Origin of the sequence: Shigella dysenteriae (genome assembly GCF_022354085.1) — a bacterium.
GTDB lineage: Bacteria > Pseudomonadota > Gammaproteobacteria > Enterobacterales > Enterobacteriaceae > Escherichia > Escherichia coli.
Genome location: NZ_CP055055.1, coordinates 227384 through 284232, shown reverse-complemented (window position 1 = coordinate 284232; position 56849 = coordinate 227384). Strand labels below are relative to the sequence as shown.

The window sequence follows — 56849 nt, the reverse complement described above, 5'->3', positions numbered from 1 at the left end:
GCCCGGCCACACAGTACGACACCGACGCGGTTTACGCGTTGATTTGTGAGCTAAAACAGGCGGAGTTTGACCACCACGCGTTTCGCGTGGGCTTTAACGCCAATCTGCGCGACCCGAACATGCGCTACCATCTGGCTCTGCTGGATGGCGAAGTTGTCGGTATGATCGGCCTGCATTTGCAGTTTCATCTGCATCATGTCAACTGGATCGGCGAAATTCAGGAGCTGGTGGTGATGCCGCAGGCGCGCGGTCTGAACGTCGGCAGTAAGTTACTGGCGTGGGCAGAAGAAGAAGCCCGCCAGGCCGGGGCCGAAATGACCGAGCTTTCGACCAACGTGAAGCGCCACGACGCACACCGTTTCTATCTGCGCGAAGGCTACGAGCAGAGCCACTTCCGCTTCACGAAGGCGCTGTAACATGAGCCTGACCCTCACGCTCACCGGCACCGGCGGCGCACAGGGCGTTCCGGCATGGGGCTGCGAGTGCGCGGCCTGCGCCAGAGCACGACGCTCGCCGCAGTATCGCCGCCAGCCGTGCAGCGGCGTAGTGAAGTTTAACGAGGCGATCACCCTGATCGACGCCGGGCTGCACGATCTCACCGATCGCTGGTCGCCAGGATCGTTCCAGCAGTTTTTGCTGACGCACTACCATATGGATCACGTCCAGGGGCTGTTTCCGCTGCGCTGGGGCGTGGGCGATCCGATCCCGGTCTACGGCCCGCCGGATGAACAGGGCTGCGACGATCTGTTTAAACATCCGGGCCTGCTTGATTTCAGCCACACGGTGGAACCGTTTGTGGTGTTTGATTTGCAGGGGTTGCAGGTCACGCCCCTGCCGCTCAACCACTCAAAACTGACCTTCGGTTATCTGCTGGAAACGGCGCACAGCCGGGTGGCGTGGCTGTCTGACACCGCTGGCCTGCCGGAAAAAACGCTGAAATTTTTACGCAATAATCAGCCGCAGGTAATGGTGATTGATTGCAGCCACCCGCCGTGCGAGGATGCACCGCGTAATCACTGTGATTTAAATACCGTGCTTGCGCTGAATCAGGTTATCCGCTCGCCGCGCGTGATTCTGACCCATATCAGCCACCAGTTTGATGCGTGGCTGATGGAAAACGCACTGCCGTCGGGGTTTGAGGCGGGGTTTGATGGGATGGAGATTGGGGTGGCGTGATGAGAGGGAATGTGCGTGCTGGCCCCCTCACCCTAACCCTCTCCCCAGAGGGGCGATGCCTGCTCCATACCCAACATCATCGCCCATACTCATCTTCCATTCTCCGCTCTTCATCCTCCAGTTGCCGACGCTCCTGATCAAGCTGGCGCTGGCGATCGTCCAGCTGCCTGCGGCGATCTTCAAACTGGCGGCGGCGGTCGTCATATTGTCTGCGCCGATCGTCGCTCACTTCACGCTGCCAGCCATCGTCGCGCGAATCTTCATAGTCTCGCCCACGGTCAGGGTTATAAGCATCGTTAATCGCCTGCTGAATATTGCCAATGGTGTCGTCAATAATATCGGCCTGGGCCGGTACAGTGGTCAGCGTGAGCAGGGTGAATAAAAGAAATAGCGGAAAGCGTTTCATTAGCCAACCTCAAAAAGAAACTCTATCCACATTAGTCATTACTCATCCATGCAAGTAGTGGATGAATCTCAATTTCTCCGCTGCTCTATTGCCGTAATCGCCTCCACGCGTTGTTGATGACGACCGCCTTCGTACTGTGCGCCCAGCCACGCATCCACAATCATTTTTGCCAGTTCGAGGCCAACCACTCGTGAACCAAAAGCCAGTGCAACTTCACTGGCGTAATGCGGATAATCAGTGCGCTCTGACGACCTGGTTTCTTTATCAATCCCCTCACTCATTGACCATGAATAAAAGGCTGGCACAGCAACACAGAATCCTGCGGTGCCAGCGACATGACCGCCCATTGCTCCGGTACGTTTTTTAATAAAAAACACCGGTTGCATTGATTAATTGTGCTCAGTATTTGCCGAAGTACAATATATATAATAAATATATAAAACACCTCATATTATTTACAGAGATAATAAATTCGCGTACTTTTCCCTCTTCAGCACAAATGCCTAATAAAATGGATCGTTCCGCTCACACTTCCACTTATTAAAGTCGCAATTTCCCAATTATGATAACGCCAGCTTTAAATGACGTATTTTGCATGGATTACATATTTACGACATAAATGATAAATGGAGATTTATATGAATAACTCTCGGTTATTCCGTTTGAGCAGGATTGTTATTGCGTTAACTGCCGCCAGCGGCATGATGGTAAATACCGCTAACGCGAAAGAGGAAGCGAAAGCCGCCACTCAATATACCCAACAGGTTAATCAGAATTACGCCAAATCATTACCGTTTAGCGATCGTCAGGATTTTGACGATGCCCAGCGTGGATTTATCGCCCCGCTGCTGGATGAAGGTATTCTGCGTGATGCGAACGGTAAAGTTTACTACCGCGCGGACGATTACAAATTTGATATTAATGCCGCAGCGCCGGAAACCGTAAACCCCAGCCTGTGGCGTCAGTCGCAGATCAACGGCATTTCTGGCCTGTTCAAAGTCACCGATAAAATGTATCAGGTGCGCGGCCAGGATATCTCTAACATTACGTTCGTTGAGGGCGAGAAAGGCATTATTGTTATCGACCCGCTGGTGACGCCACCTGCCGCAAAAGCCGCACTTGACCTTTACTTCCAGCATCGTCCGCAAAAACCGATTGTTGCCGTTATCTACACTCACAGCCACACCGACCACTATGGTGGCGTGAAAGGCATTATCTCTGAAGCCGATGTTAAATCCGGCAAAGTTCAGGTGATTGCCCCTGCTGGCTTTATGGACGAAGCCATCAGCGAAAACGTGCTGGCGGGTAACATCATGAGCCGCCGTGCGCTCTACTCTTACGGTCTGTTACTGCCACACAACGCGCAAGGCAACGTGGGTAATGGCCTTGGCGTGACGCTGGCAACGGGCGACCCGAGCATTATTGCACCGACTAAAACTATCGTCAGAACTGGCGAGAAGATGATTATCGACGGCCTGGAGTTTGACTTCCTGATGACCCCAGGTAGCGAAGCACCAGCCGAAATGCACTTCTATATTCCGGCCCTGAAAGCCCTGTGTACCGCCGAAAACGCCACGCATACCCTGCACAACTTCTACACTCTGCGCGGCGCGAAAACCCGTGACACCAGCAAGTGGACCGAGTATCTGAACGAAACGCTGGATATGTGGGGTAACGACGCGGAAGTGCTGTTTATGCCGCACACCTGGCCGGTCTGGGGCAATAAGCATATCAATGATTATATTGGTAAATATCGCGATACTATCAAGTACATTCACGACCAGACCCTGCACCTGGCGAACCAGGGCTACACCATGAATGAAATCGGCGACATGATTAAGCTGCCGCCTGCACTTGCCAATAACTGGGCCAGCCGTGGCTATTACGGTTCTGTCAGCCACAACGCCCGCGCGGTGTATAACTTCTATCTTGGCTATTACGACGGTAACCCGGCTAACCTGCATCCGTATGGTCAGGTAGAGATGGGCAAACGTTACGTGAAAGCGCTGGGCGGTTCTGCCCGTGTCATCAACCTGGCGCAAGAAGCGAACAAGCAAGGTGATTACCGCTGGTCGGCAGAACTGCTGAAACAGGTGATTGCCGCCAACCCGGGTGACCAGGTCGCGAAGAATCTGCAAGCGAATAACTTTGAACAGCTGGGCTATCAGGCCGAGTCCGCCACATGGCGCGGTTTCTACCTGACCGGCGCGAAAGAGCTGCGCGAAGGGGTGCATAAGTTCAGCCACGGCACCACCGGTTCCCCGGACACCATTCGCGGAATGTCGGTCGAAATGCTGTTCGACTTTATGTCCATTCGCCTCGATAGCGAAAAAGCCGCGGGTAAAAATATCAGCCTGAACTTCAATATGAGCAACGGCGATAACCTCAACCTGACGCTGAACGATAGCGTGCTTAACTACCGTAAAACACTGCAACCGCAAGCCGACGCCTCTTTCTACATCAGCCGTGAAGATCTGCACGCCGTGCTGACCGGACAGGCAAAAATGGCGGATCTGGTGAAAGCGAAGAAAGCCAAAATTATTGGCAATGGCGCGAAACTGGAAGAAATTATCGCCTGTCTGGATAATTTCGATTTGTGGGTTAATATCGTAACCCCAAATTAATGTCACTCGCTTTTGGGGGCGCTGAAGCCCCCAAAAGCATTTATTTTAAAAATATATACAGCCAATTAATAAATAAAATATATAAGTTATGAATGCGGTGGCTGAATAAAGCTATTTTTATTCATCAAGAAAATAGCCATACTGACGCCTTCAATGGATAGTGATATTCACTACAGATATTGTTCGCAGCAGACAGGATGTATTTAATATGCCAACAGTTCTCTCTCGCATGGCGATGCAACTCAAAAAAACAGCCTGGATAATTCCCGTCTTCATGGTTTCGGGATGTTCATTATCTCCGGCAATCCCGGTGATCGGCGCTTATTATCCCAGCTGGTTTTTCTGCGCCATTGCCAGCCTTATTTTGACGCTCATCACGAGGCGAATTATTCAGCGGACAAATATCAATCTGGCATTTGTCGGAATTATTTATACCGCCCTTTTTGCTCTCTACGCCATGCTGTTCTGGCTGGCATTTTTCTAATCTATTTGAGACGCGCTCATGGAAAGTACGCCGAAAAAAGCTCCTCGCAGTAAATTCCCTGCTCTGTTAGTGGTTGCGTTGGCGCTGGTTGCCCTTGTTTTCGTTATCTGGCGCGTAGACAGTGCGCCATCAACTAATGACGCTTACGCGTCAGCAGATACCATTGATGTGGTGCCGGAAGTCAGCGGTCGCATTGTAGAACTGGCGGTCACCGACAACCAGGCGGTGAAACAGGGCGATTTGCTGTTCCGCATCGACCCGCGCCCGTACGAAGCCAATCTGGCGAAAGCTGAAGCCTCCCTCGCGGCGCTGGATAAACAAATTATGCTCACCCAGCGTAGCGTTGACGCGCAACAGTTTGGTGCCGACTCGATTAATGCCACGGTAGAAAAAGCCCGTGCCGCCGCTAAACAGGCCACAGATACATTACGCCGCACCGAGCCATTACTGAAAGAGGGTTTTGTCTCAGCGGAAGACGTTGACCGTGCAAGAACTGCGCAGCGCGCCGCAGAAGCGGATCTTAATGCCGTATTGTTACAGGCGCAGTCAGCCGCCAGCGCCGTCAGCGGCGTCGATGCGCTGGTGGCGCAACGTGCGGCGGTCGAAGCGGATATTGCCCTGACCAAACTGCATCTGGAAATGGCGACCGTTCGCGCGCCGTTTGATGGCCGGGTCATTTCCCTCAAAACCTCCGTCGGGCAATTTGCTTCTGCCATGCGCCCTATTTTTACCCTAATCGACACTCGTCACTGGTACGTGATCGCCAACTTCCGCGAAACCGATCTGAAAAATATTCGCTCAGGTACACCCGCAACGATTCGCCTGATGAGTGACAGCGGCAAAACTTTCGAGGGTAAAGTGGATTCAATTGGCTACGGCGTGCTACCGGATGACGGCGGCCTGGTGCTGGGCGGCCTGCCGAAAGTTTCTCGTTCTATTAACTGGGTCCGCGTTGCCCAGCGTTTTCCGGTCAAAATCATGGTTGATAAACCTGACCCGGAAATGTTCCGCATCGGCGCTTCGGCAGTCGCTAATCTTGAGCCGCAATAATGAGCGCGCTCAACTCCCTGCCATTACCGGTGGTCAGGCTGCTGGCGTTCTTTCATGAAGAGTTAAGCGAGCGGCGACCAGGCCGCGTGCCGCAGACCGTGCAACTCTGGGTAGGCTGCCTGCTGGTGATTCTGATCTCGATGACCTTTGAGATCCCTTTCGTGGCGTTATCGCTGGCAGTGCTGTTTTACGGTATTCAGTCGAACGCGTTTTACACCAAATTTGTGGCGATCTTGTTTGTGGTTGCCACGGTGCTGGAGATCGGCAGCCTGTTTTTGATCTACAAATGGTCATACGGCGAACCGTTGATCCGCTTGATCATCGCCGGACCGATCCTGATGGGCTGCATGTTTTTGATGCGCACCCATCGGTTGGGGCTGGTCTTTTTCGCCGTCGCCATTGTCGCTATTTACGGGCAAACCTTCCCCGCCATGCTCGACTATCCAGAAGTGGTCGTGCGCTTAACGCTGTGGTGTATCGTTGTTGGCCTCTATCCAACCTTGCTGATGACGTTAATCGGCGTGCTGTGGTTTCCCAGTCGTGCCATTTCGCAAATGCATCAGGTGCTTAATGATCGGCTTGATGATGCCATTAGCCACCTGACGGACAGCCTCGCACCGCTACCCGAAACGCGGATTGAAAGAGAGGCGCTGGCGCTGCAAAAACTCAATGTCTTTTGCCTCGCGGACGATGCCAACTGGCGAACCCAGAGTGCATGGTGGCAAAGCTGCGTGGCAACGGTAACCTACATTTACTCGACGCTGAATCGCTACGATCCCACCTCTTTTGCTGATTCTCAGGCAATTATTGAATTCCGACAAAAATTAGCTTCAGAAATCAACAAGCTGCAGTATGCCATTACCGAAGGTCAGTGCTGGCAAAGCGACTGGCAGATCAGTGAAAGTGAAGCGATGGCGGCACGGGAATGTAACCTGGAGAATATCTGCCAGACGCTGTTACAACTGGGTCAGATGGACCCGAATACGCCGCCAACGCCCGCAGCCAAACCGCCATCAATGGCCGCCGATGCTTTTACCAATCCAGACTATATGCGCTACGCGGTAAAAACACTGCTCGCCTGTTTGATCTGTTACACCTTTTACAGCGGCGTGGACTGGGAAGGCATTCACACCTGTATGCTGACCTGCGTGATCGTCGCTAATCCAAATGTCGGTTCGTCGTACCAGAAGATGGTGCTGCGTTTTGGCGGGGCCTTTTGCGGCGCGATTCTGGCGCTGTTATTCACGCTACTGGTCATGCCCTGGCTGGACAATATTGTCGAATTGCTGTTTGTGCTGGCACCGATTTTCCTGTTGGGCGCATGGATTGCCACCAGCTCTGAACGCTCTTCTTATATCGGCACACAGATGGTGGTCACCTTCGCGCTCGCCACGCTCGAAAACGTTTTTGGTCCGGTGTACGACCTGGTGGAAATTCGCGATCGCGCCCTGGGTATCATCATTGGTACCGTGGTGTCTGCGGTGATTTACACCTTTGTCTGGCCTGAAAGTGAAGCGCGCACGCTGCCGCAAAAACTGGCCGGTGCGCTGGGTATGCTAAGTAAAGTAATGCGGATCCCACGCCAGCAGGAAGTCACGGCTCTGCGCACTTATCTGCAAATTCGTATAGGTCTGCATGCGGCGTTTAATGCCTGTGAAGAGATGTGCCAACGCGTGGCGCTGGAGCGTCAACTGGACAGCGAAGAACGCGCCTTACTGATTGAACGTTCGCAAACGGTTATTCGTCAGGGCCGCGATATTCTTCACGCCTGGGATGCCACCTGGAACTCGGCGCAGGCGCTGGATAACGCACTACAGCCGGACAGAGCAGGTCAGTTTGCCGACGCCCTGGAGAAATACGCTGCCGGTCTGGCAACCGCACTCAGCCGTTCTCCTCAAATAACGCTTGAAGAGACACCCGCCTCGCAGGCCATCCTGCCCACCTTATTAAAACAGGAGCAACACGTCTGCCAGCTTTTCGCCCGCTTGCCAGACTGGACAGCCCCGGCATTAACACCCGCCACGGAACAGGCACAAGGAGCCACGCAATGATCAATCGTCAACTTTCACGTCTGCTGTTGTGCAGCATTCTCGGCAGCACGACGCTGATTTCCGGCTGTGCCCTGGTACGTAAGGATTCTGCGCCTCATCAACAGCTCAAACCGGAACAAATCAAACTGGCCGATGATATTCATCTTGCCAGCTCCGGCTGGCCGCAGGCGCAGTGGTGGAAACAACTCAATGACCCGCAGTTGGATGCCCTGATCCAGCGGACGCTAAGTGGTTCACACACCCTCGCAGAAGCGAAACTGCGGGAAGAAAAAGCGCAGTCCCAGGCCGATTTGTTAGATGCCGGTTCACAATTACAGGTCGCAGCGTTAGGGATGCTCAACCGCCAACGCGTCTCGGCGAACGGCTTTTTAAGCCCTTATGCGATGGATGCGCCAGCACTGGGTATGGACGGGCCGTACTATACGGAAGCCACAGTAGGTTTGTTTGCCGGACTGGATCTTGATTTGTGGGGTGTGCATCGCTCAGCGGTTGCCGCCGCCATTGGCGCGCATAATGCCGCGCTGGCAGAAACCGCAGCAGTAGAGCTATCGCTGACCACGGGCGTAGCGCAGCTTTATTACAGTATGCAGGCCAGCTATCAGATGCTCGATCTGTTAGAACAAACTCGCGATGTGATTGATTACGCGGTGAAAGCGCACCAGAGTAAAGTGGCGCAAGGTCTGGAAGCGCAAGTGCCTTTCCACGGCGCGCGGGCACAGATTCTGGCGGTCGATAAACAAATTGCTGCCGTCAAAGGGCAAATCACCGAAACGCGAGAATCTCTGCGTGCATTGATTGGCGCGGGAGCCAGCGATATGCCGGAGATCAAACCTGTAGCATTACCACGAGTTCAGACCGGCATTCCGGCGACACTCTCTTATGAGTTGCTCGCCAGACGCCCGGATCTGCAAGCCATGCGCTGGTATGTTCAGGCGTCATTAGATCAGGTGGATTCCGCGCGGGCGTTGTTCTACCCGAGCTTTGATATCAAAGCGTTTTTCGGCCTTGATGCCATCCACCTGGATACCTTATTCAAAAAAACCAGTCGCCAGTTCAACTTTATCCCGGGTCTGAAATTGCCGCTGTTTGACGGTGGACGGTTGAATGCCAATCTCGAAGGCACGCGCGCCACCAGCAACATGATGATTGAACGTTACAACCAGTCAGTACTGAACGCGGTGCGTGACGTTGCCGTCAACGGCACGCGTCTGCAAACGCTCAACGACGAGCGAGAAATGCAGGCTGAACGCGTGGAAGCAACGCGCTTCACCCAGCGCGCTGCCGAGGCCGCCTATCAGCGCGGCTTAACCAGCCGCTTACAGGCCACTGAAGCCCGGTTGCCAGTACTTGCCGAAGAGATGTCATTACTGATGCTGGACAGCCGCCGGGTGATCCAAAGCATTCAGTTGATGAAATCGCTGGGCGGCGGGTATCAGGCGGCTCCCGTCGTCGAGAAAAAATAAAATGTCTGCCGCGTGATGGCTGTCACGCGGTATTTCGTTTCGTCACGTCAAAACTGACGACAGCCTGTTTTTCGTCAGAGTTTTGAATAAATAGTGCCCGTAATATCAGGGAATGACCCCAAATAAAATGTGGCATAAAAGATGCATACTGTAGTCGAGAGCGCGTATGCGTGATTTGATTAACTGGAGCGAGACCGATGAAAAAAGTCGTCACGGTTTGCCCCTATTGCGCATCAGGTTGCAAAATCAACCTGGTCGTCGATAACGGCAAAATCGTCCGGGCGGAGGCAGCGCAGGGGAAAACCAACCAGGGTACCCTGTGTCTGAAGGGTTATTATGGCTGGGATTTCATTAACGATACCCAGATCCTGACCCCGCGCCTGAAAACCCCCATGATCCGTCGCCAGCGTGGCGGCAAACTCGAACCTGTTTCCTGGGATGAGGCACTGAATTACGTTGCCGAGCGCCTGAGCGCCATCAAAGAGAAGTACGGTCCGGATGCCATCCAGACGACCGGCTCCTCGCGTGGTACGGGTAACGAAACCAACTATGTAATGCAAAAATTTGCGCGCGCCGTTATTGGTACCAATAACGTTGACTGCTGCGCTCGTGTCTGACACGGCCCATCGGTTGCAGGTCTGCACCAATCGGTCGGTAATGGCGCAATGAGCAATGCTATTAACGAAATTGATAATACCGATTTAGTGTTCGTTTTCGGGTACAACCCGGCGGATTCCCACCCAATCGTGGCGAATCACGTAATTAACGCTAAACGTAACGGGGCGAAAATTATCGTCTGCGATCCGCGCAAAATTGAAACCGCGCGCATTGCTGACATGCACATTGCACTGAAAAACGGCTCGAACATCGCGCTGTTGAATGCGATGGGCCATGTCATTATTGAAGAAAATCTGTACGACAAAGCGTTCGTCGCTTCCCGTACAGAAGGCTTTGAAGAGTATCGTAAAATCGTTGAAGGCTACACGCCGGAGTCGGTTGAAGATATCACCGGCGTCAGCGCCAGTGAGATTCGTCAGGCGGCACGGATGTATGCCCAGGCGAAAAGCGCCGCCATCCTGTGGGGCATGGGTGTAACCCAGTTCTACCAGGGCGTGGAAACCGTGCGTTCTCTGACCAGCCTCGCGATGCTGACCGGTAACCTCGGTAAGCCGCATGCGGGTGTAAACCCGGTTCGTGGTCAGAACAACGTGCAGGGTGCCTGCGATATGGGCGCGCTGCCGGATACGTATCCGGGATACCAGTACGTGAAAGATCCGGCTAACCGCGAGAAATTCGCCAAAGCCTGGGGCGTGGAAAGCCTGCCTGCTCATACCGGTTATCGCATCAGCGAGCTGCCGCACCGCGCAGCGCATGGCGAAGTGCGTGCCGCGTACATTATGGGCGAAGATCCGCTACAAACTGACGCGGAGCTGTCGGCAGTACGTAAAGCCTTTGAAGATCTGGAACTGGTCATCGTTCAGGACATCTTTATGACCAAAACCGCGTCGGCGGCGGATGTTATTTTACCGTCAACGTCGTGGGGCGAGCATGAAGGCGTGTTTACTGCGGCTGACCGTGGCTTCCAGCGTTTCTTCAAGGCGGTTGAACCGAAATGGGATCTGAAAACGGACTGGCAAATCATCAGTGAAATCGCCACCCGTATGGGTTATCCGATGCACTACAACAACACCCAGGAGATCTGGGATGAGTTGCGTCATCTGTGCCCGGATTTCTACGGTGCGACTTACGAGAAAATGGGCGAACTGGGCTTCATTCAGTGGCCTTGCCGCGATACTTCAGATGCCGATCAGGGGACTTCTTATCTGTTTAAAGAGAAGTTTGATACCCCGAACGGTCTGGCGCAGTTCTTCACCTGCGACTGGGTAGCGCCAATCGACAAACTCACCGACGAGTACCCGATGGTACTGTCAACGGTGCGTGAAGTTGGTCACTACTCTTGCCGTTCGATGACCGGTAACTGTGCGGCACTGGCGGCGCTGGCGGATGAACCTGGCTACGCACAAATCAATACCGAAGACGCCAAACGTCTGGGTATTGAAGATGAGGCATTGGTTTGGGTGCACTCGCGTAAAGGCAAAATTATCACCCGTGCGCAGGTCAGCGATCGTCCGAACAAAGGGGCGATTTACATGACCTACCAGTGGTGGATTGGTGCCTGTAACGAGCTGGTTACCGAAAACTTAAGCCCGATTACGAAAACGCCGGAATACAAATACTGCGCCGTGCGCGTCGAGCCGATCGCCGATCAGCGTGCCGCCGAGCAGTACGTGATTGACGAGTACAACAAGTTGAAAACTCGCCTGCGCGAAGCGGCACTGGCGTAATACAGTCCTTTCTACAGCCTCCTTTCGGAGGCTGTTTTTTTATCCATTCGAACTCTTTATACTGGTTACTCCCTACCCAATCGTATTATCAAAATGAAAAAAATTATCGCATTGATGTTGTTTTTGACATTCTTTGCCCACGCCAACGACTCCGAGCCTGGCAGCCAGTATTTAAAGGCAGCAGAGGCCGGGGACCGACGCGCACAATATTTTCTTGCCGACAGCTGGTTTAGCTCCGGCGATTTGAGCAAAGCCGAATATTGGGCACAGAAAGCCGCCGACAGCGGTGATGCTGATGCCTGCGCGCTGCTGGCGCAGATCAAAATCACCAATCCGGTCAGTCTGGACTATCCACAAGCAAAAGTTCTTGCAGAGAAAGCGGCGCAAGCGGGCAGTAAAGAAGGTGAAGTAACGCTGGCGCATATTCTGGTAAATACTCAAGCGGGCAAACCGGATTATCCAAAGGCGATTTCGCTGTTAGAAAACGCCTCGGAAGATCTGGAGAATGACTCCGCCGTCGATGCCCAAATGCTGCTTGGTTTGATTTACGCCAACGGCGTGGGCATTAAGGCCGACGATGACAAGGCAACCTGGTATTTCAAACGCAGCTCTGCAATTTCCCGAACCGGTTATTCCGAGTACTGGGCGGGAATGATGTTCTTAAACGGTGAAGAAGGTTTTATCGAGAAGAATAAACAAAAGGCGCTGCACTGGTTGAACCTGAGCTGTATGGAAGGGTTTGATACCGGGTGTGAAGAGTTTGAAAAATTAACTAACGGTTAAGGTAGGCCTGATAAGACGCGTTAAGCGTCGCATCAGGCGTTGATGTCGGATGCGGCGTAAACGCCTTATCCGACCTACAAAATCACGCTAAATCAGGCTATTGCGCTGTCTGACGTAGGCCTGATAAGACGCGGCAAGCGTCGCATCAGGCGTTGATGTCGGATGCGGCGTAAACGCCTTATCCGACCTACAAAATCACGCTAAATCAGGCTATTGCGCTGTCTGACGTAGGCCTGATAAGACGCACCAGCGTCGCATCAGGCATCCACACATTGCCGGGGGATAACCCCGGCAATCTTCAATTATTGATCCGCAGTTTTATCAATTTTGCCCAGCACTTCACGCTCATAAGCCAGCGCCTTTTTGCGGTCAAATTTGTGTTCCCACTTGGCAATCACCAGCACCGCCAGCGCATTACCCACCACGTTCAGCGCAGTACGCGCCATGTCGAGGATACGGTCAACACCGGCAATAAACGCCAGACCTTCCAGCGGAATACCTACGCTACCCAGCGTTGCCAGCAACACCACAAACGACACGCCCGGCACGCCAGCAATCCCTTTCGAGGTCACCATCAGCGTCAGCACCAGAATGATTTCCTGCCAGATGGACAAATCAATGCCATACAACTGAGCGATGAAAATAGCGGCAATACTTTGATACAGCGTCGAACCATCAAGGTTAAAAGAGTAACCGGTCGGCACCACGAAGCTGGTGATCGACGCCGGTGCTCCGTAGGCTTCCATCTTCTCAATAATTCGCGGCAGTACGCTTTCAGAGCTGGCAGTGGAGTACGCCAGAATCAGCTCATCTTTCAGAATACGAATCAGGATCCAGACGCTTAACCCGCACAGGCGCGCCACAATTCCCAGCACTACCAGCGCGAAGAACAGAATGGCGAAATGCACCAGCAGCACCAGTTTCGCCAGTGGCCACAGAGAAGAGAAACCAAAGTTAGCCACCGTCACCGCAATCAGCGCAAACACACCCACCGGCGCATAACGCATCACCATGTGAGTCACTTTAAACATGGTTTCAGAGATGGAGCGGAACACGGTCACCAGCGGTTCACGATGCGTCGCGGGCAGGGAGGAAAGCCCCAGACCAAACAGCACCGAGAAGAAGATGATCGGCAGCATTTCGCCTTTCGCCATCGACGCCACAATGTTCGTCGGCACCAGCGACAAAATCGTGCCCATAATGCCGTGGGAACTGCTTTGTACCGCTTCCGTAGTGCTCTGATATTTCGAGATATCGACGGTCGCCAACTGCGACATATCCACCCCGGCACCGGGCTGGAAGACGTTCGCCAGAGTGATCCCCAAAATGATGGCGACGGTGGTGATCACCTCGAAGTAGATAATGGTTTTCGCGCCAATACGCCCGAGCTGTTTGGCATCACCAACACCCGCGATACCCACCACCAGCGTGGAGATCACAATCGGCACAACAATCATTTTGATCAGATGGATGAAGATATCACCCGCCGGAGAGAGCAAATTGACGACCAGCCAGTCGCGGCTGTCGCTATGGTAGTGCAGGTAGCTTCCCAGGAGAATGCCCAGCACCATAGCAAACAGAATCTGCCAGGCCAGGCTGAATTTTATATTTTTCATCAGAATAACTTCCTCAATGGAGCGCCGTTCCCCGTTCAGAAACGCGAGAACGTGACATACTGCCAGGGCATGAATTGTGTTGCGTTGGTTTGTAGATTTTTTTAACGCTTATGATCAGTATCATTTGCGCGGTATGTTGCGCAACCCTTTAACAACAGAGCTTTTCGCTGCATTAATGCATAATAACGCGAGTTTATGGCAGGATTAATGAATAACCATTTGTTATGGAAAGATTTTTATTTGTTTAATCTGCAATAATACTGATTGGTGATTATTTTTGGCATATGTTCATTCGATTATTTTTTATGCAGCTCAATAACATAATCTTCATCACCAGATGATTAATCCGATCTCCGCTGCAACAGTTTCGCCATATTAATCGACTCGACCAGCTGTGTCCGGTTGATCCGGGGTGAGTTGAGATCCATCACTTTTTGCCATAGTTCGATGGCTTGCGCGTAATTCGCCTGCATAAACGCATCGGAAGCCAGCAGCATCAGAGCGGTGATTTCGTTAGAGTCCAGCGCGAGGGCTTTGTCGATCATTGCGCGAGTCTGGGCGGTCATATGCTGGCTGGCCTGGTAATAAAGCACCGTCGCCAGCGCCGCATACAGTTCAGCGTTCTCACCACGTAGTTGCAACGCCTGACGGTACGCCAGCAGCGAATTGCTGTAATCGTTTTGCCACAGATAGTACTCGCCCAGTAACGCCCACTGTTCGCTGTTTTGTGGATTAGCGCGGATTTTATCCTGCAATGCCTGAAGCTGCGCTTCCGGGGTTTGCTGGCTGGCAAACTGATGTAGCGGATCGCGCTGACGCTGATACTCCGCACGTACCGCCTGCCATTTTGGGCTTAACAGATAACTGCCGACACAGAGGAATACCATCAATATCGTGAGTGTTGTCAGCATTTTCACCGGTATTTGAGGCTGTTTCATCGCTTCGCCCTCACTCGCCAGAGGATCAGTGCCATCAGCAGTAACAACACCACTGGCAGCGCCCACAACACCAGCGTCTGACCCGTTAACGGTGGGTTATAGCGAACAAAATCTCCGTAGCGTTCGGTCATCCAGCCAATGATTTCGACTTCACTTTTCCCCTCCGCCACCATGCTGTAAACCTGATGGCGCATACTGACTGCCACCGGCGCGTTGGATTCCAGTAAGTTTTGATTCTGGCACTGCGGACAACGTAACTGGCTGGCAATATTTAACGCCTGTTGCTGTTGTTGCGGATTGGCGAATTGCCAGGTGTCTACAACCTGAGCGCGCGCAAAACAGGTAAATAACAGCAGTAGCGTGAGAAGTCCTTTACTCATCGCGCTTCCTCCCCCGCCATCCGCTTAATAATGCGCCTGCAATCATCAACAATCCTCCCCCCCAGATCCAGCGCACACCGCTTTGTACATACAAACGAAAAGCGTAACGATCCGCTCCGGTTTTTTCACCCATGACCGCATACCAATCATGGATGCCGTTCCAGCGAATTGACGGTTCCATCATTTGCTGACGACGAGCTTCGTAAAAACGCCGCTCCGGCGTTAATTCATCAATGCGTTGCTGATGGTCAAACAGCGCCACTATCGCTTTTTCGCTGGTGTAATTGCCTTTGGCTTGCAGATCGAGGCGCTCAAAACGGAAGGTGTATCCTGCCAGCATCACCTGCTGGCCCGGCTGTAAATTCAGGCTGATCTCCTGACGGCTGACGCTGGAGACAACGATCCCTGCGGCAAATAACAGCACGCCCGCATGCGCCAGCAGCGCCGGAAGCTGCGCGCGTTTACCAGAGACAAACGTCGCCAGCACAATCACCACCAACATCAACAGACCAAACGGTAACGTCGCGCGGTTAAAATACGGTGCGCCAACGGAGAGGCGTCCCCAGCCCAGCAGGCCGTAAATCATCGGATAAAGCGTTCCCACCAGCACGATCAGTAGCACTGCGCAAAACAGCAACAGCGTAGCGAGGATTAACATTTCCCGCGATAACCCCGAAAAACGCACCGCCGGGCCACCGTCCCGCGCTCGCCAGCCATACAGAGCCAGAGACGCAAGGCTAATCAGTACAAACAGACTGAACAACGGCACGGCGCGGACGTTATCCAGCGCGAACGCATGAACCGAAACCAGAATGCCAGAACGGACAATTAAGGTGCCCAGCAGCGACAGCATCAGAGTAACTATCGCCAGTAACAGCGACCAGTGGCGGAAAATCCCCCGCTGGCGTGTCAGGGATAAACTGTGCAGCAACGCAGTGGCAGAAAGCCAGGGTAGTAAAGAGGCGTTTTCCACCGGATCCCAGAACCACCAGCCGCCCCAGCCCAGTTCGCAATAGGCCCACCAGGAACCGAGGATGATCCCCGCTGTTAATGCACTCCAGCCAGGTAACGCCCAGCGCCAGCAAATTCGGGCGCAGGCACCATCAAACTCGCCGCGCAGTAGACTCGCCAGCACCACGCTCGCCGCTACCATCAAACCGCCATAGCCAAGGTAAAGCAGCGGTGGATGAAAGATAAGACCGGGATGTTGCAGCATCGGATTGAGATCGCGGCCTTCGATTGCTGGTGGAAATATCCGCACGAAGGGATCGGACCACAGCACTACAAACAGTAGCAGTGCGGCGAGCATGAGAGATAAAACGGCTAGCGTCAGCGGAAATAGCGGATCGGTTTGCTGCCGATATTGCCAGGCAAACAGCGCGCTCCAGGCGGAAAGCAGCAGCACCCAAAGCAGCAGCGAACCTTCATGACCGCCCCACACCGCCGCCAGTTTGAGTTCCCACGACAGCAGGCTGTAGCTATGTTGGGCGACATAAATGACCGAGAAATCGCTGATGAGAAAACAATACGTCAGTACGCCAAAGGCGAGCAGCAGGAGCGCGAACTGTGCCAGAATGCCGATGCAAGTGAGTCGCATCATGGCAGGCCAGCGCAACCGCACTCCCGCAAAGGCCGTCAACGGGGTCAACACGTTGACCCCGAGACTTAACAACAGCGCCAGAAAACCGACTTCAGGAAGGAATACGTCCAGAAACCACCTCTGTTCTGGCTTACGCCACCGTTAACTGCCCGGCGTAGAGAATGAAAAAGCGCAACATCAACACGCCGACCAGGCTGGCTCCACACGCCGCCAGCACGGCAGGAATGCCGGAACTGCGATTGACCCACGGTTTGAGCAACATTGGCACAATCAGCCCCAGCCCGGCGACACCAAGCCAGAACCACCACGTCCAGAAACCGCCGCCCAATGCCGCCACCAGCGCACGCACTTTACCGTCATCGCCCAAGGCCAGACCGACAAAAAACGCCACCAGCAGGAAGATTTCACCCCATACCACGGGGATTTCCATACGGTGTACAAACTGCGCTTCCGTGGAATGCGGGTTACTGCGTTGGCGTATCGCCATGGCGATCAGTGCCACCGCCGCACCGGACGAGATGCCGGAGAAGAGGAACAGCACCGGCAGGATCGGGTTATTAAGGAACGGATACGATTTCAGCGCCGACAGCAGAAAACCGGTATAAGCCCCCAACAACACCGCCAGCACCAGCATCAATGTTTCCAGTCCGCGATGAACGGGCGTCAGCAGGCTCAGAACCTTTTGCACGATCCCCAGCTTCGGCAACCAGCGTTGTTGCAGGGCAAGCAAATCATGTTCAAAGATTTTCGCCAGCCACAGCACCAGCACCACCATGTAAAGCTGAAACAGCATCACCCCCATCGACATCACCGAGGTAAAACTGTAGTGGAACATCAGCTTCCAGAAGGTCCACGGTCTTGTCAGGTGGAAGACGAGGATCAACAGACCGAGGATCACCGCGCCAGGTCCGACAATCAGCGTGGTGCGCAGCAACGTGCTGTCTGCACCGCCCGCCTGCGGGTAGAAGCGACGTAACAGCACAGCCAGCGTCACCAAACCAGCAGAAATACCAATCAAAAACAGGTAGATGGCAATCGGCCAGTCCCACACCAGCGATTCAAAATGAAATGCGGAAGTCTGCGTCATTGGCTCACCTCCCCGTATTTAAACGGTACGCGGTACAGCTTCGGTTTGGTTCCCAGCGCCAGCTTGTAGCGGTAAGTAGGCTTCTGGCGCAGCAGTTGCGAAATCTCACTGTTAGGATCGTCCAGATTGCCAAACGTCAGCGCCTTCGTCGGGCAAGCCTCAACGCACGCGGGCAGCTTACCGGCCTGCAAATTGGTCTTACGGCAGAAATCGCATTTGTCCGCCGTCTTCGTGACCGGATGGATAAAGCGCACGCGGTACGGACAGGCGGCGATGCAGTACTGACAACCGACGCAGAGATCAGGATTAACATCGACAATCCCGCTAGCGGCATCACGAAAAGACGCACCGGTCGGGCAGACGTCAACGCACGGCGCATGATCGCAGTGCTGGCAAGACTTACGGAAGAAGCGATATTTCACATCAGGAAATTCGCCCTGCGGCTCGCTACGAATAATCGTCAGGCGCGAGACGCCTTCCGGCACCTTGTTCACTTCCCGACAAGCATCCATACAGGCGGTACAGCCGATGCATAACGACTCGTCATGCACCATGCCGTAACGCACCCCATTGATATTCAACGTTTTCGCCACCACGCGTCCTGCGGTGCCGCTGACGGCTGCCAGCACGCCGACGCCGGTGAGAAACTGGCGACGAGACCAGGTCATGGCTGCTCCTTAAGCAACGGAACAGACGCCGGGTTAAAGTTCGGATTGGTGCGCTGATCGCTGTGGCAATCGACGCAAATCTTAATCCGTCCTTTGTCACTTAACGTCTGCATCGTATCTTGCTGTGGATGCAGGGAATGGCAGCTGGCGCACGCCACTTTGGTTACGTGGACATCGTGCGGCCAGAACGCTTTTTGCAACTGTTCCGGCAGATGGCAGGACATACAGACGCTGTTCTGCTCTCCAACCTTGTACATCGGCTCGTTAAAGCGCATCACATCTTTCACCCCTTCGCGGTGTTGCGGTGATGGCTGGCCGTGACAGTTGGTGCAGGTGACCGGCAGTTTGTTATTCGGGTTGATAACGGAAGCATGTTTGCCATGCATACCTTCGGTATCTGGCTTATGACAGTCCAGACAGGCGGCATCCGGGTTACGCTGCTGGGTAACTTCGTAGCGATCATCAGATGCCTGCGCCGCAGGGGTAGCGGTAATTCCGTTCAGGCTCCACAACAGGCCCGACGCCAGCACCCCGGCAGTTAATAACGAACGTAATACGCTCATATTCACTCCATTGTGTTTTCCGCCCCTTGCGAGGCGGAACGGGGTTATTGGCTTAACAGACCGTTTTTACGTGCCTGCTCTTCCCACTGCGGGATCACCGTTTTGATGAAGTCCTGCTTCTCGGCCTTGATTTGTTCCATGTTCAGGCCAATGGCCTGCTGGGCTTTCTCTTTGGTCGAGATATCCGGGATCTGGATTTCATGGGTGATGCCTTTGGTCGCCAGCAGGCGCGCCAGTTTGGTGCGTGCATCCGCCGCTTTATCCATCGCAGTACCGAGCATCCTCAGACCTTCTTCCGGTGCGTGCATATGAATGCCGTGGGAAGCAATCGCCAGATCCCAACGCCACTGGGCATGACGGATATCGTCCTGAATCGGCTTCATTTCGGCTTCCGTCGCACCTGCGTCCAGCGCCGCTTTCGCTTCGAAGTGAGCGTGAACCAGTTGATCTTCAACCTTGATTTTCAGGTCGTTAATCGACTGCTTACGTTCCGCAACCACTTTTTGCAAGGCAGCTTTGTCCTGGGTATGGCAGTTCGCACAAGTCTGGGCGAAGTTATCAAACGGATTACCAATTTTATGGTCGGTGTAGAGTTTGCCTTCGGCGTTCTGCACTTTTGGCATATGGCAGTCGATACAGGTCACGTTGTTTTTACCGTGAATGCCCGCTGTCCAGGTTTCATATTCCGGGTGCTGCGCTTTCAGCATTGGCGTTTTCGACAGGGAGTTAGTCCAGTCAGAGAAGGCAATTTTGTCGTAATACTGCTCCATATTTTCGACTTTCATGCCGTCATCCCACGGGAATTTAACCGCTTTGTTTTTGCCGTCGAAGTAATACTCCACATGGCACTGACCGCAAACCATCGATTGCTGGTCGAAACGTCCGGCTTTCTCAAAAGGTTTACCAATGGCTTCCATCGCGCGAGCCGCATACGGACGGGAAAGGGTTAACTCCGGTTTGCCTTTGGCGAACTCTGGAGAGGCGGTGTTATGGCAATCGGCACAACCTAAGTTGTTGACGATTTCCGGGCCGCCGCGCGCCCATTTACCGTGGAAGTAGCCATCTTCGCCGTCTTTCTGGATCAGACGCGCCACATCCGGGCTTTTACAACTCCAGCACGCCATCGGTAGCGGACCATCTTCAGCGTTTTTCGGCGCACCGGTACGCAGGGTTTCACGCACATCGGTCACAGCAAAGGCATGTCCACGCGGCTTGTTGTAATCGCGCGAGAAGGGATACCCCGCCCACAGGATCACCAGCCGTGGATCTTCCGCCAGGGCGTCAACACGCTCTGACTGTTCCGAGGTGGCTTTCCAGGAGAGATATTGATCGGGATGCTGCGGGGCAAAGGTTTCATTCTTCGCTTCCACAGTTACAGGTTTTGCGGGAGCAGCCGTTTGTTCAGCGTGAACAGAAGTGAAAAAGAAAAAAGGAATCAATAAGCTGAAGATACGGCGTGCGTTTATTTTTATCCTTGTCATAGGGGCTTCATCCGAATTGCGCCATTGTTGCAATGGCGGTTTTTATTGTTTTTCACGACAGTAACCGCACCTACACTGTCATGACATTGCTCGCCCCTATGTGTAACAAATAACCACACTGTGAATGTTGTCTTTAATCAATTGTAAGTGCATGTAAAATACCACTTTAGAGTTAGTCAGTATCTTCCTCTTTTTCAACAGCATGCATAACTGCATGTTCCTCAAAGAATTAATCAACTTTTGTTGCTGACCTTCAAAAATTACCCTGCCGTTTATTTGCACAATTCTACTTTTGCGTGATCTGTCGCCCAAATACTAAACAAAACTGCCAATACCCCTACATTTAACGCTTATGCCACATATTATTAACATCCTACAAGGAGAACAAAAGCATGAGTCAAATTCACAAACACACCATTCCTGCCAACATCGCAGACCGTTGCCTGATAAACCCTCAGCAGTACGAGGCGATGTATCAACAATCTATTAACGCACCTGATACCTTCTGGGGCGAACAGGGAAAAATTCTCGACTGGATCAAACCGTACCAGAAGGTGAAAAACACCTCCTTTGCCCCCGGTAATGTGTCCATTAAATGGTACGAGGACGGCACGCTGAATCTGGCGGCAAACTGCCTTGACCGCCATCTGCAAGAAAACGGCGATCGTACCGCCATCATCTGGGAAGGCGACGACGCCAGCCAGAGCAAACATATCAGCTATAAAGAGCTGCACCGCGACGTCTGCCGCTTCGCCAATACCCTGCTCGAGCTGGGCATTAAAAAAGGTGATGTGGTGGCGATTTATATGCCGATGGTGCCGGAAGCCGCGGTTGCGATGCTGGCCTGCGCCCGTATTGGCGCGGTGCATTCGGTAATTTTCGGTGGCTTCTCGCCGGAAGCGGTTGCCGGGCGCATTATCGATTCCAACTCACGACTGGTGATCACTTCCGACGAAGGCGTGCGCGCCGGGCGTAGTATTCCGCTGAAGAAAAACGTTGATGACGCACTAAAAAACCCGAACGTCACCAGCGTAGAGCATGTGGTGGTACTGAAGCGTACTGGCGGGAAAATTGACTGGCAGGAAGGGCGCGACCTGTGGTGGCACGACCTGGTTGAGCAAGCCAGCGATCAGCACCAGGCGGAAGAGATGAACGCCGAAGATCCGCTGTTTATTCTCTATACCTCCGGTTCTACCGGAAAACCAAAAGGCGTACTGCACACTACCGGCGGTTATCTGGTGTACGCGGCGCTGACCTTTAAATATGTCTTTGATTATCATCCGGGCGATATCTACTGGTGCACCGCCGATGTGGGCTGGGTGACCGGACACAGTTATTTGCTGTACGGCCCGCTGGCCTGCGGCGCGACCACGCTGATGTTTGAAGGCGTACCGAACTGGCCGACGCCTGCCCGTATGGCACAGGTGGTGGACAAGCATCAGGTCAATATTCTCTATACCGCGCCCACGGCGATTCGCGCGCTGATGGCGGAAGGCGATAAAGCGATCGAAGGCACCGACCGTTCGTCGCTGCGCATTCTCGGTTCCGTGGGCGAGCCAATTAACCCGGAAGCGTGGGAGTGGTACTGGAAAAAAATCGGCAACGAGAAATGTCCGGTGGTCGATACCTGGTGGCAGACCGAAACCGGCGGTTTCATGATCACCCCGCTACCTGGCGCTACCGAGCTGAAAGCCGGTTCGGCAACACGTCCGTTCTTCGGCGTGCAACCGGCGCTGGTCGATAACGAAGGTAACCCGCTGGAAGGGGCTACCGAAGGTAGCCTGGTGATCACCGACTCCTGGCCGGGTCAGGCGCGTACGCTGTTTGGCGATCACGAACGTTTTGAGCAGACCTATTTCTCCACCTTCAAAAATATGTATTTCAGCGGCGACGGCGCGCGTCGCGATGAAGATGGCTATTACTGGATAACCGGGCGCGTGGACGACGTGCTGAACGTCTCCGGTCACCGTCTGGGGACGGCGGAGATTGAGTCGGCGCTGGTGGCGCATCCGAAGATTGCCGAAGCCGCCGTAGTAGGTATTCCGCACAATATTAAAGGTCAGGCGATCTACGCCTACGTCACGCTTAATCACGGGGAGGAACCGTCACCAGAACTGTACGCAGAAGTCCGCAACTGGGTGCGTAAAGAGATTGGCCCGCTGGCGACGCCAGACGTGCTGCACTGGACCGACTCCCTGCCTAAAACCCGCTCCGGCAAAATTATGCGCCGCATTCTGCGCAAAATTGCGGCGGGCGATACCAGCAACCTGGGCGATACCTCGACGCTTGCCGATCCTGGCGTAGTCGAGAAGCTGCTTGAAGAGAAGCAGGCTATCGCGATGCCATCGTAACCCACAATTGCCGGATGCGAGTCGGTAACGGTTTGTAGGCCTGATAAGACGCGACAGCGTCGCATCAGGCATTGATTGCCGGATGCGGCGTATAACGCCTTATCCGGCCTACATTCGGCAAGGGTTACCCGAGCGTTAACCTTCTCCCATAAGGGAGCGGGAATTAAAACAATCCCTACATTACCTCTGGAGAATCTGTGATGAATGGTACGATTTATCAGCGGATAGAAGACAATGCGCATTTCAGGGAGTTAGTCGAAAAACGGCAACGGTTTGCCACCATCCTGTCGATTATTATGCTGGCAGTTTATATCGGCTTTATTTTACTGATCGCCTTCGCGCCCGGCTGGCTGGGCACCCCGCTGAATCCGAACACCAGCGTCACACGCGGTATTCCAGTCGGTGTTGGGGTAATAGTGATCTCCTTTGTTCTCACTGGTATCTACATCTGGCGGGCGAACGGCGAATTCGACCGTCTTAATAATGAAGTCCTGCATGAGGTACAAGCATCATGAAAAGAGTTCTGACGGCGCTTGCCGCCACACTCCCTTTCGCAGCTAACGCCGCGGATGCTATTAGCGGGGCCGTAGAGCGCCAGCCAACGAACTGGCAGGCGATTATTATGTTCCTGATTTTCGTCGTGTTTACGCTCGGCATTACCTACTGGGCGTCAAAACGCGTACGTTCGCGTAATGACTATTACACCGCAGGCGGCAATATCACCGGTTTTCAGAACGGGCTGGCGATTGCCGGTGACTATATGTCCGCCGCCTCATTTTTGGGGATCTCCGCACTGGTGTTTACCTCCGGCTATGACGGCTTAATTTACTCGCTGGGCTTCCTGGTGGGCTGGCCGATCATTTTGTTCCTGATTGCCGAACGTCTGCGTAACCTGGGGCGTTACACCTTTGCCGATGTAGCCTCTTATCGTCTGAAACAAGGGCCGATTCGTATTCTTTCGGCCTGTGGTTCTCTGGTGGTGGTGGCGCTTTACCTTATCGCCCAGATGGTGGGCGCAGGTAAACTGATCGAGCTGCTGTTTGGCCTTAACTATCACATTGCAGTGGTGCTGGTCGGCGTGCTGATGATGATGTACGTCCTGTTCGGCGGCATGCTGGCGACCACCTGGGTACAAATTATCAAAGCTGTGCTGTTGCTGTTCGGTGCCAGCTTTATGGCCTTTATGGTGATGAAACACGTCGGCTTTAGCTTCAACAATCTGTTCAGCGAAGCGATGGCGGTACACCCGAAAGGTGTCGACATCATGAAGCCGGGAGGGCTGGTGAAAGATCCGATCTCCGCGCTGTCGCTGGGGCTTGGATTGATGTTTGGTACGGCTGGCTTGCCGCACATTCTGATGCGCTTCTTTACGGTCAGCGATGCCCGCGAAGCACGTAAGAGCGTGTTCTACGCCACCGGGTTTATGGGCTACTTCTATATCCTGACCTTTATTATCGGCTTTGGCGCGATCATGCTGGTCGGTGCAAATCCGGAATATAAAGACGCGGCGGGCCATCTGATTGGTGGTAACAACATGGCGGCCGTTCACCTGGCGAATGCAGTGGGCGGCAACCTGTTCCTCGGTTTTATTTCAGCGGTTGCTTTCGCCACTATCCTCGCGGTGGTTGCGGGTCTGACGCTGGCAGGCGCATCCGCGGTTTCGCATGACCTGTACGCTAACGTCTTCAAAAAAGGTGCGACCGAACGTGAAGAGCTGCGGGTATCAAAAATCACCGTACTGATCCTCGGCGTGATTGCGATTATCCTCGGCGTGCTGTTTGAGAATCAGAACATCGCCTTTATGGTGGGGCTGGCGTTTGCCATCGCGGCGAGCTGTAACTTCCCGATCATTCTGCTTTCTATGTACTGGTCGAAACTGACCACGCGTGGCGCGATGATGGGTGGCTGGCTGGGGCTGATTACCGCAGTGGTACTGATGATCCTCGGCCCGACGATTTGGGTACAGATCCTCGGTCACGAAAAAGCCATCTTCCCGTATGAATACCCGGCGCTGTTCTCTATCAGCGTGGCATTCCTCGGCATCTGGTTCTTCTCGGCAACCGATAACTCAGCGGAAGGCGCGCGTGAGCGTGAACTGTTCCGCGCGCAGTTTATCCGCTCCCAGACCGGCTTTGGCGTTGAGCAAGGCCGCGCGCATTAATCTCTCCCCTTCCCCGGTCGTCTGACCGGGGAATACTCTTCCTCTCCCAAATGCATCACCTTTTCCCATAATATTAAACAAATAAACTCATTAAAAAATGAGCGATTTTTGACAGTCGTAGAAAATGATAATGCAGAGAATATGCCTTTTCTTTCTTGTTAATTATAAGGATATTTTATGCGCTATAATGGTTTAAATAATATGTTTTTCCCTCTTTGCCTGATTAACGATAACCACTCTGTCACAAGTCCATCACATACAAAGAAAACAAAATCAGATAATTACAGCAAACATCATAAAAACACGTTAATTGACAATAAAGCCCTCTCTCTTTTCAAAATGGATGATCATGAAAAAGTGATAGGCTTGATTCAGAAAATGAAAAGAATTTATGATAGTTTACCATCAGGAAAAATCACGAAAGAAACGGACAGGAAAATACATAAATATTTTATAGATATAGCTTCATATGCAAATAATAAATGTGACGATAGAATTACGAGAAGAGTTTATCTTAATAAAGATAAGGAAGTGTCAATTAAGGTGGTATATTTTATAAATAATGTCACCGTCCATAATAATACTATCGAAATCCCACAGACAGTAAACGGTGGTTACGATTTTTCACACCTTAGCCTGAAAGGTATCGTGATTAAAGATGAAGATTTATCCAATTCGAATTTTGCAGGTTGCAGACTACAAAACGCTATTTTCCAGGACTGTAATATGTATAAAACGAATTTTAATTTCGCCATAATGGAAAAAATACTTTTTGATAATTGTATTCTCGATGACTCAAATTTCGCTCAGATAAAAATGACTGACGGAACTCTAAATTCATGCTCCGCTATGCATGTTCAATTCTACAATGCAACAATGAATAGAGCCAATATTAAAAATACCTTCCTTGATTATTCAAATTTTTAGGTAATGACTCCAACTTATTGATAGTGTTTTATGTTCAGATAATGCCCGATGACTTTGTCATGCAGCTCCACCGATTTTGAGAACGACAGCGACTTCCGTCCCAGCCGTGCCAGGTGCTGCCTCAGATTCAGGTTATGCCGCTCAATTCGCTGCGTATATCGCTTGCTGATTACGTGCAGCTTTCCCTTCAGGCGGGATTCATACAGCGGCCAGCCATCCGTCATCCATATCACCACGTCAAAGGGTGACAGCAGGCTCATAAGACGCCCCAGCGTCGCCATAGTGCGTTCACCGAATACGTGCGCAACAACCGTCTTCCGGAGCCTGTCATACGCGTAAAACAGCCAGCGCTGGCGCGATTTAGCCCCGACGTATCCCCACTGTTCGTCCATTTCCGCGCAGACGATGACGTCACTGCCCGGCTGTATGCGCGAGGTTACCGACTGCGGCCTGAGTTTTTTAAATGGCGGAAAATCGTGTTGAGGCCAACGCCCATAATGCGGGCGGTTGCCCGGCATCCAACGCCATTCATGGCCATATCAATGATTTTCTGGTGCGTACCGGGTTGAGAAGCGGTGTAAGTGAACTGCAGTTGCCATGTTTTACGGCAGTGAGAGCAGAGATAGCGCTGATGTCCGGCGGTGCTTTTGCCGTTACGCACCACCCCGTCAGTAGCTGAACAGGAGGGACAGCTGATAGAAACAGAAGCCACTGGAGCACCTCAAAAACACCATCATACACTAAATCAGTAAGTTGGCAGCATCACCAATTTTTATATGGCATACATGGCTGAGGTAAATCTTTATAAAGTAATAGCGCCATATATTAATTTATTTAGAGCCGACCTTAGCTTCTCTAAACTTGATTTAATTAACTTTGAACATGCTGATCTGTCTCGTGTCAACCTGAATAAAGCAACCCTCCAGAATATAAACTTAATTGATAGCAAACTCTTTTTTACGCGGTTAACAAATACGTTCCTCGAAATGGTTATATGTACCGGCTCTAATATGGCTAATGTTAATTTTAACAATGCCAATTTAAGCAATTGCCATTTCAACTGTTCTGTTTTAACAAAAGCCTGGATGTTTAATATCCGTCTCTATCGTGTTAATTTCGATGAGGCTAGCGTCCAGGGAATGGGCATTTCCATTCTCCGTGGGGAGGAAAATATCCCCATTGATAGTGATACCCTGGTAACACTACAGAAATTCTTTGAAGAAGATTGTACCTCTCATACTGGCATGTCACAAACTGAGGATAATATTCATGCAGTCGCTATGAAGATTACTGCAGATATTATGCAACACGCAGATTGAGGTTAAGTCGGAGAACAGCCAATGAATTGACTTTACAAGAGAGATAACTTATTTGTTTTAGAATCATGAATGTTAGCCCGAGCTAACCTGTTAAAGGTGCAAAAGATTGCACCTTTTTCAAATTACCTCGGGCCTGGTTACGTCGCTTTCGGCTTACTGATTTTCCTCAATCAACAACGCTTCAAGCAAATCGAGATCGTGCAGTAATTTTTGCAGCGTTTCGTTGCTGATCTCCCGCGTGGCGCGCAGGTGGTACAGTTCAGCACGTTCAGAACGCAATGCCGCCAGACGGAAGCGACGCTCAAGGTTCTCTTCCTGCACAGAACTTTCAACGTCGTTACGTCCATCGGCGCGACGACGCAGATTACCAATGACGCGAGAACTGACCTCCGTAAGCAGCTGGTTATCGATATTCTCTTCGGTATCCGCCGCCAGACGCTCCTCCATTTTCTGGATCGCCACAATCGCCACTTCTGCCGTTGCCGCTCGCGCAATACGTTCCTCTTTCAATTGTTGCGAATGGTCCGCGACTTCAATGTGTTGTAGCAGAATAGGCAACATCACCACGCCGACAAACAGCGAGAAGAGAATGACACCAGCCGCCAGAAACACCAGCTCATAGCGCGCCGGGAAGACGTTACCATCCGGCAAGAGCAGCGGGATAGAGAGCACACCGGCCAGAGTGATCGCCCCACGCACCCCGGCGAAAGACGCGATCAGGATTTCTCGTGTGGTCCACGAACCAAACTCCATCGGCTTCTTCTTCAGGAAGCGGTTGCTGAACTTTTTCATCGTCCACAGCCAGCCGAAACGGACCAGCATCAGCGCCGCATATATCAGAATAATATCGGTAAACAGCATCCAGATTTCGACGTTAGGGTCGATTTCTGCTGCCATCAGCGACGTCTCCAGAATACCCGGTAGCTGCAGACCTAACAGCAGGAACACCATGCCGTTAAAAACAAATTCCAGCATCGCCCAGGTGCTGTTTGCGCGCAGGCGCATTGCCAGTGGCGCACGGCGCATCACACCGGAGCGGGTGATGGTCATCCCGGCGGCAACCGCAGCGAGGATGCCGGAAACGCCAATATGTTCGGCAATCAGATAAGAAGCGAATGGCAGCAAGAACAGCAGAACAATCTGCGTCGCGGGTTCATCACCGCCCCAGCGGCTGAGGAATCGCAGCGAGCGACCATACAGCCAGCTCACAACAAAACCGGCAAGAATACCGCCAATGGCTACTTTCATAAATTCGACCGTCGCACCGCCGACGGTGAAGATCATCGTCCCCATCGCCACTGCTACGGCAAACTTCAACGACACCAGACCGGAGGCGTCATTCATCAACGCTTCGCCCTGCAAAATGCCCATGATTTTTTTCGGGATGCGCCCTTCGCCAACAATCCCGGAGAGCGCCACAGCATCGGTCGGAGAAAGTACCGCCGCCAGCGCAAAGGCGGGGATCAGCGGAATGCCCGGCACCACCCAGTAAATAAGGAAGCCAATGCCGACCACGGTGACCACCACCAGCGCCAGTGCGAGGCCGAAAATCTCTCGACCATGTTCGAGAAATTCACGGGTCGGCGTTTTCCAGCCATCAGCGAACAGCAACGGCGGGATAAACAAGACTAAAAAGAGTTCAGGATCAAACTCCACATGCAAACCAAACGTCGGCCACGCCAGTAGCGCACCGATGGCGATTTGCATAAGCGGAAGCGGGATCTGAAAGGGCATGACACGAGTGACCACCCCGGACAGCGAGACCACGAGGGTCATTATCAGTATGGTGAAGAAGATTTCCATGCGTTCCCTGTTTGCGATGTTTTTTATGATCTGAGAAAGACGTTATGCCTGAATTCTCATTTTTTCAGAATATCGCAAAAGCTCACACAATGTGCGGAGAAAATAAAAACGGGCAGCCATTGCCACCCGTTTTCAGAATCCGATGAAAGATTAGATAGCCCAGCCACCCGCATAGAAGGTCACCAGCGCCACGGCGATAACGACCGTACCGATGTTCAACTTGCGCCATTCACCGGAAACCAGACGACCAATCACCAGAGTCGCGAAGCCGATCATGATGCCTGTTACGATGTTACAGGTCAGCACGATGAATACCGCCGTAACCAGACCCGCCATCGCATCAACAAAATCAGCAAAGTCGATTTTCGCCACGTTGCTCAGCATCAGCAGGCCAACGTACATCAGCGCCGGAGCCGTTGCATACCCCGGAACGAGGTAAGAAAGCGGAGAGAGGAACAGAATCAGCAGGAACAGCACGCCAACGGTGATAGCCGTCAACCCGGTTTTACCGCCCGCCGCCGTACCTGCCGCAGACTCGATGTATACCGCTGCCGGAGCTGCACCCACCAGGCCAGAGAAAACGCTGCTCATGGAGTCAGTGGTCAGTGCTTTCCCGCCGTCGATGATCTGCCCATCTTTATCCAGCAGGTTCGCCTGGCCGGCGACAGCGCGGATAGTTCCGGTGGCATCAAATACTGCCGTCATCACCAGCGCCAGAACGCTTGGCAGGACTACAGGATTCAGCGCGCCCATAATGTCCAGGCTGCCAATCAGTGAATTGCCGTTTTCATCGCTCAATGAAGGCATGGCGAAAACGCCGGAGAAATGGACGTTAGGATCGAAGATCAAACCGACAATTGAGATACCGATAATGGTCAGCAGAATGCCACCAGGGACTTTCAGTTTTTCCAGGCCGATGATCACCGCCAGACCTACCAGTGACATAATCACCGGGAAGGTCGCGAAATCACCCAGCGCAACGGGCAGACCATCAAGCGGGTTTTTAATCACCAGACCGACACCATTAGCGGCAATGAGCAGCAGGAACAGACCGATACCGATCCCCGTGCCGTGCGCCACACCGTGCGGCAAGTTGCGCAAAATCCAGCTACGGATACCCGTGGCAGAAATGACCGTAAACAGCACCCCCATCAGGAACACGGCACCCAGCGCGACAGGTACGCTAATATGTTGCCCCAGCACCAGGCTGAATGCGGTAAACGCCGTCAGGGAGATGGCGCAACCAATCGCCAACGGCAGATTAGCCCACAGACCCATCACGATAGAACCGAGTCCGGCAACCAGACAGGTTGCAACGAAAACTGCCGCAGGCGGGAAGCCCGCTTTACCCAACATGCCTGGAACGACGATAACCGAGTAGACCATCGCCAGAAACGTTGTTAACCCGGCAACCACTTCCTGACGGACAGTGCTTCCACGTTGTGAAATTTTAAACCAGGCGTCGAGTGAACCGCCGGTACGCGCTGATGGCGTAGACATAAGAAAACATCCCCTGAGAATTTAATTTTCGTCAAGATGCGTGGCGGACAATCCCCTGCCAGCGAAACGTTATCTTCCTGCTCCAGGTTTGCGACAATTTGCTGCGTCGCAAAAAAGCAAACGTTTAGCTCCGCGCATACAAAACGGGTGGTAAAAAAAGCAAACGATTATCCGGCGATCATAGCGGCTTTTTCAACCGAAGTTTGCTGCTTTTTTCTCTTTTATTGTCTTGACGATGAAAAACCAGGCAATTGATGCGCAAACGTTATCGTCGGTGCGCAAGATTGCAGCGTTATCGAGCCGTATACCGTTCAGGATTGCGATAAAAAATCGTCTGAGATGACAAAAATATTGCGGTTAAAAAGTATACTTTTACACTGGCGAAGAAACGTCGGTGACATACAATTAAAGCATCAACACCAACCGGAACCTCCACCACGTGCTCGAATGAGGTGTGTTGACGTCGGGGGAAACCCTCCTGTGTACCAGCGGGATAGAGAGAAAGACAAAGACCGGAAAACAAACTAAAGCGCCCTTGTGGCGCTTTAGTTTTGTTCATCTTCCAGTAAGCGTGCGCCGGTACCTTCTTCTCCTAAGCGGTCGCCCGGGTTACGCAACGGGCAATCACTGCGCGAAAGGCAGCCACAACCAATACATCCATCCAGTTCGTCACGCAGCGCCACTAAGGTATGAATGCGCCGATCCAACTCTTCTCGCCATTGGGACGAAAGCTGTTTCCACTCTTTCGCACTTAACGTATGCCCTTCGGGCAACACGCCAAACGCTTCACCAATGGTCGCCAGCGGAATGCCAATACGCTGAGCAATTTTGATAATTGCGACATATCGCAACACATCACGTTTATATCGGCGCTGATTGCCGCTATTACGGACACTGGTAATCAACCCTTTGCTTTCATAGAAATGCAGCGCCGATACCGCCACACCGCTGCGTTTCGCCACTTCGCCGGGGGTTAGCAGCGCTTTAATGCGGGGTAATTTCTTTTCCATAAATCGCTTTACCTCAAGTTAACTTGAGGAATTATACTCCCCAACAGATGAATTAACGAACTGAACACTGAAAAGAGGCAGATTTATGTCCCATCAGAAAATTATTCAGGATCTTATTGCATGGATTGACGAACATATTGACCAGCCGCTTAACATTGATGTCGTCGCAAAAAAATCAGGCTATTCAAAGTGGTACCTGCAACGGATGTTCCGCACGGTGACGCATCAGACGCTTGGCGATTACATTCGCCAACGCCGCCTGTTACTGGCCGCCGTTGAGTTGCGCACCACCGAGCGTCCGATTTTTGATATCGCAATGGACCTGGGTTATGTCTCGCAGCAGACCTTCTCCCGCGTTTTCCGTCGGCAGTTTGATCGCACTCCCAGCGATTATCGCCACCGCCTGTAGTTTTATTGCCCGCGCGTTAACTCCCGCGCGGGTAATTGCTCCATCCATTGCATAAACACCTGCGGCGGCATCGCCTTCGCAAAGAACCATCCCTGGCAATAGCGCACACCGCGTTTGCGCAGCCAGTTAACCTGCTCCTCAGTTTCGACGCCTTCAGCGATCGTTTTTAACCCCAGGCTGTGCGCCAGCTCGATGATATGTTCAGCAATCAAATGACTGGTTTTATGGGTGGTCAGCGTCTCAACAAACGATTTATCGATTTTCAAAATATCGACATTCAATGATTTAAGGTTATGCAAGTTAGAGTAGCCAATACCAAAATCATCAATTGCCACTTCGTAACCGGCCTGGCGGAAAGCCAGAATAATCGGCGTCATTTTTTCGACATCAAGAAATGCATGCTCAGTCACTTCAAATTTAATTTGCTGTGGACGCACCGCGTATTGCTCTGTTTTCTGATTGGTTCGCGCTATCAACCGTGACGTATGAAAATCGGAGGCCGACAGGTTAATAGAAACATAGCGATCGGCATGTGTTGCCAAGTACGCGCCCAGATCGCGGAAGACATTATCAATAACATAATCAGTTACCTGTTCGATCATCCCCTCCTTTTCTGCCAGCGGAATAAACTCTGCCGGATTCATTACTTGCCCCTGCTCACCAGGCCAACGTAATAACGCTTCAGCACCGATACATTTTTCTGTTTTGATATCGATTATTGGCTGGTAATAAAGGCAAAGTTGATGTTTTTCGAGGGCGCGTTGCAATTTGCATTTGGGAGACAAATAGTTTTGTCGAATACGTAGCCAGAGTAATAGCAGAACAAGACTCCCCAAAATACCGGCGGGTAACGCAAAAATAAGATGATTATAAAAATGGGCTATAAGACGTTGATATGAAGTCGCAACAATGGCTGCAATTGGGCGTTTTGTCGAATAAACTGTCGCATATAAATAGCCATTTCTTTGTACGGTTAAATCCTTCAAATGAATCAGCGGAGAAAACGTTGCTGCCGAGGCCTCGTTGCTTAACGAGAAAAAGGTTTTCGTCACCGTATCATACACACCCCATTGCAATGTCGGGTCATCAGACATCACTTCACTCCAGAAGAGAGGGTTGATAACCGCCACATAATTTCCCCGCTGCATATAGGTCATTTTATAGCCAGAGAAAAAAGGCGTATCGCGGTAATAATAGATAGAAACGTTAGGTTCACGCTTATAATCGGCCGGTGCAATCGTATAGCCGTTTACAGGCGCTATCAGTGATGAGCATACAAAATGGTTATCACGGGCATAGATCAATTCATTAATATAAAGATAGCCACGAATAATATTTAACATTCGCTTTTGATGGGCTGGAGAGCAAACTTGCCCCTGATAGCGTTCTGCTGCATCGCTCACTAAATCTGCCTGGCGAATGACCAGCTCGGATTTATCCAGTGCCAGTTGAGCAAAGGTTCGGAGCTGATTATTCACTTCTGATTTTGCCCAAAGGAAGGCAATCCATAGCGAAAGAATGATGGGAAAGAGAACTAAAAAGATAATGCCCGGCAACGCCAGTAATTGGTGTCGTGCACGATGACTCATTGCTATCAATTTCCTGCCTGTTTATACCCGGCCATTGCAAGGTGAAACCCTGGCTACCGACGTCTTTAGATAAATCTTACGGTATAAATAGCACTTTTGCCTGATTTGAAATTGATACCTTTGTAATCGTCACCTGGATGAAAATAATTCATTGATATTCAAAATTAATTTTCTACAGGAATACAGAGGCGGCGGGAAGATATACCCTTAATGCCACTGAAAAACCACATAATCTGTACAGCAATAAAAGTCACGTCCTAATATGGCTAACAAACAATCAATTGTGATATAGTTCACAAAATTAATGAAACAAACAGAGTGTTTCATTTTTGTGTTCTGCAAGCCCCGCGATAGCCAGAGTGTACCACGCCTCCCGTGAACAACGCCGCGCTGTCCAGGGCATCGGCTCTTTTCAGAGGAATTGTTTGATGGCTACCCTCACCACTGGCGTGGTTCTTCTTCGCTGGCAACTTCTTAGTGCCGTAATGATGTTTCTGGCCAGCACGCTCAACATCCGTTTTCGTCGGTCTGATTATGTCGGACTTGCAGTGATCAGCAGCGGTCTGGGCGTGGTTTCCGCCTGTTGGTTCGCTATGGGGTTGCTTGGCATCACAATGGCGGACATCACCGCTATCTGGCACAACATCGAGTCGGTGATGATAGAAGAGATGAATCAGACACCGCCACAATGGCCAATGATTTTGACCTGATTTCACTTTCTTGACTTTTATCCCTTCACAAGCGGTCGATGAATAGCTTCCTCGGCCGCCCTATCATCACATATCGCACTTTCTTTTAATCAACGCTTGAAGGTGTTGTACGCTTAGCATCTTCACTATCTTCGCCACCCCCTTGCTGAATTTTATACAAATGAGCAATTTTTGATAGTTCAAAAATATGAGTAAGGCTAGGATAAAAAGAAATAAATTGCACTACCTAACGACACCGTAATATTTTCAATAATTATCAAGGAGAAGATCGTGCCGATAATATTTAGTCCAAATACATTAAAAATGGAACAATATCATGGCGACAGGGTTAAAATGGAGAAATACAATTCAAATCCATTTCAATTCAATGCAGTTTATTATACAAATATTGATGATTTTAAAAACCTCTTAAAGGACCTTATTAATACCATGACGAATGGAAAAGTCGAGTTTAATTCCGAGCAATTATCTAAACTCATGGCAGAAATAACCTCTTTCGAGTCCAATCTTGATGGAACCCCCAAAGATATAAATTTTATCTCTCAAAATGAACATCTACGCCAAACTGTATCCATCAGACAAGATGGGCTATGCACGAAAATAACACTCATTGTAGAAGAAACCCATTTTGATATAGACCATGGCGATATCTTACATGGAAAAAAATGGAGTGAAACAAGAGTGCTGCCTGAAGAATTAAACATGGCTATTGTTGTTGAAAACCTTAGAAACTTACCACACAGTTAAACAAAGTTGAGCAACATGAAATAGAGAGATTATAGAAGATATAAACCGGTACAAATTGCAAAATCAGATATTTTGTAAAATCCGGTATAATAAATTAATGAGAGTAATAATCCTTGAATATTTCAGGAGCCGAAATTCATTTTCGACTCCTGGACGCATATGTTTCGCGTTGAGAGATCTCAACACAAAAGATGCAGATTCTTAGAACGGAATATCGTCATCAAAGTCCATCGGCGGCTCGTTAGACGGCGCTGCCGGAGCGGACTGCTGCGGGCGAGACTGCGCGCCGCCGCTGAACTGATTGCCACCCTGCGGCTGCTGAGGCTGACCCCAACCACCCTGCGGCTGACCGCCACCGATATTGCCACCTGCAGGAGCGCCACCACCCTGACGACCACCCAGCATCTGCATAGTGCCGCCAACGTTCACCACAACTTCTGTGGTGTAGCGATCCTGACCAGATTGTTCGGTCCATTTACGGGTACGCAGCTGACCTTCGATATAAACCTGAGAACCTTTACGCAGATATTCGCTGGCCACTTCTGCCAGTTTGCCGAACAGCACAACGCGGTGCCATTCAGTCTGCTCTTTCATCTCGCCGGTCGCTTTATCACGCCAGGATTCGGAAGTAGCCAGCGTAATGTTGGCAACTGCGCCACCATTTGGCATGTAGCGTACTTCCGGGTCCTGACCCAGATTACCAACGAGAATAACCTTGTTTACGCCTCTGCTGGCCATGTTCGTGTCTCCTGAAAAAAAATCGTTCTGAATAAGTGTAAACGCGCGATTGTACCATTACCAATAGCGCTTTTACTATGTTGTGACCTCGGTTCCGGGAAACAAACCTGGCCAGACATTGTTACACAACACTCCGGGTAATGCATTCCAATACTGTATATTCATTCAGGTCAATTTGTGTCATAATTAACCGTTTGTGATCGCCGGTAGCACCATGCCACCGGGCAAAAAAGCGTTTAATCCGGGAAAGGTGAATGGATAAGATCGAAGTTCGGGGCGCCCGCACCCATAATCTCAAAAACATCAACCTCGTTATCCCCCGCGACAAGCTCATTGTCGTGACCGGGCTTTCGGGTTCTGGCAAATCCTCGCTCGCTTTCGACACCTTATATGCCGAAGGGCAGCGCCGTTACGTTGAATCCCTTTCCGCCTACGCGCGGCAGTTTCTGTCACTGATGGAAAAGCCGGACGTCGATCATATTGAGGGGCTTTCTCCTGCCATCTCAATTGAGCAGAAATCGACGTCTCATAACCCGCGTTCTACGGTGGGGACAATCACCGAAATCCACGACTATTTGCGTTTGTTGTTCGCCCGCGTCGGCGAACCGCGCTGTCCGGACCACGACGTCCCGCTGGCGGCGCAAACCGTCAGCCAGATGGTGGATAACGTGCTGTCGCAGCCGGAAGGCAAGCGTCTGATGCTACTCGCGCCAATCATTAAAGAGCGCAAAGGCGAACACACCAAAACGCTGGAGAACCTGGCAAGCCAGGGTTACATCCGTGCTCGTATTGATGGCGAAGTCTGCGATCTTTCCGATCCGCCGAAACTGGAACTGCAAAAGAAACATACCATTGAAGTGGTGGTTGATCGCTTCAAGGTGCGTGACGATCTTACCCAACGTCTGGCTGAATCTTTTGAAACCGCGCTGGAGCTTTCCGGTGGTACCGCGGTAGTGGCGGATATGGACGACCCGAAAGCGGAAGAGCTGCTGTTCTCCGCCAACTTCGCCTGCCCAATTTGCGGTTACAGTATGCGCGAGCTGGAGCCGCGACTGTTTTCGTTTAACAACCCGGCGGGGGCCTGCCCGACCTGCGACGGCCTTGGCGTACAGCAATATTTCGATCCTGACCGCGTGATCCAGAATCCGGAACTGTCGCTGGCAGGTGGTGCGATCCGTGGCTGGGATCGCCGCAACTTCTATTATTTCCAGATGCTGAAATCACTGGCAGATCACTATAAGTTCGACGTCGAAGCGCCGTGGGGCAGCTTGAGCGCGAACGTGCATAAAGTGGTGTTGTACGGTTCTGGCAAAGAAAACATTGAATTCAAATACATGAACGATCGTGGCGATACCTCCATCCGTCGTCATCCGTTCGAAGGCGTGCTGCACAATATGGAGCGCCGTTATAAAGAGACAGAATCCAGTGCGGTACGTGAAGAATTAGCCAAGTTTATCAGCAATCGCCCATGCGCCAGCTGCGAAGGAACGCGTCTGCGTCGGGAAGCGCGCCATGTGTATGTCGAGAATACGCCGCTGCCCGCTATCTCCGACATGAGCATCGGTCATGCGATGGAATTCTTCAACAATCTCAAACTCGCAGGTCAGCGGGCGAAGATTGCGGAAAAAATTCTTAAAGAGATCGGCGATCGTTTGAAATTCCTCGTTAACGTCGGCCTGAATTACCTGACGCTTTCCCGCTCGGCAGAGACGCTTTCTGGCGGTGAAGCCCAGCGTATCCGTCTGGCGAGCCAGATTGGTGCGGGCCTGGTTGGCGTGATGTATGTACTGGACGAGCCGTCTATCGGCCTGCACCAGCGCGATAACGAGCGCCTGTTGGGTACGCTTATCCATCTGCGCGATCTCGGTAATACCGTGATTGTGGTGGAGCACGACGAAGACGCGATTCGCGCCGCTGACCATGTGATCGACATTGGCCCGGGCGCAGGTGTACACGGCGGTGAAGTGGTCGCGGAAGGTCCACTGGAAGCGATTATGGCGGTGCCGGAGTCGTTAACCGGACAGTACATGAGCGGTAAACGCAAGATTGAAGTGCCGAAGAAACGCGTTCCGGCGAATCCGGAAAAAGTGCTGAAGCTGACAGGCGCACGCGGTAATAACCTGAAAGACGTGACGCTGACGCTGCCAGTCGGTCTGTTTACCTGCATCACAGGGGTTTCAGGTTCCGGTAAATCGACGCTGATTAACGACACACTGTTCCCGATTGCCCAACGCCAGTTGAATGGGGCAACCATCGCCGAACCGGCACCGTACCGCGATATTCAGGGACTGGAGCATTTCGACAAAGTAATCGATATCGACCAAAGCCCAATTGGTCGTACTCCGCGTTCTAACCCGGCGACCTATACCGGCGTGTTTACGCCTGTGCGCGAACTGTTTGCGGGCGTACCGGAATCCCGTGCGCGCGGCTATACGCCGGGACGTTTCAGCTTTAACGTCCGTGGCGGACGCTGCGAGGCCTGTCAGGGCGATGGCGTGATCAAAGTGGAGATGCACTTCCTGCCGGACATTTACGTACCGTGCGACCAGTGCAAAGGTAAACGCTATAACCGTGAAACGCTGGAGATTAAGTACAAAGGCAAAACCATCCACGAAGTGCTGGATATGACCATCGAAGAGGCGCGTGAGTTCTTTGATGCGGTGCCAGCTCTGGCGCGTAAGCTGCAAACGTTGATGGACGTTGGCCTGACGTACATTCGCCTGGGGCAGTCCGCAACCACACTTTCTGGTGGTGAAGCCCAGCGCGTGAAGCTGGCGCGTGAGCTGTCAAAACGCGGCACCGGGCAGACGCTGTATATTCTCGACGAGCCGACCACCGGTTTGCACTTCGCCGATATTCAGCAACTGCTCGACGTACTGCATAAACTGCGCGATCAGGGCAACACCATTGTGGTGATTGAGCACAATCTCGACGTGATCAAAACCGCTGACTGGATTGTCGATCTGGGACCAGAAGGCGGCAGTGGTGGCGGCGAGATCCTCGTCTCCGGTACGCCAGAAACCGTCGCGGAGTGCGAAGCTTCACATACGGCACGCTTCCTCAAGCCGATGCTGTAATCGTTAAGGCCGCTTTCCGAGCGGCCTTTTCCTTTCAGAGTTGCACCAGCAATTTACGTTTTTCTTCCGGCAGTAAATTCACCGCCTGCTGATAAGACGCATCCACCAGATAATAGATTTGCGAATCCGGCAGCGAACCGTCGAGATACACGGTGCTCCAGTGCGCTTTATTCAGATGGCGGCTTGGGCGCACATCGCTGTGCTGCTGACGTAGCAGCTCCGCCAGCTCCGGGCTGGTTTTCAGCGAAACAGCTGGGCGATTTTCTACTTCTTTCACCATCGCAAACAGTACATCTTCCACTTTGATCTGCGTCGCTTTCCAGTCGTTATGCACGCTCTGTTCTGCGCCTGGTTTTGCCATGCAATATTGTAGCAACTCCGAAATGGTCATTTTTTACTCCCCTTGTAGTGTCGCGATGATGCGACGCGATCCGCCGTGGATGCGATGTTCCCCCAGCCAAATGCCTTGCCAGGTGCCGGTCTGAATACGCCCTTTATGCACCGGCAATACAAGCGATGTTCCCAGCATTGAGGATTTGATATGAGAAGGCATATCGTCTGCTCCCTCATAGTCATGCTCATAATTTCCGTTGTCGGGAACGGTGCGGAGGAAAAAACGCTCCATGTCGTGGCGTACGGTGGGATCGCAGTTCTCATTAAGTGTCAGAGAGGCGGAGGTATGTTGCAGCAACAGATGCAGTAAGCCGATGTTAACGCGCGGCATATCAGCCAGCTGATTCAGAATTTCATCCGTTACCAGATGAAACCCACGAGATTTGGCGCTAAGCGTGAGCGTCTTTTGATACCACATGTGCTGCTCCTTGATAAAACTCTCTTAATCAGTTTGCAGCAAGACAGCGAAAGGATAAAGGTGTGATTAAAAAAACAGCATTCGGGAGAGTGTCACGCTCTCCCGCTCTGTCAGTATTCTGAATTGACGATCACCTCTTCACCAAACGCACCCGCTTGTGGCAAGGGTTTGTAGGTAGAGTTGGAGGCACGCAGAATGCGGATACCACGAGCGCCGACATCGCGTGCGGCGGTAATATCGTTATCGGAATCGCCATAAAAAATTCGGATATTTTTATCCTGCAGCCATTGCGATTTTGTATTTTGCCCTGGTTTATCGCCCGCAAAGATCACCGGATTCATGCTGGTGGCAGGAATATGAAAATTATCCGCCAGCGTTTTTGAAACCGTTTCTGTTTTCGTCGGGCTACGACCAGTCACAAAGAAGATCGCGTCACCGCGGCGTACATGCATATCAATCAGCTGGCGAGCGACCTCTTTTGGAATGCTGAATTCATCCCAGCCATTGTTCATTTTTTCCCAGAACACAGGATTTTTCAGATAATCTTCGCTTTCTGGCGAGAAGGTTTTTTTGCCGCGCCAGAAGCCCGGACTGGAAAAAAGTACCGTGTCATCGATATCAAACCCCACCGCCATTGGCGGACGCCCTGCGAGGCTATTTTCAATTTGTGCGACCGAAACCCAATGAATTGGTGCCTGTTCAGCAAGCCTGGCAACGTTAGTACCAGGGTTAAGCGGTGAAGGAGATGAGGCCAGGGCAACAGCGGAACTGTTTAGAGCGAACAATAAGCAAACGGCACTGATTGCCTGTGTGATCTTGCGCATATTTTTCCCTAAATAGTCAGTATGTTGAAACTTTTTATTGTGAGATTTGTTGCAAAAACTATCTGACCATAACGCCAGCTACAGGGGAAAGGAAGGATTATCTGCGTTTTTTGTGATGAAAAGCAGGATGATTATATTTAACCCAGTAAATACGCTCCTGTCTTTTTTGTAAAAAATGTTTATTGCTCGATGTAAGGATACATTAATGTTACGTTTATTATGATGATTCCTCTGCAAATGAGCGAAATTTGATAGAACATTTATCTGCTGTACGATTTAATGAACTTAATGATACAGCATTACAAAAACAATCGAAGTTTATAAAATAACATTTTTATAAAGATGATTTCTGATTGATCAGAACCCTACCCTACAATTTTGACTAATTTTATTACTCCCGAAGGAGGTGATGACATGAATATATCATATGTGAATAGCAACAAAACGACATCTTTACCTGTTGAACTAGATGCACTAAATAATAAAGATATCTCTTATGCCAAAGATTTCTTTTTATATATAGAAATACAGTTAAAAATTGCAAAAGATTTTTGTAGACCTGGAGAAGAAGTATCAAGTTCTATTGCAAGTACAGTTTTTCACGCTTTTATTGATTTAGTTAACAAAATCAGGGGAAAGAAAGATTGTATGTATATTTGTACGCTTTGCTGTTTTGCCGAGGAGGTTAAAGGTGATTATTCTCATTACAGGACCTTTTCATTTGATATTGGTAATCAATATAAGGTTAAACTTACACAAAGCGGAAAAAATGAGTTCTCTTTAACTTTAGAATTTAATGATACTGAAATTGAATGTCAGAAAGTCACAGGCAATAAGGCAAAGCATATTCTTGAGGATATAGCAGAATACTATCGTAACAAACCCGGCACTTATTATTAAGTTTAATAATGATTAGAAATGCAGAAATTATTACCCCGCACAAAAAACAGGGAAAGGAATTCCAGATAATTAGGATAATATTAACAATAAAAGAACTAACAACGTTTATTATCTCTCACGTAGAACGATGGTATCAAAAAAATCATCTATAAAGAAAGAGTGAAAGCGACGACAGTTTAATTTCACTGCAGGCTGGGTAATTCCAGCCTGCTTTCCTGCATTACATCACCGCAGCAAACGCCTTTGCCACACGTTGTACATTTACCGTATTTAACCCGGCGACACACATGCGACCGCTGGCGATGAGATAGACACCAAATTCTTCACGTAGTCGGTCAACCTGAGCGGCACTTAAACCGGTATAACTGAACATGCCGCGCTGATTAAGCAGATAATCGAAATTGCGTTCTGGCATCTCTGTGCTTAATACCTTCACCAGTTCCTGACGCATTGCCAGAATGCGAGTACGCATCTCTTCTACTTCCGCCAGCCAGCTGGCTTTCAATGCCTCGTCATTCAGCACTGCAGCCACCACCTGCGCACCAAAATTCGGCGGGCTGGAGTAGTTGCGGCGAACTGTTGCTTTCAATTGCCCCAGTACGCGGCCTGCGGCTTCGGCATCTTCACACAGAACAGAAAGTCCGCCAACGCGCTCGCCGTAAAGGGAGAAAATTTTCGAGAACGAATTGCTCACCAGAGCGGGTAATCCAGCGCTGGCAATGGCGCGAATGGCGTAGGCATCCTCTTCCATACCGGCACCAAATCCTTGATAGGCAATATCAAGGAATGGGATAAGCTCGCGGGCTTTGAGAATTTCAATCACCGCATCCCACTGGTCATTAGTGAGATCGGCACCCGTTGGGTTGTGGCAACATGGATGCAGCAACACAATACTGCGGGCAGGTAATGTTTTCAGCGTCGCCAACAGGTCATTAAAGCGCACGCCGTTAGTCGCTTCGTCATACCAGGGGTAAGTACTTACTTCGAATCCAGCCCCGGCGAATATTGCTACGTGGTTTTCCCAGGTAGGATCGCTGACCCAGACGCCTGATTCCGGAAAGTAGCGTTTCAGGAAATCCGCGCCCACTTTCAATGCCCCTGAGCCGCCAAGGGTTTGAATGGTTGCTACGCGCTGTTGTTGCAGTACCGGATGGTCGGCACCAAACAGCAGCGGCGCAATGGCATGGCGATAGCTGTTAAGCCCTTCCATCGGTAAATAAAGCGAAGCGCCATGAGGCACCGCATTCAGGCGCGCTTCCGCCTCCGCCACGGCTTTCAGTTGTGGAATAATTCCGTCTTCGTTGTAGTACAGACCGATACTTAAATTCACTTTGTCGCTGCGAGGGTCTTCTTTAAAACGCTCCATAAGCGTAAGAATCGGGTCGCCAGCGTAGGCGTCAACTTTTTGAAACACGCGATGGTTCTCCAGGTTTACGGGCAGGTGGTTAAAACACAATAAACCGGAAGAAGGCGAAGATCGAGTGGATGTTCAGGGGCGAACGGCAATTAGCAACAGAGTGAGACTCATGACAAACGTACATCCGCCAGAGGCACGACCTTTATAAGAGCATGAAAGAATATCAACTTATTGAATTGGTAGGATTTTATTGGCCGGATAAGGCATTCACGCCGCATCCGGCACAGACAATCAAATATTACAGAACGATTAATCCACGTATTTCATCGCGACCCTTGAAGTCAGGCGCGTAATAAGTTCGTAAGCGCTTACTTTCGTCATTTCAGCGATACGTTCTACGGGCAAACCTTCACCCCACAAAATGACCGGGTCCCCGGCTTTATCCTGTGCCTGTGGACCTAAGTCTACGCAGATCATATCCATCGCGACTCGCCCGACAATCGGCACTTCGCGACCGTTCACCAGCACTGGCGTACCAGACGGCGCGGCGCGCGGATAACCATCGCCATAGCCCATCGCAACTACACCAAGACGAGTATCACGTTCGCTTATCCAGGTTCCACCATAACCGACAGGCTCTCCGACTTTATGCTCACGCACGGCAATCAGGCTGGAGGTTAGTGACATCACTGGCTGACAGCCAAAATCGGCACCGGTGGAGCGATCTTCCAGCGGCGAGACGCCATAAAGAATGATGCCCGGGCGCACCCAGTCAAAATGCGACTGTGGCCAGAGTAGAATGCCACCCGATGCGGCAATGGAACGTTGACCAGGTTTGCCTTCGCAAAAGGTATTAAAGATAGCGAGTTGTTTCTCGGTTGCGCCACATTTTGGTTCATCCGCGCGCGCAAAATGGCTGACGATATTCACCGGCTGACGAACGTTTTTGCACTGGGTCAGGCGATGATAAAACGCCTCAGCCTGTTCCGGCCTTACGCCCAGACGGTGCATACCGGTATCGAGTTTCATCCAGACGGTAACCGGCTCGTCCAGGCTAGCCTCTTCCAGCGCAGCCAGCTGTTCTTCGTTATGCACGGCGGTATGAAAATGTTGCGCAGAAATCGTCGGCAGATCTCTGGCATCAAAAAAGCCTTCGAGTAACAGTACAGGTTTGGTGATTCCCCCCGCACGCAGTCGCAGAGCTTCTTCGAGACGGGCTACGCCAAAGGCGTCAGCATCGGGGAGCGTTCGCGCGGTCTCAAGAAGACCGTGACCATAAGCGTTCGCTTTCACCACCGCAACCATTTTACTGGCAGGTGCCAGTTCACGAAGACGTTGCAGGTTGTGTCGCAGAGCGCGGCGGTTAATCACAACAGTTGCCGCTTGCATTTGTGTTCCTTGATAAGTGTTTGCTTTAATTACCTAATTCATAAAATAATTATTATTCGTCGTCGTACTGCGGCCCCGCATAGTTGTCGAAGCGCGACCATTGACCGTTAAAGGTCAGGCGTACCGTCCCGATTGGGCCGTTACGTTGTTTACCGATAATAATTTCCGCGATGCCTTTTAAATCACTGTTTTCGTGATACACCTCATCACGATAGATAAACATGATCAAGTCCGCATCCTGCTCGATAGAGCCAGATTCACGCAGGTCGGAGTTGACCGGGCGTTTGTCGGCACGTTGTTCCAGAGAACGGTTCAACTGGGACAGCGCCACCACCGGCACGTTCAGTTCTTTCGCCAGTGCTTTCAGCGAGCGGGAGATTTCTGCAATTTCCAGCGTACGGTTATCGGAAAGCGCCGGTACGCGCATCAGTTGCAGGTAGTCGATCATGATAAGCCCGATGCCGCCGTGTTCACGGGCAATACGGCGTGCGCGGGAACGCACTTCCGTTGGAGTCAAGCCGGAGGAGTCATCGATATAGATATTGCGTTTTTCGAGCAAAATACCCATGGTGCCGGAAATGCGCGCCCAGTCTTCATCATCGAGCTGCCCGGTACGGATTTTAGTCTGGTCAACGCGCGACAGCGACGCCAGAGAACGCATCATGATCTGTTCTGATGGCATCTCCAGCGAGAAGATAAGTACCGGTTTATCCTGCAACATCGCCGCGTTTTCGACGAGGTTCATCGCAAATGTTGTTTTACCCATCGACGGACGCGCGGCGACGATGATCAAATCCGACGGCTGCAAGCCAGCGGTTTTTTTGTTGAGATCGTCATAACCGGTGTTTACCCCGGTAACGCCATCGTGTGGCTGCTGAAACAACTGCTCAATACGCGCCACGGTTGCGTCGAGCACATCGGCGATGTTCTTCGGCCCTTCGTCTTTGTTTGCACGACTTTCGGCAATTTTAAAGACGCGGGATTCAGCCAGGTCCAGCAGATCTTCACTGGTGCGCCCCTGCGGATCAAAACCGGCTTCGGCAATCTCATTCGCAACCGAGATCATCTCACGGACAACGGCACGTTCACGCACGATGTCAGCATAAGCACTGATGTTCGCTGCACTTGGCGTATTTTTTGACAGCTCTGCCAGATAAGCAAAACCACCGACGCTATCGAGTTGCCCCTGGCGTTCCAGCGATTCCGCAAGAGTAATCAGATCGATAGGACTACCGCTTTCCTGCAAACGCGCCATTTCAGTAAAGATATGACGGTGTGGGCGGGTGTAAAAATCGTCTGCTACCACACGCTCGGCTACATCATCCCAGCGTTCGTTATCCAGCATTAAACCGCCCAACACCGACTGCTCCGCTTCGATCGAGTGCGGAGGCACTTTCAGCCCGGCAACTTGTGGATCGCGTTCGCGGGGTTCAGCCTGCTGTTTGTTGAAGGGTTTATTTCCTGCCATAGTGAATGGAGTTACCGAGATAAAGAATGGGTCGAAACTTTACCATATGAAGCAGACCCTGACGATACGTTCTGGAGGACACATGGCAACACGAATTGAATTTCACAAGCACGGTGGCCCGGAAGTACTTCAAGCCGTAGAGTTCACTCCTGCCGATCCGGCGGAGAATGAAATCCAGGTCGAAAATAAAGCCATCGGCATCAATTTTATCGACACGTATATCCGCAGCGGCCTTTACCCGCCGCCATCGCTACCCAGCGGATTAGGTACCGAAGCGGCAGGCATCGTGAGTAAGGTCGGCAGTGGTGTAAAGCATATTAAGGCAGGCGATCGTGTAGTCTATGCGCAGTCGGCGTTAGGCGCTTACAGCTCTGTGCATAACATTAATGCGGATAAAGCGGCGATTCTGCCTGCGGCAATTTCTTTTGAGCAAGCTGCAGCATCTTTCCTGAAAGGCTTAACGGTTTATTATCTGCTGCGCAAAACCTATGAAATTAAACCCGATGAACAGTTCCTGTTCCACGCAGCAGCTGGCGGCGTTGGCTTGATTGCCTGCCAGTGGGCAAAAGCCCTGGGCGCGAAACTTATCGGCACCGTAGGAACCGCGCAAAAAGCGCAGAGCGCGCTAAAAGCGGGCGCGTGGCAGGTTATTAACTATCGTAAAGAGAATCTGGTCGAGCGGTTAAAAGAGATCACCGGTGGTAAAAAAGTGCGCGTGGTGTACGATTCCGTGGGCAGAGACACCTGGGAACGGTCGCTGGATTGCCTGCAACGCCGCGGCTTAATGGTGAGTTTTGGCAACTCATCAGGTGCGGTTACCGGTGTGAACTTAGGCATTCTCAATCAGAAAGGCTCGTTGTATGTGACACGCCCTTCCCTGCAAGGCTATATCACCACGCGGGAGGAACTAACCGAGGCCAGTAATGAACTGTTCTCTTTGATTGCCAGCGGTGTGATTAAGGTCGATGTCGCCGAGCAGCAGAAATATCCGCTGAAGGATGCGCAGCGTGCGCATGAGATTCTGGAAAGCCGCGCGACGCAAGGTTCCAGCCTGTTGATTCCATAAAAGAAATAGGGCTTCCACCTGGGAAGCCCTTTCTTTTTATAGTTCGGCTGTATGTAGGGTACAGCACGATGAATCTGTTAGAGGCGCAATAGTGACAGATTTGATTATCAATTCCTATTTTGTTCTAAGGATAAAACCTTAGGTTGTGATCATCCGCACAATCCCTTAGTAACGCCAGCGGTCATAACGCTGATATTTCGGCACTTTTGGTGCTTTAATCGCCTTAATAACCCACACCACCGCAATCGTCAGGAGTAACCACGGCAGCAACTTAATCATCAATGCCAGCATACCGCCGAGGAACATAATGGCCGTCGCCACAACCAGCGCGGCGATAATGCCCAGCAACGAAACGCCGGTGACCATCAACATGACAAAAAAGCCAATCACAAAAAGTAGTTCCAGCATGATGCTCTCCCAAATATGAAATCTCTTGCAGGCATTACAAGAATCATGCCAAAAATAATCTATTGATTTAACAGCAAAACGCCCCGCGACGGTGCGCAGGGCGTGGTGAATTTGACTACTTTTTGGTGAAAAGTTAACGCTTATCCGCCACCAGTTTGAGCGCGTGTTCCAGCACGTTAATGTCAGCACCCGCTTTATGGGCATTTTCACTTAAATAACGCCGCCACTGCCGCGCGCCAGGAATACCCTGGAACAAGCCCAGCATATGCCGGGTAATATGGCCGAGATACGTCCCCTGGCTGAGTTCACGCTCAATGTACGGATACATGGCGCGCACTACCGCCACCGGATCGGCATCGGTATCCGAGGAACCAAAGATCTCCCGGTCTACCGCCGCCAGAATACCCGGATTCTGATACGCCTCGCGCCCGACCATCACGCCATCCATATGTTGCAAATGCGCTTTAGCTTCTTCCAGCGACTTGATGCCACCGTTAATCGACATCGTCAGATGCGGAAAGTCACGCTTCAGTTGATACACACGCGGATAATCGAGCGGCGGGATTTCACGGTTTTCTTTCGGGCTTAACCCCGAAAGCCAGGCTTTACGTGCGTGGATGATGAACATCTCACACTCGCCTTTGCCGGAAACGGTGTTGATGAAATTGCAGAGAAATTCATAGCTGTCCTGGTCATCGATGCCAATACGCGTTTTCACCGTCACCGGAATCGACACCACATCGCGCATCGCTTTCACGCAGTCGGCAACCAGCTGCGCATTACCCATCAGACACGCACCAAACATGCCGTTCTGCACCCGGTCAGACGGGCAGCCGACATTCAGGTTGATCTCATCATATCCGCGCGCTTCTGCCAGCTTCGCACACTGCGCCAGCGCCGCCGGATCGCTACCGCCGAGTTGCAACGCTACCGGATGTTCTTCTTCACTGTACGCCAGGTAATCACCTTTACCGTGAATAATCGCCCCTGTGGTCACCATTTCGGTATACAGCAGCGTATTGCGGGAAAGCAGACGCAAGAAATAGCGGCAATGTCTGTCCGTCCAGTCGAGCATAGGAGCAATGCTAAACCGAGAATTCCAGTAAACACCAGTTTTTTCAGGCATCACGCTGGTTTGATTAATTTTTTGTGTTTCATGATTATCGTGCATTTTTGAACATTTCAGGCTATTTTTCTCGCATTAGGTTCCCGCACAGGTTCCCACGTTTTATGGGAACCCGAAATAACGAGGTCGTGTAATGGCGTACTATAACATAGAGAAACGACTAAAATCCGATGGCACACCACGCTATCGCTGTAATGTGATTATCAAAGAAAAAGGTGTTATCACTTACAGGGAAAGCAAAACATTCCCTAAACATGCTCATGCCAAAACATGGGGCACACAGAAAGTGATGGAATTAGATCTATATGGCATTCCATCATCAAATGCAGTTGACGGACTTACAGTCCGTGACTTACTACACAAATATTTAAATGACCCAAATGCCGGAGGTAAAGCAGGCCGTACTAAAAGATATGTGCTGGAACTGCTTATGGATAGTGACATCTCCGCGATCAAACTATCTGAACTGACAGAAAATGACGTAATTGAACATTGCAGGCTAAGAAACAACGCTGGCGCAGGTCCAGCAACAGTCAGCCACGATGTTAGTTATCTTGGCAGTGTTCTGGATGCGGCCAAACCTGTATACGGAATTAATTACACATCAAACCCGGCGAAAAGTGCTCGTCCATATCTACTTAAACTTGGTTTGATTGGTAAATCAAACCGTCGTAATCGTAGACCAGCATCTGATGAACTGGACATGCTCATTGAAGGCCTTCAACAACGATCTACTCATAAATGCTCAAAAATTCCGTTCGTTGATATCCTCAAATTTTCTGTGTGGTCCTGTATGCGAATCGGAGAAGTATGCCGGTTACGATGGGAAGATCTCGACCAGGAACAAAAATCTATACTCGTAAGAGACAGGAAAGATCCACGCAAAAAGGAAGGCAACCACATGAAAGTAGCCTTGCTTGGGGAAGCCTGGGATATCGTCCAACGACAGCCCAAAAAATCGGAATTCATTTTTCCATATAACAGCACTTCTGTTACTGCGGGATTTCAGAGGGTAAGAAGCAAATTAGGTATTAAGGATCTGCGATACCATGATTTGCGTAGAGAAGGGGCAAGTCGCTTATTTGAGGCTGGTTTTAGTATTGAGGAAGTAGCCCAGGTTACAGGGCATCGTTCATTAAACGTGCTATGGCAGGTATATACCGAACTGTATCCGAAATCTTTACATAATCGTTTTGAAGAGCTCCAAAGGAGCAGAAATAAGACCCCTTGACACTGTTTATCCATACAGTTAAAAATAATACTGTATACAAACACAGTATAGAGGGACTTTTATGCGTATTGAAATCTGCATAGCCAAAGAAAAAATGACTAAAATGCCAACCGGTGCTGTGGATGCGTTAAAGGAAGAATTAACCCGACGCATCAGTAAACGTTATGACGATGTAGAGGTGATCGTAAAAGCCACCAGCAACGATGGCCTTTCTGTTACACGCACCGCAGATAAGGATTCTGCAAAAACTTTTGTTCAGGAGACTCTGAAAGATACCTGGGAATCTGCTGACGAGTGGTTTGTTCACTAATTAACACGTAAAATCGGTAACGGCTGGAAATCATTCAATAATCGCACTATCGAAAGTTCGCCAGCCAGCCGCAGCACGTTCTTGCATACGACGTGGCTGCGGCTTCCAACATTAGACAAATAACTCTTTAAATTGCTTTTAAATTATTTCGTTTGAATGCCAGTAACAGGAAATCGTTTATATAGGGTTGATAGCCCAACGTTATAGATACGTGCAACATAACGCCGTGATTTCCCTGCCGCTATGAGCGCTCCCATCTGTTGCCACTGCTCGTCGCTAAACTTCGGTCTACGCCCACCAATCCGGCCTTTGGATCTGGCAATAGCCAAACCAGCTAAAGTTCGCTCGCTATTCAAATCAGATTCATACTGCGCAGCAGAAAGAATATTACGGAAATTATAGCGACCACTTGCTGTTTTCAGGTCTACGCCATCTGTAATACTCCGAAAATTAACACCTTTTTCGTGCAGATTTTGAAACATCAATAGCGCATGCAGCACATTTCTCCCTATCCGATCTAACTTCCAGACAATCAACTCATCTCCACTTTTCATCACCGTAATTAATTCCTTTAACACAGGGCGATTAGCTGTTCTGCCACTGGCATATTCTTCATAAATTCGCTCACAGCCAGCTGACTCAAGTGCAAGACGTTGCAACTCTGTATCCTGATGATTTGTTGATACACGAACATACCCGTAAATCATGAGTGCTTCTCCTGTTGTAAAAACAGGAGAAGAGGCGAAATATCACCTGATTCAGAAAAATATTTCAAAGGTTGGTTTGGGAGAAGCGGCAACGAGGAACGTCGGAACGGATACCGGGCAAGTACCAGATATGAGTAGTTTTACAACGGGGCACTCTGGAGCAGCAGACTGGCCGAATCCTAAATCTGGATGGAGTAAGGGGCCGGATGGGGTAATTACACAATGGGGTATTTTCGGTTTCCCCGTTGGACAGACAGGGACGAATGTTGTTTTCCCGCTACCTTTCCCCGCGCGGGTCGAATCAATTACACTGACAATGGCAGATATCCAGGAGTCTCTGCTTTCTCCAACAACCATGCCTGCTTATGGAGTTAACTCAACTGGTACTTCAAGAACGGGTTTTACAGCCCGTATGTCAGGTAGCGGTGGGTTTAATCTTTGCTATATAGCGAAAGGGAGATAACAGAATGAATAAAGTTAAAAGTGTTTACAGCCCTTCCGAAAATGCAATCTACAACGCAGCGCTATACGAAAGTTATATCAAGGAGGGGACATGGCCGCAGGATGGTATTGAAATCAGTGATGAGGATGCTGTCAGATTTAATGGGGGAAATAAGCCAACAGGAAAAATGCTGGGAATGGTTTCAGGGGCCCTTGCATGGGTTGATGAGCCGCCGCTTTCACCAGAACAGAAAATATCAGATGCAGAAAACATGAAAGCCACATTTCGTGCAAAAGCTGACAGTGAAATATCCTGGCGTCAGGATGCTGTTGATGCGGGCATTGCAACTGATGAAGAAACTTCAACTCTCACCCAATGGAAGAAATACCGTGTACTGCTGATGCGTGTTGATACTTCAACAGCCCCCGATATTGAATGGCCTACGCCTCCGGCAGTTCAGGCCAGATGACATCCGGCGCGGTGCTGGTATCTGTTACCGTCACCGCGTCAATGTAATCCAGCACGGCGTTAAGTCGGGTTGTTTCTGCCTGCGTCAGCTTCCGCCCGGCCTGTAATTTCAGTTGAATCAGACTGATGGAAGCCATTGCAGCATCAATCAGCGACTGGCGCTGTGCTTCTGCCGCGTCTACTGCGGCACTATGCTGTGCCTCAGTATCAGTCACCCATTTCTTACCATCCCATTTATCGAATGGCGTTAACGGGGCGATAGTGGTTGTATTTTCAGGATAATCACCCGGAGCTGTGATTTCTTTGGCGTCTCCCGTTTCGGTGTTATAGACGATTTCACCGCGATGGTCTGGCACATATTCCCATGAGTTTAAATCCATCGAACGGCAGATAGCATAACCCGCCTTATGTATACCAGGTTCATCCAGACAGGAATATGCAGGGATACCGACACCAATGGCAAGATATTCATTTGAAGTAGAAATATATTCCCGAGTTTTACCATCATAGTTATAGACTGTAATATTCCCCGCCTTCGTGGCAATAAGCTCGCTATTTAATACGGCGTTATCCATTATGCAGCCCTCACGATAAAGTTAAATGCAATATTTCGTGGACGGGTTTCACTCCCGCCAGTATTACCGACACTCCCTCGTGTATGTAGCGTTGGTGATGGGATCAGACTCCCTCCGGCAGCGGCAGCATCAAGCCCCCTGCCTTGCGTATATGCTCTTCTGAAGATTGTCGCCAGTTCCCATTCCTCTTTTGAGTCATACCCATCGTTGGCGACAACAGGATGACGGTGCTTTTCCAGCATTCCGGCCTGAATACTCAATAAAACACGTCCTGCATCAATACCGCGCCCGTCATCCCAGCCACGAATAAACTCACCGCGTAAATCAGGTAATTTATTTGTCGGATAAGCCTTTGCCAGTTCCGGGTATTCTTCAGCAGAAAATGCCGCACCGTTGCATTTCAGCCAGCCTGTTGGCGGTGTGGCTGAAGGCCATGGAACAGGCACACCAACAGGTAATGCAGAGCCTTCTCCCAAACCAAGGTTTTCGAGAGCCGTTTTCACCGTGCCATCCGATTTGATATCGCCAAACGGATTCTTGCGGCTTAACAGCAGCGCACGAAGCGCGGTAAGCAGCTGGTCATGCCGCCCCTTCTCCAGGCTGGCACCGGATGCCTCCACCACGCTGCAGAGTTCTTCCTGCAACATGTCAAAGTAGTCATCATCCAGATCGGTGGCAGGTGTGCCGGTCTGGGGGTTACCACGGGTAAAACCGTTCTTACCCGCGCCGAACTTATCCTTCTGCGCGGTTTTCGTGTCTATACGATGCATGGATTACTCCGGATATTTAAAAATTACGTAGGTATGCGAAGGGCAGAGTTTGTTAAGCACACACTCGACAACGGTGTCGCCCCAGATACGCAGTGCGGAATCACAGGGATCACCACATGTCATCCAGGTGGTGTTGGTGGCAGCTGGCATGTTGACCTGCCAGTAATACCGCCATTCAGGCGCGTTCACAGCGTCAGTACAGGCCGATGAGCAGGTGAACGTGCTTTTGTCGTATCGCGTGATGGTGGCATCTGGTCTGCCCAGGGCAGCAAGCTGTGCAAGATAAAAATCCTCGTTGATGCCGCCCGCCAGGTTAACCTTCGCATCCAGTCGTTGCTGACGCTGGCGAAGGGTCTGTGTTCCTGCGGGAATACATTCATCCGGCAGGCCGCACAGACGCTCCCAGCGATTTATCAGTTCGGTGGTGGTGCGCGGATCCAGCTCCCGCATCAGGGCATCCGCACGCTGATGAACGCGGGTTAATGACGGTGCCGCACCGGCAATCGCCGGATCGCTGGCTGACCACGCCGGACCGGGCGGCAGCAGTGCCGACAACAGACGGATGTAATCATCGTTTGTCACGTCCATGAAATCGTCCCCAGAACCGCCAGTTCATTTTTTGCAATGGAGATATTTTCCGCCGGTGCAAGCAACTGATGGCTGTATTCCCCGTTCGCACCGGAAATCGCTTCACTGATACGCGACACCTTCAGTTCTCCCTGCGGATAACCATCACGCAGCAGGAACGAACGCAACTCCGCGGTGATGGCAGCCCGTATTTCCGGTGTGTCCGGCGTCACACGGATATGAAAATCCACCGTATGCGCCACCGGCCTGAACACATGCAAATCAGAGCCTGCCACCGGGGCCAGTGGCCCGATATGTTGTCTTGCCGCCGTTTCCGTTGATTCTTCCGGAATGGGATTAATCAGGTCACTGCTGGCAATCATCACACCGACAGTCCCCGTTCCCATCCAGTGTCGGTATGTCCATGCGCGGGTAATGCCGGGCACTTCTTTAGCCCAGACGACATAGTCCCCGTCAGCCCCGCCCTGAGGCGTCCAGTAATACCGCTCAATGACGCGGGCGCGCCACGTTTCCAGCTCTTCAGTATCAAATCCGCCTGTCAGGGTGTCAGCCACACCGGAAGACGGCAGACCATTCACCGGCGTGACCAGGATTAATGCCGTACCGTCGTCAGCGTTACCGACCGCGCCTGTAGTTGAGCAAGTGATCGGCACACGCAGGACACCACCAGTGCTGATTGCATCGGCAGTTGCCGTGTACTGAACCAGGTCATCGCGCTGAATAACACTCCCGGCGGTCACCTTCAGGCCATCGCTGACACCTTCCCAGCGCATATACCCGCTGGCAGCCGTGGCCCCCTTGCGCGGACACCGTTTCATCGCAGCATGTCGCGCCAGCCAGGACTCATCGCACAGATCAGGCAGCATGTTCATTGCCAGATAATCGATGTAACCGTAAACCGTATGCAGCGCCGCCGCATACACCTTTGCCCGCACGTCTTCATCCATGCGCCGGAGCGTGTCGCTGACGTCCAGCCTGGCGAATAAATCGTTACGGAGCATACTGATATTTTCTGCCAGCGTCGGGCGCTGAAATTCACTGTCCGCCATGCGTTATCGCACTCCACAGATCATCAAAAGAAATCATTACCGGTCCGTCACGACGCCAGAGAGTGATACTGTTACCCAGTTCATTAATCCCGGTGCGGCGGATATCCAGATCAATACGGGACACCACGCCATCATCAATCATCCATTGCAGGCATTCGCGGATATACCCCCTTACCGTCTGCACCAGCTGATTGGTCAGTTTGCTGCGCTGAAGCAGCCACAGTCGGGAGCCGTAACGGTCATTCTGTACCGCAGGCCAGGTATCCCCCCACCATCCCATCGGGACGTCGGCGTTGTCATCAGGCTCCGCCCGCCGCCAGGTAAACAGGGAAATCACCACGGCGCGGGTCAGCGGATCCAGCGGTGCGCTGGCGCAGGTGCGTTTACCGTTCACCGTCAGCCACAGTTCCATCATGCCTCCATCGCTTTATCAGGTTTGTCGGTGTTACTGCCCTGACCGTTCTCTCTGTGACGATGCCCGTTATAGGCAAGCCGCATCGCTGACATGGTGGTACCGCTGGAGTCGCACAGGTCTTTCACCTGTCCTGTCACTTCCAAGTCCATTTCAAAACGTGCTTTAGGTGAATTGCGAAACGTGATCGTTTTACCTGCACCGTCCACCACGATCCCCTCCCGGGTCAGCGTCACGGACTGCCCCTGATCGTCATAGACAGCCACCTCACCCGTCTGCAGCCCTTTCAGGCGGTAACGCCGATCCGACACCGTAACAACCACCGCATGAGAACGGTCGCCATCCGGAAACAACACCACCGCTTCCGCACCGCTGTTTGCCCTTGCGGTAAAACCGTAAGGTTCAAGATGTTCAACCCCGGCTTTGGGTTCACCGGCAATCAGGGACACATCCACGGTCTGACATTTCGTTGCGGCACTGATGCTTTTCACCACGGCCCGCCCAATCAGCCCGAGGAGTTGTCGCTGTATGGTTTCAATCGCCCTCATCAGAACGGGTCCTCCTGTACTCTGGCTTTTTTCTTTTTCCGCGCGCCGGGATCTTCGGGTTCAGGCAGATAAGCATCAGGCGGGCCGACACGGATTTCCGTCAGGGTGCCGTTCTGGTCCTGAGTAAACGTGACTTCCGAAACAAGCAGTTCGGTATTGTCGAAACCACAGACCGGATCAAAGACAATCACCCGCTGGTTGGGCTGCCACAGCGTACCGTTACCCTGTCGCCAGCCCTGCACCACATAGGTGGTTTCATCCGTCCGCGCCGCCCGTTGTCGGGCTTCAAAGTCAGCACGCGCAATACAGCCTGCCCCCGTGGCCTGCCCTGTCTGCCTGATATACATCGGACGGTAACGGGCAATAAATGCGTCCTCTGTGCGGGCCCGCAGCGCGGTGGTGGTGGCCTCACCGAAATCATCGTCGTTTCCGGCACGCTGCCCCGCCACCTGGTAAACTGAAAACCGCTCCCGGATACTCTTCTCCGTATCACAGGAAAGGATGTTTTCCCCAAGTACCAGCGCGGTATGTGCCCGCGTTGAGCCAATACCGCCAATCACCAGCCTGCCGTGCGGGTCGTCGTAAGCCAGTGCCTGCTGCTGACCGAGTATTTTGTTGATTACCTCAATCACCGTTTCACCGTGATCAGGCTGGACGTCAGGAATAACACCCGACGGCGCACCGTTGTTCACCACCTCAATGCCGAAGGGCGCAGCAAGCGCCTGCGCAATCTGTACCAGCGATCGTCCGTTAAACTGTGTCGGTTCGGCTGCACAGTCAATCAGATCAGCGGTTAGACTGCGTCCGGCAATACCAGTGCTGACCGAACGGGCATCGTAACGAACGGGCGTCGCCTCCACCCAGCCGGTGATCACCAGCTCATCACCAATCAGCACTTCCACTTTTGAACCGTTTTTAATGCGCGGCTGAAGCGTGGTGATACCCTCATCTCCCGGCCACTGGCGGGTGATCTCCACACTGAAATCCCGCGCCAGTCGTTCAACACCGGCACCGATGCGCACCGATGTCCAGCCATTCCACTCCCGGCCATTTACCCGTAGCGTGACGTTATCGTTCATTGCACTGGCACCTTCAGAGGGATCACCGGCACAAAGCCGGGATGCGTAATGGCATTACGCCGGATAATGTCCGCGTCACGCGCCGCGTTATCAAACCAGGTCGCCGCCAGCACCAGCGCGGGTAAAACCTCATCCGGTGTGCGCTGAATGATCCGTGCAGACTGTTCAAGGCGCGTGTTGATATCCGCATTCAGATCTGCTTTCACCCGGCGCAGCGCCAGAAACAGCGCATCACTGGTTGTACGGGACAACTCCTTATCAATTG

Annotated in this window: 55 protein-coding genes and 3 pseudogenes (2 of these 58 running past the window's edge); 25 read left to right on the top strand and 33 right to left on the bottom strand. The window is 51.5% G+C overall.

Going from position 1 to position 56849, the window contains the following annotated elements:
• Positions 1-416: the 3' portion of an aminoalkylphosphonate N-acetyltransferase gene (gene phnO / locus HUZ68_RS01455; protein WP_001110490.1), read on the top strand. 19 nt of this gene lie to the left of the window's left edge; only the last 416 of its 435 coding nucleotides appear in the window; its start codon lies beyond the left edge, outside the window; its stop codon occupies positions 414-416.
• A 1-nt stretch (position 417) separates the two neighbouring features.
• Positions 418-1176: a phosphonate metabolism protein PhnP gene (gene phnP / locus HUZ68_RS01450; protein ID WP_023308586.1), complete on the top strand. Its 759-nt coding sequence runs from the start codon at positions 418-420 to the stop codon at positions 1174-1176.
• Between the two features lie 76 nt (positions 1177-1252).
• Here the strand turns inward: phnP and yjdP are convergent, their stop codons facing one another.
• Both yjdP and HUZ68_RS01440 read right to left on the bottom strand, forming a co-directional pair.
• Entirely contained in the window at positions 1253-1582 is a 330-nt protein-coding gene (gene yjdP, locus HUZ68_RS01445; protein WP_033814910.1) for a DDRRRQL repeat protein YjdP, read from the bottom strand.
• Positions 1583-1650: 68 nt separating this feature from the next.
• Positions 1651-1968, bottom strand: a complete 318-nt coding sequence (locus HUZ68_RS01440; RefSeq protein WP_001183282.1) for an RpiB/LacA/LacB family sugar-phosphate isomerase — start codon at positions 1966-1968, stop codon at positions 1651-1653.
• Positions 1969-2220: 252 nt separating this feature from the next.
• Here HUZ68_RS01440 and yjcS point away from each other — a divergent pair, with 252 nt between their 5' ends.
• The 7 genes from yjcS (at position 2221) to yjcO (ending at position 12382) form a co-directional block, all read left to right on the top strand.
• Positions 2221-4206, top strand: a complete 1986-nt coding sequence (yjcS, locus tag HUZ68_RS01435) for an alkyl sulfatase YjcS (protein WP_021578219.1) — start codon at positions 2221-2223, stop codon at positions 4204-4206.
• A 208-nt stretch (positions 4207-4414) separates the two neighbouring features.
• Entirely contained in the window at positions 4415-4690 is a 276-nt protein-coding gene (locus HUZ68_RS01430; RefSeq protein ID WP_001308208.1) for a YtcA family lipoprotein, read from the top strand.
• Between the two features lie 18 nt (positions 4691-4708).
• Positions 4709-5740, top strand: coding sequence for a multidrug efflux transporter periplasmic adaptor subunit MdtN (gene mdtN / locus HUZ68_RS01425; protein ID WP_000446354.1), 1032 nt, complete (start codon positions 4709-4711; stop codon positions 5738-5740).
• Positions 5740-7791: a multidrug efflux transporter permease subunit MdtO gene (gene mdtO / locus HUZ68_RS01420; RefSeq protein WP_033814909.1), complete on the top strand. Its 2052-nt coding sequence runs from the start codon at positions 5740-5742 to the stop codon at positions 7789-7791. Before mdtN ends, mdtO begins: the two co-directional genes overlap by 1 nt.
• Positions 7788-9254, top strand: coding sequence for a multidrug efflux transporter outer membrane subunit MdtP (gene mdtP / locus HUZ68_RS01415; RefSeq protein WP_021557437.1), 1467 nt, complete (start codon positions 7788-7790; stop codon positions 9252-9254). Before mdtO ends, mdtP begins: the two co-directional genes overlap by 4 nt.
• Positions 9255-9451: 197 nt before the next feature.
• The gene (fdhF, locus tag HUZ68_RS01410; protein ID WP_001300547.1) at positions 9452-11599 is read left to right on the top strand and encodes a formate dehydrogenase subunit alpha; all 2148 of its coding nucleotides are present in this window, start codon (positions 9452-9454) and stop codon (positions 11597-11599) included.
• A 93-nt stretch (positions 11600-11692) separates the two neighbouring features.
• Positions 11693-12382 carry a Sel1 family TPR-like repeat protein YjcO gene (gene yjcO, locus HUZ68_RS01405; protein WP_000719886.1) on the top strand — a complete coding sequence of 230 codons (690 nt, stop codon included), beginning with the start codon at positions 11693-11695 and terminating at the stop codon, positions 12380-12382.
• A 302-nt stretch (positions 12383-12684) separates the two neighbouring features.
• On the opposite strand, the gene gltP is transcribed toward yjcO, so the two are convergent.
• The 8 genes from gltP to nrfA form a co-directional block, all read right to left on the bottom strand.
• Positions 12685-13998 carry a glutamate/aspartate:proton symporter GltP gene (gene gltP, locus HUZ68_RS01400; protein WP_239594013.1) on the bottom strand — a complete coding sequence of 438 codons (1314 nt, stop codon included), beginning with the start codon at positions 13996-13998 and terminating at the stop codon, positions 12685-12687.
• A 341-nt stretch (positions 13999-14339) separates the two neighbouring features.
• Complete coding sequence (gene nrfG, locus HUZ68_RS01395; RefSeq protein WP_000812982.1) at positions 14340-14936, bottom strand: heme lyase NrfEFG subunit NrfG; 597 nt, start codon at positions 14934-14936, stop codon at positions 14340-14342.
• Positions 14933-15316 (bottom strand): heme lyase NrfEFG subunit NrfF, encoded by a 384-nt coding sequence (nrfF, locus tag HUZ68_RS01390; protein WP_000033490.1) that lies wholly within the window; start codon positions 15314-15316, stop codon positions 14933-14935. The genes nrfG and nrfF overlap by 4 nt, the downstream gene beginning before the upstream one ends.
• On the bottom strand, positions 15309-17027 hold the full coding sequence (locus HUZ68_RS01385) for a heme lyase CcmF/NrfE family subunit (RefSeq protein WP_071828955.1): 1719 nt from the start codon (positions 17025-17027) through the stop codon (positions 15309-15311). The genes nrfF and HUZ68_RS01385 overlap by 8 nt, the downstream gene beginning before the upstream one ends.
• Before the next feature lie 19 nt (positions 17028-17046).
• Positions 17047-18003, bottom strand: a complete 957-nt coding sequence (nrfD, locus tag HUZ68_RS01380) for a cytochrome c nitrite reductase subunit NrfD (protein ID WP_000195171.1) — start codon at positions 18001-18003, stop codon at positions 17047-17049.
• Complete coding sequence (gene nrfC, locus HUZ68_RS01375; protein ID WP_000220281.1) at positions 18000-18671, bottom strand: cytochrome c nitrite reductase Fe-S protein; 672 nt, start codon at positions 18669-18671, stop codon at positions 18000-18002. The genes nrfD and nrfC overlap by 4 nt, the downstream gene beginning before the upstream one ends.
• Complete coding sequence (gene nrfB, locus HUZ68_RS01370; RefSeq protein WP_001295391.1) at positions 18668-19234, bottom strand: cytochrome c nitrite reductase pentaheme subunit; 567 nt, start codon at positions 19232-19234, stop codon at positions 18668-18670. Before nrfB ends, nrfC begins: the two co-directional genes overlap by 4 nt.
• Positions 19235-19278: 44 nt before the next feature.
• On the bottom strand, positions 19279-20715 hold the full coding sequence (nrfA, locus tag HUZ68_RS01365) for an ammonia-forming nitrite reductase cytochrome c552 subunit (RefSeq protein WP_000196875.1): 1437 nt from the start codon (positions 20713-20715) through the stop codon (positions 19279-19281).
• 392 nt (positions 20716-21107) lie between these two features.
• On the opposite strand from nrfA, the gene acs reads away from it, so the two are divergent.
• The 4 genes and pseudogenes from acs to espX5 all read left to right on the top strand — a co-directional run.
• Positions 21108-23066, top strand: coding sequence for an acetate--CoA ligase (gene acs, locus HUZ68_RS01360; protein ID WP_000078209.1), 1959 nt, complete (start codon positions 21108-21110; stop codon positions 23064-23066).
• Positions 23067-23266: 200 nt separating this feature from the next.
• The gene (locus HUZ68_RS01355; RefSeq protein WP_001296646.1) at positions 23267-23581 is read left to right on the top strand and encodes a DUF485 domain-containing protein; all 315 of its coding nucleotides are present in this window, start codon (positions 23267-23269) and stop codon (positions 23579-23581) included.
• Positions 23578-25227: a cation/acetate symporter ActP gene (gene actP / locus HUZ68_RS01350; protein ID WP_000832550.1), complete on the top strand. Its 1650-nt coding sequence runs from the start codon at positions 23578-23580 to the stop codon at positions 25225-25227. The genes HUZ68_RS01355 and actP overlap by 4 nt, the downstream gene beginning before the upstream one ends.
• Positions 25228-25404: 177 nt before the next feature.
• Positions 25405-26151, top strand: a pseudogene (gene espX5 / locus HUZ68_RS01345) (T3SS effector pentapeptide repeat protein EspX5); the annotation flags it as partial.
• Positions 26152-26168: 17 nt separating this feature from the next.
• On the opposite strand, the gene HUZ68_RS01340 reads toward espX5, so the two are convergent.
• Positions 26169-26866 (bottom strand): IS1-like element IS1B family transposase gene (locus HUZ68_RS01340; RefSeq protein WP_095033700.1). Its coding sequence is split into 2 segments (ribosomal slippage): positions 26169-26617 and positions 26617-26866, totalling 699 coding nucleotides; the frame shifts between segments, so codons are not numbered across the junction.
• 52 nt (positions 26867-26918) lie between these two features.
• Between HUZ68_RS01340 and HUZ68_RS01335 the strand changes: the two are divergent.
• A pseudogene (locus HUZ68_RS01335) lies at positions 26919-27473 on the top strand (pentapeptide repeat-containing protein); the annotation flags it as partial.
• A 153-nt stretch (positions 27474-27626) separates the two neighbouring features.
• On the opposite strand, the gene HUZ68_RS01330 reads toward HUZ68_RS01335, so the two are convergent.
• The 3 genes from HUZ68_RS01330 to soxR all read right to left on the bottom strand — a co-directional run bounded on the left by HUZ68_RS01330 (position 27627) and on the right by soxR (position 31786).
• Positions 27627-29276 (bottom strand): Na+/H+ antiporter, encoded by a 1650-nt coding sequence (locus HUZ68_RS01330; protein WP_000402207.1) that lies wholly within the window; start codon positions 29274-29276, stop codon positions 27627-27629.
• 150 nt (positions 29277-29426) lie between these two features.
• A complete protein-coding gene (gene ghxP, locus HUZ68_RS01325; protein WP_000106882.1) occupies positions 29427-30776 on the bottom strand; it encodes a guanine/hypoxanthine transporter GhxP in 1350 nt (449 codons plus the stop codon).
• 545 nt (positions 30777-31321) lie between these two features.
• Positions 31322-31786, bottom strand: a complete 465-nt coding sequence (gene soxR / locus HUZ68_RS01320; protein ID WP_000412435.1) for a redox-sensitive transcriptional activator SoxR — start codon at positions 31784-31786, stop codon at positions 31322-31324.
• An 85-nt stretch (positions 31787-31871) separates the two neighbouring features.
• On the opposite strand from soxR, the gene soxS reads away from it, so the two are divergent.
• Positions 31872-32195, top strand: coding sequence for a superoxide response transcriptional regulator SoxS (gene soxS, locus HUZ68_RS01315; protein ID WP_000019358.1), 324 nt, complete (start codon positions 31872-31874; stop codon positions 32193-32195).
• Between the two features lie 2 nt (positions 32196-32197).
• Here the strand turns inward: soxS and pdeC are convergent, their stop codons facing one another.
• Positions 32198-33784: a c-di-GMP phosphodiesterase PdeC gene (gene pdeC, locus HUZ68_RS01310; RefSeq protein WP_033814906.1), complete on the bottom strand. Its 1587-nt coding sequence runs from the start codon at positions 33782-33784 to the stop codon at positions 32198-32200.
• A 428-nt stretch (positions 33785-34212) separates the two neighbouring features.
• On the opposite strand from pdeC, the gene HUZ68_RS01305 reads away from it, so the two are divergent.
• Positions 34213-34494 (top strand): YjcB family protein, encoded by a 282-nt coding sequence (locus HUZ68_RS01305; protein WP_001295689.1) that lies wholly within the window; start codon positions 34213-34215, stop codon positions 34492-34494.
• A 270-nt stretch (positions 34495-34764) separates the two neighbouring features.
• Positions 34765-35241, top strand: a complete 477-nt coding sequence (locus HUZ68_RS01300; protein ID WP_001121509.1) for a hypothetical protein — start codon at positions 34765-34767, stop codon at positions 35239-35241.
• A 201-nt stretch (positions 35242-35442) separates the two neighbouring features.
• Here the strand turns inward: HUZ68_RS01300 and ssb1 are convergent, their stop codons facing one another.
• Entirely contained in the window at positions 35443-35979 is a 537-nt protein-coding gene (ssb1, locus tag HUZ68_RS01295; RefSeq protein ID WP_239594012.1) for a single-stranded DNA-binding protein SSB1, read from the bottom strand.
• A 254-nt stretch (positions 35980-36233) separates the two neighbouring features.
• Between ssb1 and uvrA the strand changes: the two genes are divergently transcribed.
• Positions 36234-39056, top strand: a complete 2823-nt coding sequence (uvrA, locus tag HUZ68_RS01290; RefSeq protein ID WP_000357740.1) for an excinuclease ABC subunit UvrA — start codon at positions 36234-36236, stop codon at positions 39054-39056.
• Positions 39057-39090: 34 nt separating this feature from the next.
• On the opposite strand, the gene HUZ68_RS01285 is transcribed toward uvrA, so the two are convergent.
• From HUZ68_RS01285 to aphA, 3 genes are all read right to left on the bottom strand, one after another.
• The gene (locus HUZ68_RS01285) at positions 39091-39447 is read right to left on the bottom strand and encodes an MmcQ/YjbR family DNA-binding protein (RefSeq protein WP_000155657.1); all 357 of its coding nucleotides are present in this window, start codon (positions 39445-39447) and stop codon (positions 39091-39093) included.
• Between the two features lie 3 nt (positions 39448-39450).
• The gene (locus HUZ68_RS01280; RefSeq protein WP_000270375.1) at positions 39451-39867 is read right to left on the bottom strand and encodes a secondary thiamine-phosphate synthase enzyme YjbQ; all 417 of its coding nucleotides are present in this window, start codon (positions 39865-39867) and stop codon (positions 39451-39453) included.
• Between the two features lie 110 nt (positions 39868-39977).
• On the bottom strand, positions 39978-40691 hold the full coding sequence (gene aphA / locus HUZ68_RS01275; RefSeq protein ID WP_001300837.1) for an acid phosphatase AphA: 714 nt from the start codon (positions 40689-40691) through the stop codon (positions 39978-39980).
• Between the two features lie 414 nt (positions 40692-41105).
• Between aphA and HUZ68_RS01270 the strand changes: the two are divergent.
• Both HUZ68_RS01270 and HUZ68_RS01265 read left to right on the top strand, forming a co-directional pair.
• A pseudogene (locus HUZ68_RS01270) lies at positions 41106-41310 on the top strand (hypothetical protein).
• A 29-nt stretch (positions 41311-41339) separates the two neighbouring features.
• Entirely contained in the window at positions 41340-41591 is a 252-nt protein-coding gene (locus tag HUZ68_RS01265) for a hypothetical protein (protein WP_216348314.1), read from the top strand.
• Between the two features lie 220 nt (positions 41592-41811).
• Here the strand turns inward: HUZ68_RS01265 and tyrB are convergent, their stop codons facing one another.
• The 3 genes from tyrB to dnaB form a co-directional block, all read right to left on the bottom strand.
• The gene (gene tyrB, locus HUZ68_RS01260) at positions 41812-43005 is read right to left on the bottom strand and encodes an aromatic amino acid transaminase (protein WP_033814904.1); all 1194 of its coding nucleotides are present in this window, start codon (positions 43003-43005) and stop codon (positions 41812-41814) included.
• A gap of 252 nt (positions 43006-43257) precedes the next feature.
• Positions 43258-44337: an alanine racemase gene (gene alr / locus HUZ68_RS01255; protein ID WP_001147332.1), complete on the bottom strand. Its 1080-nt coding sequence runs from the start codon at positions 44335-44337 to the stop codon at positions 43258-43260.
• A 52-nt stretch (positions 44338-44389) separates the two neighbouring features.
• Positions 44390-45805, bottom strand: coding sequence for a replicative DNA helicase (gene dnaB / locus HUZ68_RS01250; protein WP_000918363.1), 1416 nt, complete (start codon positions 45803-45805; stop codon positions 44390-44392).
• An 82-nt stretch (positions 45806-45887) separates the two neighbouring features.
• Between dnaB and HUZ68_RS01245 the strand changes: the two genes are divergently transcribed.
• Positions 45888-46871: a quinone oxidoreductase gene (locus HUZ68_RS01245; protein ID WP_239594011.1), complete on the top strand. Its 984-nt coding sequence runs from the start codon at positions 45888-45890 to the stop codon at positions 46869-46871.
• Positions 46872-47036: 165 nt separating this feature from the next.
• Here the strand turns inward: HUZ68_RS01245 and pspG are convergent, their stop codons facing one another.
• Together pspG and dusA are read right to left on the bottom strand one after the other, a co-directional pair.
• Complete coding sequence (gene pspG / locus HUZ68_RS01240) at positions 47037-47279, bottom strand: envelope stress response protein PspG (protein WP_000891409.1); 243 nt, start codon at positions 47277-47279, stop codon at positions 47037-47039.
• Positions 47280-47412: 133 nt separating this feature from the next.
• Positions 47413-48450: a tRNA dihydrouridine(20/20a) synthase DusA gene (gene dusA / locus HUZ68_RS01235; protein WP_000543829.1), complete on the bottom strand. Its 1038-nt coding sequence runs from the start codon at positions 48448-48450 to the stop codon at positions 47413-47415.
• An 88-nt stretch (positions 48451-48538) separates the two neighbouring features.
• On the opposite strand from dusA, the gene HUZ68_RS01230 reads away from it, so the two are divergent.
• Together HUZ68_RS01230 and HUZ68_RS01225 are read left to right on the top strand one after the other, a co-directional pair.
• Positions 48539-49636 carry a tyrosine-type recombinase/integrase gene (locus HUZ68_RS01230; protein WP_021557428.1) on the top strand — a complete coding sequence of 366 codons (1098 nt, stop codon included), beginning with the start codon at positions 48539-48541 and terminating at the stop codon, positions 49634-49636.
• Positions 49637-49697: 61 nt separating this feature from the next.
• Entirely contained in the window at positions 49698-49946 is a 249-nt protein-coding gene (locus HUZ68_RS01225; protein ID WP_001217553.1) for a DinI-like family protein, read from the top strand.
• Between the two features lie 143 nt (positions 49947-50089).
• On the opposite strand, the gene HUZ68_RS01215 is transcribed toward HUZ68_RS01225, so the two are convergent.
• Positions 50090-50653: a recombinase family protein gene (locus tag HUZ68_RS01215; RefSeq protein ID WP_000639149.1), complete on the bottom strand. Its 564-nt coding sequence runs from the start codon at positions 50651-50653 to the stop codon at positions 50090-50092.
• Between HUZ68_RS01215 and HUZ68_RS01210 the strand changes: the two genes are divergently transcribed.
• Positions 50652-51116, top strand: coding sequence for a gp53-like domain-containing protein (locus HUZ68_RS01210; protein WP_239594010.1), 465 nt, complete (start codon positions 50652-50654; stop codon positions 51114-51116). The two genes, HUZ68_RS01215 and HUZ68_RS01210, sit on opposite strands and share 2 nt — an antisense overlap.
• A gap of 4 nt (positions 51117-51120) precedes the next feature.
• Positions 51121-51564: a tail fiber assembly protein gene (locus tag HUZ68_RS01205; RefSeq protein WP_001045290.1), complete on the top strand. Its 444-nt coding sequence runs from the start codon at positions 51121-51123 to the stop codon at positions 51562-51564.
• On the opposite strand, the gene HUZ68_RS01200 is transcribed toward HUZ68_RS01205, so the two are convergent.
• The 8 genes in view from HUZ68_RS01200 to HUZ68_RS01165 are tightly spaced (at most 3 nt apart) and all read right to left on the bottom strand, a layout consistent with a single transcriptional unit that may run on beyond the window.
• Positions 51536-52138, bottom strand: coding sequence for a tail fiber assembly protein (locus HUZ68_RS01200; RefSeq protein WP_094304453.1), 603 nt, complete (start codon positions 52136-52138; stop codon positions 51536-51538). The two genes, HUZ68_RS01205 and HUZ68_RS01200, sit on opposite strands and share 29 nt — an antisense overlap.
• On the bottom strand, positions 52138-52908 hold the full coding sequence (locus HUZ68_RS01195; RefSeq protein WP_239594009.1) for a phage tail protein: 771 nt from the start codon (positions 52906-52908) through the stop codon (positions 52138-52140). The genes HUZ68_RS01200 and HUZ68_RS01195 overlap by 1 nt, the downstream gene beginning before the upstream one ends.
• A gap of 3 nt (positions 52909-52911) precedes the next feature.
• Entirely contained in the window at positions 52912-53496 is a 585-nt protein-coding gene (locus tag HUZ68_RS01190; RefSeq protein ID WP_000383548.1) for a YmfQ family protein, read from the bottom strand.
• The gene (locus HUZ68_RS01185; protein WP_224465535.1) at positions 53487-54545 is read right to left on the bottom strand and encodes a baseplate J/gp47 family protein; all 1059 of its coding nucleotides are present in this window, start codon (positions 54543-54545) and stop codon (positions 53487-53489) included. The genes HUZ68_RS01190 and HUZ68_RS01185 overlap by 10 nt, the downstream gene beginning before the upstream one ends.
• A complete protein-coding gene (locus tag HUZ68_RS01180; RefSeq protein ID WP_000424732.1) occupies positions 54532-54957 on the bottom strand; it encodes a phage GP46 family protein in 426 nt (141 codons plus the stop codon). The genes HUZ68_RS01185 and HUZ68_RS01180 overlap by 14 nt, the downstream gene beginning before the upstream one ends.
• Complete coding sequence (locus tag HUZ68_RS01175; RefSeq protein WP_001752126.1) at positions 54957-55505, bottom strand: phage baseplate assembly protein V; 549 nt, start codon at positions 55503-55505, stop codon at positions 54957-54959. Before HUZ68_RS01175 ends, HUZ68_RS01180 begins: the two co-directional genes overlap by 1 nt.
• Positions 55505-56584 carry a phage baseplate assembly protein gene (locus tag HUZ68_RS01170; RefSeq protein WP_021567870.1) on the bottom strand — a complete coding sequence of 360 codons (1080 nt, stop codon included), beginning with the start codon at positions 56582-56584 and terminating at the stop codon, positions 55505-55507. Before HUZ68_RS01170 ends, HUZ68_RS01175 begins: the two co-directional genes overlap by 1 nt.
• Positions 56581-56849, bottom strand: the final stretch of a protein-coding gene (locus HUZ68_RS01165) for a DNA circularization protein (RefSeq protein WP_000219915.1). Its footprint extends 1060 nt past the window's final position; only the last 269 of its 1329 coding nucleotides appear in the window; the start codon falls outside the window, past its right edge; it ends in the stop codon at positions 56581-56583. Before HUZ68_RS01165 ends, HUZ68_RS01170 begins: the two co-directional genes overlap by 4 nt.

What these genes read in the sequence shown, in the direction of transcription:
- phnP (WP_023308586.1), top strand. Translation starts at nt 418, where the DNA reads ATGAGCCTGACCCTCACGCTCACCGGCACCGGCGGCGCACAGGGCGTT.
- yjdP (WP_033814910.1), bottom strand. Translation starts at nt 1,582, where the DNA reads ATGAAACGCTTTCCGCTATTTCTTTTATTCACCCTGCTCACGCTGACC.
- HUZ68_RS01440 (WP_001183282.1), bottom strand. Translation starts at nt 1,968, where the DNA reads ATGCAACCGGTGTTTTTTATTAAAAAACGTACCGGAGCAATGGGCGGT.
- yjcS (WP_021578219.1), top strand. Translation starts at nt 2,221, where the DNA reads ATGAATAACTCTCGGTTATTCCGTTTGAGCAGGATTGTTATTGCGTTA.
- HUZ68_RS01430 (WP_001308208.1), top strand. Translation starts at nt 4,415, where the DNA reads ATGCCAACAGTTCTCTCTCGCATGGCGATGCAACTCAAAAAAACAGCC.
- mdtN (WP_000446354.1), top strand. Translation starts at nt 4,709, where the DNA reads ATGGAAAGTACGCCGAAAAAAGCTCCTCGCAGTAAATTCCCTGCTCTG.
- mdtO (WP_033814909.1), top strand. Translation starts at nt 5,740, where the DNA reads ATGAGCGCGCTCAACTCCCTGCCATTACCGGTGGTCAGGCTGCTGGCG.
- mdtP (WP_021557437.1), top strand. Translation starts at nt 7,788, where the DNA reads ATGATCAATCGTCAACTTTCACGTCTGCTGTTGTGCAGCATTCTCGGC.
- yjcO (WP_000719886.1), top strand. Translation starts at nt 11,693, where the DNA reads ATGAAAAAAATTATCGCATTGATGTTGTTTTTGACATTCTTTGCCCAC.
- gltP (WP_239594013.1), bottom strand. Translation starts at nt 13,998, where the DNA reads ATGAAAAATATAAAATTCAGCCTGGCCTGGCAGATTCTGTTTGCTATG.
- nrfG (WP_000812982.1), bottom strand. Translation starts at nt 14,936, where the DNA reads ATGAAACAGCCTCAAATACCGGTGAAAATGCTGACAACACTCACGATA.
- nrfF (WP_000033490.1), bottom strand. Translation starts at nt 15,316, where the DNA reads ATGAGTAAAGGACTTCTCACGCTACTGCTGTTATTTACCTGTTTTGCG.
- nrfD (WP_000195171.1), bottom strand. Translation starts at nt 18,003, where the DNA reads ATGACGCAGACTTCCGCATTTCATTTTGAATCGCTGGTGTGGGACTGG.
- nrfC (WP_000220281.1), bottom strand. Translation starts at nt 18,671, where the DNA reads ATGACCTGGTCTCGTCGCCAGTTTCTCACCGGCGTCGGCGTGCTGGCA.
- nrfB (WP_001295391.1), bottom strand. Translation starts at nt 19,234, where the DNA reads ATGAGCGTATTACGTTCGTTATTAACTGCCGGGGTGCTGGCGTCGGGC.
- nrfA (WP_000196875.1), bottom strand. Translation starts at nt 20,715, where the DNA reads ATGACAAGGATAAAAATAAACGCACGCCGTATCTTCAGCTTATTGATT.
- acs (WP_000078209.1), top strand. Translation starts at nt 21,108, where the DNA reads ATGAGTCAAATTCACAAACACACCATTCCTGCCAACATCGCAGACCGT.
- HUZ68_RS01355 (WP_001296646.1), top strand. Translation starts at nt 23,267, where the DNA reads ATGAATGGTACGATTTATCAGCGGATAGAAGACAATGCGCATTTCAGG.
- actP (WP_000832550.1), top strand. Translation starts at nt 23,578, where the DNA reads ATGAAAAGAGTTCTGACGGCGCTTGCCGCCACACTCCCTTTCGCAGCT.
- HUZ68_RS01330 (WP_000402207.1), bottom strand. Translation starts at nt 29,276, where the DNA reads ATGGAAATCTTCTTCACCATACTGATAATGACCCTCGTGGTCTCGCTG.
- ghxP (WP_000106882.1), bottom strand. Translation starts at nt 30,776, where the DNA reads ATGTCTACGCCATCAGCGCGTACCGGCGGTTCACTCGACGCCTGGTTT.
- soxR (WP_000412435.1), bottom strand. Translation starts at nt 31,786, where the DNA reads ATGGAAAAGAAATTACCCCGCATTAAAGCGCTGCTAACCCCCGGCGAA.
- soxS (WP_000019358.1), top strand. Translation starts at nt 31,872, where the DNA reads ATGTCCCATCAGAAAATTATTCAGGATCTTATTGCATGGATTGACGAA.
- pdeC (WP_033814906.1), bottom strand. Translation starts at nt 33,784, where the DNA reads ATGAGTCATCGTGCACGACACCAATTACTGGCGTTGCCGGGCATTATC.
- HUZ68_RS01305 (WP_001295689.1), top strand. Translation starts at nt 34,213, where the DNA reads ATGGCTACCCTCACCACTGGCGTGGTTCTTCTTCGCTGGCAACTTCTT.
- ssb1 (WP_239594012.1), bottom strand. Translation starts at nt 35,979, where the DNA reads ATGGCCAGCAGAGGCGTAAACAAGGTTATTCTCGTTGGTAATCTGGGT.
- uvrA (WP_000357740.1), top strand. Translation starts at nt 36,234, where the DNA reads ATGGATAAGATCGAAGTTCGGGGCGCCCGCACCCATAATCTCAAAAAC.
- HUZ68_RS01285 (WP_000155657.1), bottom strand. Translation starts at nt 39,447, where the DNA reads ATGACCATTTCGGAGTTGCTACAATATTGCATGGCAAAACCAGGCGCA.
- HUZ68_RS01280 (WP_000270375.1), bottom strand. Translation starts at nt 39,867, where the DNA reads ATGTGGTATCAAAAGACGCTCACGCTTAGCGCCAAATCTCGTGGGTTT.
- aphA (WP_001300837.1), bottom strand. Translation starts at nt 40,691, where the DNA reads ATGCGCAAGATCACACAGGCAATCAGTGCCGTTTGCTTATTGTTCGCT.
- HUZ68_RS01265 (WP_216348314.1), top strand. Translation starts at nt 41,340, where the DNA reads ATGTATATTTGTACGCTTTGCTGTTTTGCCGAGGAGGTTAAAGGTGAT.
- alr (WP_001147332.1), bottom strand. Translation starts at nt 44,337, where the DNA reads ATGCAAGCGGCAACTGTTGTGATTAACCGCCGCGCTCTGCGACACAAC.
- dnaB (WP_000918363.1), bottom strand. Translation starts at nt 45,805, where the DNA reads ATGGCAGGAAATAAACCCTTCAACAAACAGCAGGCTGAACCCCGCGAA.
- HUZ68_RS01245 (WP_239594011.1), top strand. Translation starts at nt 45,888, where the DNA reads ATGGCAACACGAATTGAATTTCACAAGCACGGTGGCCCGGAAGTACTT.
- pspG (WP_000891409.1), bottom strand. Translation starts at nt 47,279, where the DNA reads ATGCTGGAACTACTTTTTGTGATTGGCTTTTTTGTCATGTTGATGGTC.
- dusA (WP_000543829.1), bottom strand. Translation starts at nt 48,450, where the DNA reads ATGCACGATAATCATGAAACACAAAAAATTAATCAAACCAGCGTGATG.
- HUZ68_RS01230 (WP_021557428.1), top strand. Translation starts at nt 48,539, where the DNA reads ATGGCGTACTATAACATAGAGAAACGACTAAAATCCGATGGCACACCA.
- HUZ68_RS01225 (WP_001217553.1), top strand. Translation starts at nt 49,698, where the DNA reads ATGCGTATTGAAATCTGCATAGCCAAAGAAAAAATGACTAAAATGCCA.
- HUZ68_RS01210 (WP_239594010.1), top strand. Translation starts at nt 50,652, where the DNA reads ATGAGTGCTTCTCCTGTTGTAAAAACAGGAGAAGAGGCGAAATATCAC.
- HUZ68_RS01215 (WP_000639149.1), bottom strand. Translation starts at nt 50,653, where the DNA reads ATGATTTACGGGTATGTTCGTGTATCAACAAATCATCAGGATACAGAG.
- HUZ68_RS01205 (WP_001045290.1), top strand. Translation starts at nt 51,121, where the DNA reads ATGAATAAAGTTAAAAGTGTTTACAGCCCTTCCGAAAATGCAATCTAC.
- HUZ68_RS01200 (WP_094304453.1), bottom strand. Translation starts at nt 52,138, where the DNA reads ATGGATAACGCCGTATTAAATAGCGAGCTTATTGCCACGAAGGCGGGG.
- HUZ68_RS01195 (WP_239594009.1), bottom strand. Translation starts at nt 52,908, where the DNA reads ATGCATCGTATAGACACGAAAACCGCGCAGAAGGATAAGTTCGGCGCG.
- HUZ68_RS01190 (WP_000383548.1), bottom strand. Translation starts at nt 53,496, where the DNA reads ATGGACGTGACAAACGATGATTACATCCGTCTGTTGTCGGCACTGCTG.
- HUZ68_RS01185 (WP_224465535.1), bottom strand. Translation starts at nt 54,545, where the DNA reads ATGGCGGACAGTGAATTTCAGCGCCCGACGCTGGCAGAAAATATCAGT.
- HUZ68_RS01180 (WP_000424732.1), bottom strand. Translation starts at nt 54,957, where the DNA reads ATGGAACTGTGGCTGACGGTGAACGGTAAACGCACCTGCGCCAGCGCA.
- HUZ68_RS01175 (WP_001752126.1), bottom strand. Translation starts at nt 55,505, where the DNA reads ATGAGGGCGATTGAAACCATACAGCGACAACTCCTCGGGCTGATTGGG.
- HUZ68_RS01170 (WP_021567870.1), bottom strand. Translation starts at nt 56,584, where the DNA reads ATGAACGATAACGTCACGCTACGGGTAAATGGCCGGGAGTGGAATGGC.